The following is a 57,671-nucleotide window of genomic DNA, read 5'->3' as shown; positions in this document are numbered from 1 at the left end:
GAGGTGAAAGCGCTCTCGGCCTCGGGGTACTGGCCGAGTTCGGTGAGGTTGAGGCCGAGCAGGGTGTGCATGCGGGCGGCCTCCCGGGTGTCGGGGTCGCGGGCCTCGGTGGCCCGCACGCCGGCCCGCAGCGCGGGGAGCAGTTCGTCGTGGCAGCCCATCTTCAGCTGCACCGGCCACAGCGCCTGGTTCAGCCGGAAGACGGCGTCCGCATCGCCCAACTCCGCTGCGGCTTCGATGGATTGGAGCAGACTGCCGAGTTCGTCGCGCAGCGCCGTGAGTGCCTCACCGGCATCGGCGTACCGCACGCCGTCCGGCGGTGCGGGATCTCCCGGCCCGCCCAGGCGCCAGCCCTGGCGGAGCGCGGCCGCGCTCGCGGGCTCCGCGAAGGTGACGCACCAGCGGATCGCGCGGCGCACGGCCTCCTCGGTGGCGGCCAGGCCGTCCTCGCGCAGGGCCTCCGTCGCGGCGTACTCGCGGATCAGTGGTCTGATGCGGTATCTGCCGCCGGTCTCGCTCTCCACGAGGCGGCTGTGGGCCAGCTCCGCCAGGAGGCGTTCGGCTTCCGCATCGTCGAGGCCGAGCACGGCCGCGGCCATCGGCGCGCCGAAGGCGGGCCAGTCGCGCTGGGCGAGCAGCCGCAGGGCACGCGCCGCGTCCGGTTCGAGGGCGTAGACGGAGTCGGCGACCGCTGTGCGGGCCGCGTCGCCGACCGGGTGCGCCTCCTGCCGCCAGTGCCGGGCGGTCAGGCGGGCCGCTGCGGCGCGCAGCGCGAAGGGGGAACCGGCGCAGCGGGCGAGCACCGCGGGCAGAGCGGCCCGGTCCAGCGTCACGTTGCCCGCCTTGGCGACCTCGGCGAGCAGCCGCCGTGCGTCCTTGTCGGCGAGCGGCCCGACCGGGATCCCCACGGCGTCCAGGCCGGGCAGCGGATGGCGGGCCACCACGATGACGAACACGCCGGGTGCGGAGGTGAGTACGGGCAGGATCTGCGCGGCGGACCGGGCGTGGTCGAGGACGATGAGCAGCCGCCGGTCGGCCGTGCACGCGCGCAGCAGCGCCTGGCGGTCGTCGCGGCCGGGCGGGATCTCGGCGGCCGGAACGCCGAACTGCTGGAGCAGCAGGCGCAGTACGGTCGACGGGTCGGGGCCCGAGGGGGCGCCGGTGCCGCGCAGGTCGAGGTAGAGCTGGCCGTCGGGGAAGCGGTGCAGTTCGGTGCAGCCCCAGTGGAGGGCGAGGGCACTGGTGCCGATGCCCTGCGGGCCGTGCAGCACGGCCACCCGGGGCCGGCCGTCCGCCTTGCGGAAGGCCTCCCGGCTCAGCGCCCTGCGCTCGCCGTCGCGGTCGGTGAAGAAGCGGGTGGAGGCGTGCAGGGCGGGCACCCGGCTGGGGTGGCCGGGGCGCGGGGCGGTGCGCGCGAAGGCGGTCCAGGCGCGGGCGAGGGCGGGGTCACGTCGTACGGCGTCGTGCACCTGCTGGGCGACGCCCTCCAGTTCTTCGCGCCCCCTCGGGGCGCGGACCTCGCCGCCGACGATGCGGCGGACCAGGCCGCCGGCCGTCTCCCAGGCCCATTTGCCCGCTTCGTTGGCCAGTCCCGAGCCGACCGCTCCGAGTACGGCGGCGATGGCCGCCGTCGACGTGGGATCCAGCATGTCCCGCCCCCCGATTCACCTACGGCCCCCGCCTGCCGCGGCAACGCTAGCAACATCCTTTGCGGCAGACCGTGTTGGCCGGTGTTTGGCCGAAACGGTACGGTCCGGACGCCGCCCAAGCGCTCCGCGGGAAGTGGCGTTCGTCGGCCCCCATCGCGGCGGAGCCGCACGATGTCCCAGACCCGCGCCCCTTCAGGGACCGGCGCCGCACCGGACTTCCCGAAGACCGCCTAGCGGGTCGGTACCACGCTGAGGTGGGCACGGCCGCGCCGGGCCGGGGCGGGCTCGGTCTCGCGCAGGACCAGGGTCAGCCGGCGCAGCCCGGCCGACCGCAGCGTCCGCGGGGATTCGCAGACCAGCCGACAGCCGGTGCGGCCGCGCTCCGGGTCGGGGTGGCGCAGGTGCCGCAGCGCGCCGTCGTGGTGCACCGCGGCGTCGCCCACCATCCTGACCCAGTGCGGGAGACCGAGGCGGAACGCGGCGTCCATGATCGGGTCGTCGGCGATCTCGCGGCGGATGTCGCGCAGCCCGGGAGCGCTCTCGTCGTCGGCGTACGCCTCGGCGAACTGGGCCAGCATCGGCAGGCACCAGGCGGTCTCGTGCTCGGCGAGCACGTCGGCCGCGTCCGGGTGGAACAGGACGAAGCGCAGGAAGTTGTGGCCCGGCATGGCGGTGGGGTGCGGAGCGACCCCGCCGAAGAGCGCGTCGTACGCCGGATTGGCGTGGGCCACGCCCCAGCCCTGGTCGAGGATCACGGACGGGAAGGGCAGCGCGTCCGTCATCGCGAAGTAGTCGTGGACGTAGGCCGCGAGCTCGGGATCGTCCAGCAGCTCGGGGGTGCCGGTTCTCGCGGTCGTCGTGTCGTCGGCGGCCCGCTCCCCCGCGGCCGCCTGCTGTTCGGCGGGCTCCTGGACCAGGGCGAACGGGCGCCCCACCACCAGGGCGTGCGCTGCCGGAACCTTCGTCACCGAATCCTTCGCCACCGATTCTTCCGCCATCGAGTACGCGACTCCTCTTGCTGGCCCGCGAGTGCGGCGGCCGGCCTTCGGGCCCGCCGCGGGGCTCGGAGGGCGATCTTCACCCCGCGTTGCGATCCTGATACGCCGCTATGATGATGTCAAGCATTGTGGCATTCCAGCCCACTGAAGCTTCAATTGCGCCACAGATGTGGCAAGTTCTGGTTGTTGTTGCCGCGACCCGCTAGCCTCCGGAGCATCCACTGTTGTGCCCAGCGACCACGCATGATCTAGGAGAACTACTGGTGACGGACGGCTTCTTGGTTCCGGGACCGGCGGCCACGGGCCCCCTCGCGGCCGTCGTCGCCCGGGTGGCCGAGCTCGCCGGAAAGCTCGGAATGAGTCATGCGGAGGTCTTCGACATCCACCGGCTCTCCGAGGCCTCGGGCGTTCCGGCCGAGGTGGTGGGCGCGCTGCTCGAAGGCCGGCCGGCCGGTGAACCCGATCTGCAGGCCCGCTTCCTGCAGCGCTTCGGTCTGCTGCGCAGCACGCGGCGCAAGCCCAACGGCCGCCCGCACACCCAGAAGGAGATCGCCGACGGCGCGGGCATGTCGCGCCAGCAGGCGGGCGCGCTGATCAACGGCGACCGGCGCCCCACGATGGAGCACTGCGACGCGATCCAGCGGTTCTTCGGCGTGCACGCCGGATTCCTCACCGCCGACGACACCGACGCACTGGGCGGCGCGCTGCTGCGCACCGAGCAGGAGCTGCTCCAGCAACTCGCGGGCCGCGAGCGCGAGGTGACGCTCGCCGGCGCGCCGGGCGGTGACGCGCTGGAGCGGCTGCTCCAGGACCACGGGGTGCGGGGCATCGCCTGGCGGGCCGCCCAACTCCCCACCGACAAGCACCGCGACAAGGTCACCGAGTGGCTCGACATGCTCCTGGAGAGCGTCAAGCGGTCGGAGTCCTGAGGTGGCCCACCCCCTGGCGCGGCGGCGTCCCGCCGCGTCCACCGGGCTGCCCGGCCATGGCCGCCCGTTCGTTTTCGGCCTGGGAATGATGCCGAGTTCAACGAACTCCGGCTCAATGTTGACTGGATCTATCGAGCAGGGCTCGGCAGAGTGCTGCTCAGTGACGGGCTGCTCGACGAAGTGCTGCTCCATGAACGGCTGGCGGGGAGAACGGTGGGCATAGGCAAGGAGATGCGCCGGCTGTGCGGCGAGCTGGTCGCGGGAATCACGGTCCCCGCCCCGGCGGAGCCGACCGCTCTGTACGCCGCCCTGTGCGAGGGCATGAGCAAACGCCGGGGCCGCCCCGTCGAGTTCCGTACGGCCGCGTTCCCGCCCGGCACCGCCAGCGGGCTATGGCTCGACATGGCCGACCGCGACCTCGTCGTGCTTGAGGAACGTACCGCCCCCGATCACCAACTGGTCATCCTGGGACATGAGTTGTGGCACATGAACGCGGGCCACAGCAGCCACCACGTCGAGGGCGCCGCGGTCGCCGCCCGGCTGCTCGCGGAGGGCGCCGACCTGCACGCGGCGGTGCGCAAGGTGGCCGCGCGCACCCGCTCCCACCTCTCCGAGGAGATGGACGCGGAGAGCTTCGGCCTGCTGCTGGGCAGCAAGTGCCGTCCCTGGCTCACGGGTTCGGGCATGCGCGGTCCGGTACGCCGCGACATCCTCGCCGGTCGCATCGAGGCCTCCCTGGGGTACCGCGGGCCGCAGGGCTGAGGCGTGCAGGGGTCGAGTTACTACATCCCGGCCGCGGCGATGGGGGTCGCCCTCGCGTTCAAGACTCCCTCGCTGGTGCGGGCCTGGACCGATCCGCTGATGCGCGCGGTCTGCTCGCTGCTCGCGCTGGCCGGTCTGGTGTTCTTCTTCGCCGCGCCGCCCACCATCGGCGAGGTCAACCGGCTCACCGGCGTCGCCAACTTCTCGGCCCCGCTGGTCTATTCGCTGCTCAGCGCGTTCAGCGCGTCCTGTCTCGTCCTGATCGTCAACTGGCGGGGCGGTCCCGCGGAGGAGATCCGGCGCACCTCGCGCCGGTGGTGCGTCGGCTTCAGCGTGCTCATCGTGGCGCTCGTGACGCTGTTCGTCCTCGGGGACGCTCCCGTCGAGCGGCTGCGCGATCTGGACACGTACTACGCCACCACGCCGTACATCCGCGAGATGATCGTGCTGTACCTCATGGGCATCACCATGTCGGGCGTCATGATGAACTACCTGTGTCTGCGCTGGGCGCTTCAGGTGCACGGCTGGCTCCGGGTCGGGCTGCTGATCATCGTGGTCGGCTATTCGTTCAACACCCTGTACGCCATCGCCAAGTTCGCCGCCGTTTTCGCCCGGTGGGGCGGTGCGAACTGGGACGGGCTGAGCACCAACACCGCGCCGATCCTGGCCTCCTGCGGCGCCCAGGTCAGCGCGGTGGGGTTCTGTCTGCCCCTGGTCTGCCAACGGCTCGCGGACAGCTGGCACACCTGGGCCACCTACCGCCAACTGGGGCCGCTGTGGCGCGAGCTGAACAAGGTGAGCCCCCGCGACGCCCGCTCGGTCCGCATCCCCTGGTGGTCGTCGGCCGAGCTGTCCCTGACCCGGCGCGAGTCCGACATCCACGACGGTCTGCTCGCCCTGCACCCCTACTTCGACCCGGAAGTCCACTCGCGCGCCCACGCCGCGGCCCTCGCGGCCGGGGCCGATCCCGAGCAGGCGCAGGCCGTCGCCGACGCGGCGATGGTGACGACGGCGGTCCGGGCCCGCGCCGCCGACCCGGAGGGCGTGGTCGTGGACTCGGCCCGGGACGCCGAGCCCGCCGCCACCGAGGGCACGCGTGATCTGGTGCGGATCTCCCTCGTCCTGCGTCAGCCACCCCATACCGCAGCGGCCCCAGGGCACGCGGCCAGGCCAGAGAGCGAAGTCCATGAGCGAATGCGTTAGCCCCCGCAGAGGTCCCGCTCGTCGTGCCGTGGTGATCGGCGGTGGGCTGGCCGGGATGCTGGCCGCCGCCGCGCTGAGCGGGTACGCCGACGAGATCACTGTCGTCGAACGCGACGGGCTGCCGGACGGGCCGGTCCCCCGCAAGGGCCTTCCGCAGGCCCAGCACGCCCATTTGCTGTGGTCCGGCGGTGCCCGCGCCATGGAGAAGCTGCTGCCCGGCGTCAACAAGCGGTGGCTGGCGGCGGGGGCACGGCGCATCGCGCTGCCCACCGGCCTGGTGTCCATGCAGTCGCAGGGCTGGCTGCGCCGCTGGCCCGAGATGCAGTTCATGATCGCCTGCAGCCGCGATCTGCTCGACTGGGTGGTGCGCGAGCAGGTCGTCGCCGACGCCCGGGTGAAGGTGCTGCACCACACCGAACTGCTCTCCCTGGAGGGCGGCCCGGCACGGGTCACGGGCGTACGCGTACGGACGGCCGACGGCGAGGAGCGGGTCCACGAAGCCGATCTGGTGGTGGACGCGTCGGGGCGCGGCTCGCGGGCCCCCCTGTGGCTGCGCGGCCTCGGGGTCGCCGAGCCGCGCGAGGAGAAGGTGGACTCGGGCCTCGCCTATGCCAGCCGGATGTTCAGCGCTCCGGCGGGCGCCTCGGACTTCCCGCTCGTCAACGTGCAGTCGGACGCCCGCGAGCCGGTTCCCGGCCGCACCACCACCATCGTGCCCATCGAAGGCGGCCGCTGGCTGGTGACCCTGTCGGGCACCCGGGGCGGCCAACCGACCGGAGCCGCCGAGGAGTTCGAGGCCTTCGCCCGTTCGGTGCGGCATCCCGTGGTCGGCGAGCTGATCGCGGACGCGGAACCGCTCAGCGACGTGGTGGTCTCACGCAGCACCGTCAACCGGCGGTACTTCTTCGAGAAGGTCAAGAGCTGGCCCGACGGCTTCGTCGTGCTCGGCGACGCCGTGGCCACCTACAACCCGGTCTACGGGCACGGCATGTCGGTGGCCGCGCAGGGCGCGCTGGCGCTGCGCGGGAACCTGGCGGCCCACGGCCTCGCGTCGCCCGGCCTCGCCCGCCGGGTCCAGCGCGCAGTCGCCCGACCGGTCGCCCTCGCCTGGGACCTCGCCGTCGGGCAGGACATCCTCTACCCCGGCGCCATCGGCAAGCAGCCCGGCCCCACCGCACGGCTGCTGCGGCGGTACGTCGACCGGCTGCTGCTGACCGCGACCGGGCACCCCGCGGTCACCAGGTCGCTCTTCGAGGTGATGACGCTGTCGGCCCCCCTCGCGGTGCTCGCCAGGCCTCGTGTCGTGCTGGCGGTCCTGCGCGGCCCCGTACTGCCGAAACTGACGGTCCCTCCCCTGACGGACCGTGAACTCGCGTTGGTGCGAAGCCCGCAGAAGACGCCGTAGCGGCAGCCGCGGCCGCTCGCCGGGTCCCGGGATTTGGGGCCTCGTTCGTTCTTCCATAGGATCCGGCGATGATCATCAGAAAACGGCTGGCGGCCGGAGTGTGCGCGCTGGTCGCCACCTTCGCCACCGGCACCCTCCCGGCCGTGGACACGCCCCCGGCCGCCGCGGCCGCCCGGCCCGACGGGCAGTCGGCCGAGAAGCCGGCGCCCAAGGTCGACCTCGTCCTCGATGTCTCCGGCTCCATGCGGACCACCGACATCGACGGCAAGTCCCGGATGTCCGCCGCCAAGCAGGCGTTCAACGAGGTGCTCGACGCCGTCCCGCCGGAAGTCCAGCTCGGCATACGCACCCTGGGGGCCAACTACCTCGGCGAGGACCGCAAGGTGGGCTGCAAGGACACCCGCGCCCTCTACCCGGTCGGGCCGCTGGACCGTACCGAGGCGAAGACCGCGGTCGCCACCCTCGTACCCACCGGCTGGACCCCCATCGGCCCGGCGCTGCAGGGCGCCGCCGAGGACCTCAAGGGCGGTGACACCACCCGCCGGATCGTGCTCATCACCGACGGCGAGGACACCTGCCAGCCCCTCGACCCCTGCGAGGTGGCCCGCGACATCGCCGCCCAGGGCATCCACCTCACCATCGACACGCTCGGCCTGATCCCGGACGACAAGACCCGCCAGCAGCTCACCTGCATCGCGGAGGCCACCGGCGGCACCTACACCTCGGTGCAGCACGCCGACCAACTCACCGGCAAGGTCAAGCAGTTGGTGGACCGGGCGGCCGACCCGGTCGCCGTGCCCGTCGCCACCACCGGCACCGCGAGCTGCGAGAACGCCCCGCAGCTCAAGCCCGGCCTGTACACGGACCGCGAGAAGTTCGCCGAGCACCGCGCGTACAAGGTGGACGTGCTGCCCGGCCAGGAGCTGCGCGCCTCCGTCAGCGTCGGCGCCGACCGGCAGGTCAACCCCGACTACGGCGTGCTGCTGCGGGCGGTGACCGCGAGCGGCCGCGAGATCGTGCGCGGTTCGGAGGCGGGCGACGGCCGCACCGACCTCATCTCCACGGGGCTGCGCTACCCCAAGGCCCCAGCCAGCGACTCGGCGGGCAAGTCGACACCCGAGTCCGTGTGCCTCCAGGTCTCCAACTCCTTCTCGGCGGCGCCGTCCGTCAAGACCGACCCGGGTCTGCCGGTCGAGCTCGCCGTCGACGTGGTGGACGGACCGGCCCGCGCAGCGGACGTCGCCTCCTTCGGCCTCGGCCGGGGCTGGTGGCTGCTCGGCGCCCTCGCGCTGACCGGCCTGGTCGCCGGTCTGGTGTGGGGCTGGATCTCGCGCTGGCGCATCGCGGTCTGGCGGACCCGCTGATGCCGAAGAACACCTCTCACTCCGGGGGCCAACCGATGCGTACCGTACGGATGTTGACGACGGCGGCGCTGCTGGGCGCGGCGCTCCTCGGCGGCGCGGCGCCCGCGCTCGCCGACTCGCCGTCGCCGAGCCCCTCCGCGTCCAGGAGCGGTGCGGCGCCCACCGAGGCCGGCACGGCGTTCCGTACCGCGGTCGCCGTCCAGCAGGGCCAGCGGGCGACCGCCTCCGCGTCGACCGGCGACTACCTGTACTGGGTGTTCCCCGCCGACGCCGGGCAGCGCCCGACGGTCACGGCCAAGGTCACGCTCCCGGACGCGGCCACCCGGCACGGCGCCGCCACCTGGCGCGTCGACGTGTACGACGGGCTGCGCCGCCGCCAGCCCTGCATGTACGGGACGCAGTCCCGGTCCGCGGGCCAGGACGCGGCCACCGTCGAGCTCTCCTGCACGCTGCGGCCGACCGTGGCCTGGGCCGACACCTGGTCGAACGACCCGCTGCCGGGCAGCTACTACATCCGGCTGACGGCCGTCTCGCTGCCGGACGCCGACCGCGGCCTGCCGTTCAAGGCGGAGGTCGAGCCGGCCGTCCTGGACACCGGCGGCGCCCATGCGGTCGACGGCAAGCTGGCCACTCCGCTGGGCGCGAAGTCCGCGGCCGCGCCGGACGGCGGCTGGGCCTCGGGCTGGTGGACCGACCGCTGGGTGTGGACCGGCGTGGGCGGACTCCTCGCCGCGCTCGCGGGCGTGGGCGGCTACGCGCTGACCCGCGGCCGCGGCCGCCCCTCGCACGTGCCGCGCGGGGTGTGAGAGCGCCCTCGCACCGCTTCGCTGCCCACCGCCCCACCCCGGGGGCGGTGGGCAGCCGCATGAACCGATGGCTCGGTCGCAGCCGCCCCGTATTTTCCGGCGCGGCCCTGCACCCCCACGCCACCCCATTCGTACGAGACTCGGAGGTACCCGACCGAGCGCCACCACCCGCAAGGAGTCCATCGTGTCCTCAGCCTCCAGCGCTTCGAGCACGCCCGCTGTCGCCGTACTCGGCACCGGCCTCATGGGGTCCGGCATGGCCCGCAGTCTGCTGCGCGCCGGGCTGCCCGTGCGGGTCTGGAACCGGACCCCGGCCAAGGCCCAGGCGCTGGCCGACGACGGAGCCACCGTGCACACGGCCGCCGACGAGGCGGTGCGCGGCGCCGATGTCGTGCTCACCGCCCTGAACGACGGCCCCTCCGTCGCCGCCGCCCTCAGCGCCGCCTCCCCCGGACTGCACCCGGGTCAGCTGTGGCTCCAGACCGCCACCGTCGGACCGGACGCCACGCTCGAACTGGCGGCGCGGGCAGCCGAGTTGGGGGTGGTCTACTTCGACGCCCCGGTCCTCGGCACCCGGCAGCCGGCCGAGGAGGGCAAGCTGACGGTCTTCGTCTCCGGACCCCCCGAAGCGCGCGAGCGCCTCGCGCCGGTGCTCGACGCGATCGGGCGGCGGACCGTCTGGGTGAGCCACGACCCGGGCGGGGCGTCCCGGCTGAAGCTGGTCGCCAACACCTGGGTGATCAATCTGGTCGGCGCCGTCGCCGAATGCCTCGGGCTCGCCGAGGGTCTCCAGGTGGATCCCCGCCTGTTCCTGGACGCGATCGCGGGCGGCCCGCTGGACACCGCCTATCTGCACACCAAGGCCGCCGCCGTCCTCACCGGGGACCTGACGCCCAGCTTCGCCCTCTCCACCGCCCTGAAGGACACCCGCCTGATCCTCGAAGCAGCCCAACAGGCGGGCGTCCGGCTCGACTTGACGGCGGCGTCGGCCGAGCGGTTCACCCGGGCCGAGGCGGCCGGTCACGGCGACGAGGACATGATCGCGAGCTATTTCGCGGGCCGCGCCGAGCGGTGACCGGCCACCGCGGGCGGGGTTACGGCGTGCGGAAGGTGTAGAAGCCGCGGCCGAAGGTCGCCGCCACCAGTCGGTGGTTCGTACGGTCGTAGGCGAGGTCGGATACCGGGACCAGCGGCAGCCCGCCGCCGAGCCGGAGCCAGCGCCCCGGCCCGTACGCCGCGCCGACGAACACGCCCTGGTCGGTGGCGACGTACAGCGCTCCCCCGGCGCCGGGCACGACGTCGTTCACCGGCGCCTGCGGCAGGTTGCCCGACAGGTCGGTCCAGCTCGCGCCCGCGTTGTGGGTGCGCAGCAGATGGGGCTGGGCGGAGCCCGCGCGGTAGCCGGAGAGGGAGACGTACGCCGCCGTCGGGTCGGCCGGGTCGACCGCGACGCGGGTCACCCAGGGCTGCCCGGCGAGGACTTGGGTCCAGTGTCCGCCGAGGTCCCTCGTGATCCACACCCGGCCGTCGTCGGTGCCCGCCCACACGGTCCTTCCGTCGCGGGCGGCGGCGACGGTGGTGATGGTTCCGTACGGGTAGCCGTCGCGCCCCGGACCGCCGGTGAGGTCGGGGCTGATGGGCTGCCAGGTGGCGCCGCCGTCGGTCGAGCGGTTGAGCCGATTGCCGCCGTAGTAGAGGGTGTTGGGGTTCACCGGGTCGAACTGAACGGGTGTCAGCCAGTTGCGGCGGTCGGCGGTGGTCGCGTCGGTGTACTCGGTCAGGGTGGTGCCGCCGTCGGTCGAGCGGAAGCAACTCCCGTACTGGTAGCAGGCGTACACCTTGTTCGGGTCGGTCGGGTCGATCAGGTTCTGCAGCCCGTCGCCGCCGAGGTACTCGTTGAACCGGGGGCCGCCCCAGGAGCGGACGGAGCCGTTGTCCTGGGCGCCGCCGGACAGCCGGGTGGTGTCCTGCGGGGTGGCGGCCACGGTGTAGAGCTGGGTCCACGGCTCGTACGCGGCCTTCGTCCAGCCGCCGTCGCCGCGTGCGTCCGAGCGGTAGACGCCGCCGTCGTTGCCGAGGTAGAGGCGGCCCGGGTGGCGCGGGTCCCAGATCATGGCGTGCTGGTCGGCGTGGACGGCGTTTTCCTCGGCCGTCCAGGTCGTACCGCCGTCCTTGGTGGTCATCAGGGCGACCCCGGCCACGTGCACATGGCGGGCGTCGGCGGGGTCGACCCAGACCTTGCCGAACCACCAGGAGTAGCTGGACTGGGAGTCGGCGAGCGCCGGGTTGCCGGGCAGCTTGGACCAGGTGTCGCCGCCGTCGGCGGAGGTGAGGAAGCCGCCGAAGGTGCCGTCCGTGGCGCCGGTCATCGCATACAGGCGGCCGGGTTCGGAGCGGGCGATGCCGAGTCCGATGCGGCCGGAGTCGGCGGTGGGCAGGCCGCCGCCGAGCCGCCGCCAGTGGGCGCCGCCGTCGTCGGAGCGGAAGACGCCGGAGCCGGTGCCGCCGTAGGTCCGCCGGTCCGGTACGCGCCGGTGGTCCCACAGGACGGCGTACACGCGCTCGGGGTTCGCGGGGTCGCGCTGCACGTCGACGGCGCCGGTGTATCCGTTGGGTACGTCGAGCACCCGCCGCCAGGAGGTGCCCGCGTCGTCCGACAGGTAGACGCCCCGGTCGCCGCCCGCGGTGTAGAGCGAGCCGGTGGCCGCGGCGAGGACCCGGCGCGGCCTGCGCGGGTCCACGTCGATGGCGCCCACCGCCCCGGAGTCGCGCAGCCCGGCCGGCTGCCAGTTCCGGCCGTGGTCAGTGGACCGGTAGATCCCGGTGCCTTCGTAGGTGATGCTGCCGCCGCCGGGGTTCGGTTCACCGGTGCCCGCGTAGAGGGTGCCGTCCGGGGCGGCGGCGATCGCGCCCATGGCCTGGGTCGGCCGGTCGGGCCAGACGGGTTCGAAGTTCTTCCCGGCGTCGTCCGAGCGCCAGACGCCGCCGCTGGCGGCTGCCGCGTACACGGTGTCGGGGCGGTTCGGGTCCAGGGCGAGCGAGACGACCCGGCCGCCGATGTTGGTGGGGCCGGCCGGCCGCCAGGTGCCGGGGGTGGCGTGCAGCGCGGCCGCCTGGGCCGCCGCGGTGTCGTAGGCATGCCGGGGCAGCGGCTGCCCGGGGACCGCCTTCTGTACGTAGCTGTACTCGGCGGGCGCCGCGGGCCCGCCGTCCTGGTCGCTCTCCTGGATTCCGGCGCCGGCCGCGTGGGCCCCGGGGACCAGCAGTCCGCCCATCGCGAGGGCCAGGGCGGCGGTGACCCGCGCCCTGCCCGATCTCCACGCACGCATGGCCTGCTCCTTCCGCGTCCGGCGGGGCCGGGCACGTCAGCTGGACGAGCTGTCCGATGGCTTCCGCGCCCTGCACGCATCGGGCGCACGGGGAGAGAGTGTTCATCAACTGCCGTAGTGACACCAGTAGTTGGACTCAAGATTGTCGCGTTCACGCCATGACGGACGCCCCGGCCTCCGCTGCGGGCGGCTGGGCCGGATCCGCTGCGCGGTGCCCGCGGCTCCGCCCGGCGCCGTGCCCGCGAAACTCCGGCGAGAGGCGTGCGGCCGGTTCGATAGCATGGCTGCGTCCACCGGTCGAGGCGTCATCAGGCGTGATCCTCTTCTCCGGGGGCCTCCCGACCTGGGTTCGCCGTGGCCTCGCCGCGGTGCCGTACGCACGAACAAAGAGGAGCATCCGAGGATGTCTCGACACCTGATCACCAGCGCGCTGCCGTACATCAACGGGATCAAGCACCTGGGCAACATGGTCGGGTCGATGCTTCCGGCGGACGTGTACGCGCGCTACCTCCGCCAGCGCGGACACGAGGTCCTCTACATCTGCGCCACCGACGAGCACGGCACCCCCGCCGAACTGGCCGCGAAGGAGGCCGGGCTCTCCGTCGCCGAGTTCTGCGCGCAGGCGCACGACACCCAGAAGGCGATCTACGACGGCTTCCAGCTGGCCTTCGACTACTTCGGCCGCAGCTCCTCGCAGCAGAACGTGGAGATCACCCAGCACTTCGCCCGGCAGCTGAAGGAGAACGGCTTCATCGAGGAGCGGGCCATCCGCCAGGTCTTCTCGATCACCGACGACCGCTTCCTGCCGGACCGCTACATCGTCGGCACCTGCCCGCACTGCGGCTATGACAAGGCGCGCGGCGACCAGTGCGAGAACTGCACCCGCGTCCTGGACCCGACCGACCTGCTCGACGCCCGCTCCGCCATCAGCGGCAGCAGCGAGCTGGAGGTCCGCGAGACCCGGCATCTGTTCCTGCTCCAGTCGAAGCTCCAGAGCGAGGTCGAGGAGTGGATCGACCGGGTCGGCGGGGAGTGGCCGCAGCTCGCGTCGTCCATCGCCCGCAAGTGGCTGACCGAGGGGCTGCACGACCGTGCGATCACCCGTGACCTGGAGTGGGGCGTGCCGGTCCCGGCCGACGCCTGGCCAGAGCTGGCCGCCGAGGGCAAGGTCTTCTACGTCTGGTTCGACGCCCCGATCGAGTACATCGGCGCGACGAAGGAGTGGTCCGACCTGGACCCGGCGAACCGCGACTGGAAGTCGTGGTGGTACGAGGCCGACGAGACCGTCCGCTACACCGAGTTCATGGGCAAGGACAACGTCCCGTTCCACACCGTGATGTTCCCGGCGACCGAGCTGGGAGTGCGCGAGCCGTGGAAGAAGGTCGACTACGTCAAGGCCTTCAACTGGCTCAACTACTACGGCGGCAAGTTCTCCACCTCGCAGCGCCGCGGTGTCTTCACGCACGACGCCCTGGAGATCCTGCCCGCCGACTACTGGCGCTACTTCATGATGGCGAACGCCCCGGAGTCCGACGACACGTCGTTCACCTGGGAGCACTTCACCGCGACGGTCAACAAGGACCTCGCCGACACGCTCGGCAACTTCGTGAACCGGGTCCTGTCGTTCTCGCGCAAGCGGTTCGGCGACGACGTCCCGGCGGGCGCCGCGGCCGGGCCCGCGGAGGCGAAGCTGGGCGAGGAGATCGCCTCTCTGCTCGCCGAGTACGAGGGCCACATGGAGGCGCTCCAGTTCCGCAAGGCGGCCGCTTCGCTGCGTGCGCTGTGGTCCGCGGGCAACTCCTACCTGGAGGAGAAGGCCCCCTGGCTGGAGATCAAGACCGACCCGGAGGCCGCCGCGCTGACGCTGCGCACGGCGATGAACCTGATCCACCTCTACTCGGTGGTCTCCGAGCCGTTCATCCCGTCCTCGGCGCAGGCCATGCGCTCTGCCTTCGCGCTGACCGGCGACACCGCTACGTGGGTGACCCCGGAGCAGGCCAGGGCCCTGGACGCGGTTCCGGCCGGTACCGCCTTCACGGTGCCGCCGGTCCTCTTCGCGAAGATCACGGAGGAGGACCTGGAGTCCTACCGTGAGCGCTTCGGCGGCGCCGACGAGGCCTGAGCCGCAGACGAGCCGAGGGCCCTGCCGGACATTCCGGCAGGGCCCTCGGTCCTTCAGGCCAAGATCAGGCCGTGATCAGCGCCGGGTCGCTCACGCCCGTCGCGCCCGTCTCGACGTGTCCGGCGAACCGGCGCAGGAAGGCGGCGTCGGCGACGGAGGTCACCGACACGTCGTACCAGCTCTTGCTGGAGCGCAGGTTCACCGTGTGCTTGACGGTCGCGCCGGCCGCCACGGTGAAGGTCTGCGCCGCTCCTCCGTAGACGCTCGCGTTCGCGACCTTCAGGTGGACGGCGGCCCTGCCCGCGTTGGTCATGGTCAGGTCGAGGTTGCCGGTGTGCGCGTTGTGGCGGGCGGTCACCTCGGGGCCCGCGGTCTTGCCCTGGCCCTTGAACGTCCGCAGGAAGCCGTTGGGCCCGAACACGCTGAGGTCGGTGACCCCGCCCGAATAGGCCGTGTTCCAGGTGTCGGAGATGGTCTTGCCCGCCTCCGTCGTGTACGTCCACGGCCCGTCCGTACGGTTGGCCGAGGTGACGAGGAACTGGGCTCCGGCCGAGGCGCCACCGCCGAAGGTGAGCGTGAACTTGCCGGTGCTCGCGTTCGCCGCCCCGTCCACCACGGGCGCGTACGGCAGCGGCCGGGTGCAGCGGGCGCCCCGCTCCTGCCGGGGCAGGGTGCCGGTCGCAGGCGGGGTGGGCACGAAATCGGGGTGGCGGTTGTGGTCCGGCGGAATGTACGCGGTGGTCGAAGGCAGCGCCGGGGCCGAGGCGTTCGTACGGCTGAAGTCGAAGGCCGAGGTGAGGTCGCCGCAGATCGCACGGCGCCAGGGCGAGATGTTCGGCTCGTGCACACCGAAGCGGCGCTCCATGAACCGGATGATCGAGGTGTGGTCGAAGGTCTCGGAGCAGGTGTAGCCGCCGGTGCTCCACGGGGACACCACGAGCATCGGCACCCGCTGGCCGAGCCCGTACGGCCCGGCCGCGTGGCCGGCGTCGCCCGGGAAGTAGTCGGGTCCTGTCGCGACCGTGGAGAGGCCCTGGGAGGCGCCGGAGGGCACGAACGGCGGGACGACGTGGTCGAAGAAGCCGTCGTTCTCGTCGTAGGTGATGAACAGCGCCGTCTTGGCCCACACCGCCGGGTTGGAGGTGAGCGCGTCCAGGACCTGCGAGATGTACCAAGCGCCGTAGTTCGCGGGCCAGTTGGGGTGCTCGGTGAATGCCTCGGGGGCGGCGATCCAGGAGACCTTGGGCAGGGTGCCGGCCTTGACGTCGGCCTTGAGGTGGTCGAAGAACCCGTCGCCGTTCTTGGCGTTGGTGCCGGTACGGGCCTTGTCGTACAGCGGGTCGCCGGGCTTGGCGTTGCGGTAGTTGTTGAAGTACAGCAGCGAGTTGTCGCCGTAGTTGCCCCGGTAGGCGTCGTTGATCCAGCCCCAGCCGCCGGCCGCGTCGAGTCCGTCGCCCACGTCCTGGTAGATCTTCCAGGACACCCCGGCCTTCTCCAGGCGCTCGGGGTACGTGGTCCAGCCGTACCCCTTCTCGTCGTTGCCGAGGACCGGCCCGCCGCCCGTGGAGTCGTTGCCCGTGTAGCCGGTCCACATGTAGTAGCGGTTCGGGTCGGTGGAGCCGATGAACGAGCAGTGGTACGCGTCGCAGATGGTGAACGTGTCGGCGAGCGCGTAGTGGAACGGGATGTCCTCACGGGTCAGGTAGGCCATCGTCGTGGCCGTCTTCGCGGGGATCCACTGGTCGTACTTGCCGTTGTTGAGCGCCTTGTGGCTGCCCGTCCAGTCGTGGTTGAGATCCTGGATGAACTGGAGGCCCAGGTTGTCCGCCTTGGGGCGGAACGGCAGCACCTCCTTGCCGCCGTCGCTCTGGTGGAACACCGACTTGCCGCTGGGCAGGGTGACGGGCCGCGGGTCGCCGAAGCCGCGTACGCCCTTCAGGGAACCGAAGTAGTGGTCGAAGGACCGGTTCTCCTGCATCAGGACGACGATGTGCTCGACGTCCTGGATGGTGCCGGTGCGGCCCGCGGCCGGGATGGCGGCGGCCCGCGCGATGCTCTGCGACAGCGCGGCGAAGGCGGCGGTGCCGCCCGCGAGCTGCATGAACCGGCGCCGGTTGAGTTCAGCCATGAGTGAGGGCCTCTGCAAGTGTGAGGGGACAGGGGGCGGAAAGGGGTGTATCAAGAACACCCAGGGATGCGAAAGCCCCCATGCCGTCACTGTGACGCTTCGGTGTACGGGAAGCGAAAAGAACCCCACGCGTGGCGCGGGCGGCCTCAGCACGGCCGTCGGCCGGGGTGCCGTTCCTACGCCATCCAGAAGAAGACCGCGGTCATCCGCTTGTCCTCGATGGTGCTGCCGCAGTAGCCGGTGGCGCTGTGCATGGTGTTGGCGGTGTAGAGCAGCAGCCGGTTGTAGCGGTGCGCGACCCGTACGTCCTCGGTGAAGGAGTCCGGCGGCACGAACCGCGTGCCGAGCGCCTCGACGAGATTGTTGTGCGGTGCGGTGACCATGTTGCCGCCCAGTACACCGCCGGGCAGGCTCTGCCGGAAGAAGCTGGTCCCGCAGTCCTTGGGCGCCCGCGGATTGAGGTAGAGCACCGCCGCGTACCGGCACAGCGCCCGCGAGTCGGTGTGCGGGCGCGGTTCGCTCTCGCCGGCGCCGACGACCTGGATGCAGTTGTGGTTGAGGGTCGCGCCGCCGGGGGCGGTGGCCTGCCACAGCTCCTTGGCGCCGGTGTGCTGCTTGACCAGGCGCTCCACCCGGGCCAGTTCGGCGGGCGCGAGGCCCGGCATGGTGCGAAGCCCCGGCCAGGTCTCGGGCTTATACGGATAGCCCTCCACCCAGTCGTCCTTGGCCACACAACGCGCCCTGACCTCATCCGCGTTGGGCAGCACGTCGTCCAACACCCAGTAGTCCCGGCCGAGTTTGGGCTTGCGATAGGGGAGGACCGGCAGCACCGGACGGTTGGGGGGCATGGGGCCGACGATACTGGCGGGTCGCGTTTCCACTCTCCAATGAAAGGGTCAACCTTTCCCCAACGCAGGGGAATCGGTCCTGGCCACGGGGCGCGACTGGGTGCGACGGCGCGGTCAGTGGTGGCCTTCGCCCCGGTTGAGTTCCAGGTACTCCTCGGCCGTCGGCTTGGGGATCTGGCTGCCCGGACCGTACAGGGCCTTCGACAACCGGGCCCGCAGCCGGTCGGAGCGGCGGAACTTCCGAACGACACCGTTGGCGTCGACGGCGGGACCCAGCTCGTACGGCCGAGGCTGCTCGTGCACAGTGAGCGTGTACAACTCGCCCTGGGTGAGCGGTTGGTGGACCTCCACGTACTCGCCGTGCGGCAGGAGCTTCACGATCCCCGACTCCCGGCCGTGCAGGGCCTTGTCGCGGTCGCGGCGCTGGAGCCCCAGGCAGAACCGCCGGGTGACCGCGAACGCGACGGCGGGGCCGACGAAGACCGCGATCCGTACGAACCAGGTGATCGTGTTGATCGACACCTGGAAGTGGGTGGCCCACAGGTCGTTGCCGCCGCCGATGAGCAGCACCCCGTACAGGGTCAGCCAGGCCACGCCGATCCCGGTGCGGGCCGGTGCGTTCCGCGGCCGCTCGGCGATGTGGTGCTCGCGTCTGTCGCCGGTGACCCACGCCTCGAAGAACGGGTAGACGGCGATCGCCAGCATGATCAGCGGGAAGAGCGTGAACGGGATGAAGACGCCGAGCTGGAGGGTGTGCCCCCAGGCGTTGATCTCCCAGCCGGGCATGACCCGGATCAGCCCCTCGGAGAAGCCGAGGTACCAGTCGGGCTGGGCCCCGGTGGACACCATGTCGGGGCGGTAGGGGCCGATCGCCCACAGCGGGTTGATGGTGGCGACCGCGCCCATCACCGCGAGCACCCCGAACACCAGGAAGAAGAAGCCGCCCGCCTTGGCGATGTAGATGGGCAGGAAGGGCGCGCCCACCACGTTCTGCTCGGTCCTTCCGGGCCCGGCGAACTGGGTGTGCTTGTGGTAGAAGACCAGGATGAGATGGACCACGACCAGGCCGAGCATGATGCCGGGCAGCAGCAGGACGTGGACCGGGTAGAGCCGCGAAATGATGTCGTGGCCGGGGAACTCGCCACCGAAGAGGAAGAACGAGAGGTACGTTCCGACCACGGGTACGGACAGGATCGCGCCCTGGGCGAAGCGGATGCCGGTGCCGGAGAGCATGTCGTCGGGGAGCGAGTAGCCGGTGAGCCCGGTGACCAGAGCCAGCATCAGGATCGTCCAGCCGAACAGCCAGTTCACCTCGCGCGGCTTGCGGAACGCGCCGGTGAAGAACACCCGCATCATGTGCACGAGGAGTCCGGCGACGAAGACGATCGCCGCCCAGTGGTGGATCTGCCGGATGAGCAGCCCGCCGCGCACGTCCAGGCTGATGTCCACCGCGGACTCGTACGCCCGTGTCATCCGGATGCCGTTCAGCGGCACGTACGAGCCGTGGTAGACGACTTCGACGCCGCTCGGCTCGAAGAACAGGGTGAGATAGACGCCGGTCAGGATGAGGATGAGGAAGCTGTAGAGGCAGATCTCGCCGAACATGAACGACCAGTGGTCCGGGAAGATCTTGCGCATCTGGGCCTTGGCCAGCGTGTGCAGTCCCAGGCGGCCGTCCGCCCAGTCGGCCAGCCGCTCGCCCTTGCCGGGCTCGGCCGGCCGTCCGCTGGTCCGGGTGCGCTCGATGCGTTCGCTCATGCGTCTCCCCCTCAGGCGGATACCAGGGTAGACATGGCAGCCTCTGGTGGCCAACAGCACCTACGGCAAAGGCATATGAGGAATCGTCAGTTCGCGCCGGATCGGATGACGGGCGGCACACGGTGGTGCGTTCGGCTCCTGTGACGGTCCCGGCCCCGGCTGCCGCACTGGCCGACAATGCCGCCCTTTCGCGCACGCGTCGGCGACAATGCCGTACCGCAGTCTTGACGGGCTCGCTCTACAGACGGGACTCGGCACATGACCGAAATCGAAGCGGATCACAGGGCACCGGAGGCGTTCGCGGCGGGGTTCCGGCTGCGCGAGGTGGTGGTCCGCGAGCTCGAAGCGCGCCGGCCGACGGGATCGGCCCTGGTCGACGAGGCGTGTCGGCATGCGCTGCTGCCGCCGGGAAAGCTGTTTAGGCCCTGTCTGCTGCTCGCGAGCGCCCAGGCGGTCGGCGGCGATGCGATGAGCGTGCTTCCGGCGGCGGTCGCCGCGGAGTGCGGGCATGTCGGCAGCCTGATCCACGACGACATCATCGACGCGGACACGGTGCGCCGCGGCCGCCCCGCCGCCCATCGCAAGTACGGCGTCAACGAAGCCATCGTCGCTGGTGACCTGCTGTTCTTCCAGCTCTTCGCGTGTCTGGCGGAGTGCCGCGACCGGGGTGTGCCCGCCGACCGCGTGGTGACGGCGGTGGCCGCGATCGCGCGGGCCGGGATGGATCTGTGCCGGGGCCAGAGCCTGGAGTCGCAGCTCACCGGGGGCCGGGTGTTCGAGGTCGGCCCGTATCTGGAGATGATCCGCCTGAAGACGGCGGCGCTGTTCCGGGCGGCCTGCGAGGTGGGAGGCATTCTGGGCGGGGGCGGTCCGGGCGAGCTCGCCGCGCTGGTCGCGTACGCGGACCATCTGGGCATCGCCTTCCAGGTCCACGACGATCTGCTCGCCTACACCGGCGACGCGGACCGCACGGGCAAGGCGCCGACGAGCGACATCAGGAACGGGCGGCTCGTGCTGCCGGTCATCCTCGCGCATCGCGACGCCTGCGGGCCCACCCGCCGCGACATCGAGTCGTGCCTCGGCGGTCCTGGCGATCCGGCGCAGGCGCTGGCCGCCATGACCGCGATTCTGCGTACGTCGGGGGCGATCGACGAGGCGCTCGCGCTGGCGGACAGTCATGCGCGCTCGGCGGTCGAAGCGCTGGACGCGCTGCCGCCCGGCGAAGGACGGGAGCTGCTCGCCGAGTCCGCGACGCGGGCGCTCGCCACGCTGACCGCGACGGCGAGCCCGGCGACGAGCGGCGCCGGGACCCAGCCAGGCTGATCGGCTTCGTGGCAGTGGGTCGCACCGGTCAGGCGTACGGCGTCCCGGAGCGTCCGGAAGGGCTCAATCGGTCGGTCAGAAAGGCGAGGATCTCGTCCCTGGCCTTCAGCGTGGGATGTCCGGCCTCGTCGACGAGGTGAGCGGTGACGACGCTGTGGGGCGACTCGACCACGTCGCGGAAGAACGGTGGCGGGCTGGTGTTCGCCGAACTGTCCGGAAGGACACGGCCGTCGAAGGCAGCACCGAGGAGTGCCTGATAGGCGGCGAATCGGCGGGCCGTGCACCAGCGGTCGCCTTCGAAGCGGTAGGCGAGAACCTTCAGTCCGTCGCGCGCGACGCGGTCCCGGACCGCGCGCGCGTCCCCGTCGCTGATCTCGATTCCGGCCGGGTCGTCCAGCGGCAGCGACGGGTGGTTGAGCACGGGTGCGACGACCGCTGGTTCAAGCGCCATGGTGAGAGCGAAGTTGCCGGTGAAGCACAGTCCGATCGCGCCCACTCCAGGGCCGCCGCATTCGGCATGGGCTTGGCGCGCGAGCCCGCGCAGCCACGCCGTGACGGGGCTGGTGCCGCCGCCGGCGAACGCACGGAACTCGGCACTCACGCACGCGCGGCGGACGACCTCGGTACCGCCCTCGACCGTGGGCCAGGCACCGTCGGTCCCGAAGAGCGAGGGCACCTGGACGGTGAAGCCCGCGTCCCGGATCCACCGCGCCAGCCGGAGGACGTCGGGGCTGATGCCGGGCATCTCCGGCATCAGCACGACGGCCGGTCCGGAACCCGCCGCGTACACCGTCTTCACCACGCCGTCCACGTCCACGAGTCGGCGGGAGAAGTCCGTGATCGCGTCGTCCAGGCGTCCGTCGTCAGTACTCATGGTGACAGCGTGGACCGATGCCCCCGCACCGGGTGAGGGGCCAGGTCGCCATGTTCGCGGGTAATCTCGCCATCGGCCGGTGGTGGTGAGGAGGCGAGCATGAGCGCGCTGCGGGTGGGTGTCCTGGCGTATCCGGGCTGCTTCGCGTCCGAAGTGTTCGGCGTGCCCGATCTCTTGACGATGGCCACGCACATCGCCGGCCCGGACCACGCCGGATACGAGGTGACGATCGTGTCGCCCCGGCGTCGCGTTGCCGCCTCGGGTGGTGCGGCGTTGGCCGTCTGCCCACTGCGCGAGGTCGACGTCCTGGTCGTGCCCGGCTTCGAACTCGTGCCGGGCCTCGATGTGGCGGCGAAGCTCGCGTCCCTCGCCCCGGAAGTCACCGCGATCCGCTCGCACGCGGCGACGGGAAGTGCCGTCGTCTCGATCTGTGTCGGCGCGTTCCTGCTCGCCGAGGCCGGACTCCTGAACCGGCGCCGAGCTACGACGGCCTGGCTCCACGCGGACGAACTGGCCCGGCGCTGTCCGCAGGCCGAGGTCCGGCCCGAGCGTCTGGTCGTCACCGACACCGGGGTGACGACGACGGCGGCGTTCAGCGCCATGTACGACTTCGCGCTGGAACTGATCCGCGAACACAGCGGTGCCGGTGTGGCGCGGGCCACCGCGCGGGTGGCACTCGTCGACGACGCGCGCTCGTCCCAGACGCCGTACGTCGACGCCGGCCTGCTCCCCCGGCCCGGAAACGCCTTCTCCCACCAGGTCATGCGACGGCTCGACCAGCACCTTGCCGCGCGATACGACCTCGCCGCGCTGTCGGACACGTTCCATGTCAGCACGCGGACGCTGCTGCGGCGCTTCGCGGACGAGACCGGCCGCAGTCCGCTGGAGTACTTGCAGTCGTCGCGCGTCCGTCGCGCCCGCCATCTCCTGGAGACCACGGACCGGACCGTCGCGGACATCTCCGCCGCGGTCGGCTACCGGGACCCCAGCACGTTCGCCGCCCTCTTCGCCAAGCACACCGGCCGGCGCCCGAGGGACTACCGCGCGGCCTTTCGACGCGGTGCCGGCTGATGGCACCCCGCGCCCGCCTGGGTGAGGAGGCGCCGCAGCCAGCGGGTGCGGGCATCGCGGGCGTCCTGGGTGAGGGCCGCCCGGGGCGCGAAGGAGTCGAAGCCGTGGAAGGCGCCGGGCCACACGTGCAGTTCGGCCTGGCCACCGGCCTGCCAGATGGCGTTGGCGTAGGCCACGTCCTCGTCCCGGAAGGTCTCGGCCGACCCGACCTCGATGTAGGCCGGGGGCAGCCGGGACAGATCCGTGGCACGGGCGGGAGCCGCGTAGGGCGGGATGTCCTCGCCGCCGTACCGGTCGCCCAACAGCGCCTGCCACGCTGTGGTGTTGGAGGTGCGGTCCCACAGGTCGATGCCGGCCATCTGGTGGCTGGAGAAGGTGTCGTCGCGGTCGTCGAGCATCGGGCACAGGAGCAGTTGCCCGATCGGCGCGGGGCCGCCCCGGTCACGGGTGAGCAGGGCGAGCGCGGCGGCGAGTCCGCCACCGGCGCTCTTCCCTCCGACGACGATGCGGTCCGGGTCGATGCCGAGTTCGGCCGCGTGCCCGGCCGCCCAGACGAATCCGGCGTAGCAGGCCTCCAGCGGTGCGGGGTAGCGCGCCCGCGGTGCCAGCGGGTACTCGACGGAGACGACGGCCAGCTCCAGCGGAAGGGCCCATTCGCGGAGCACTTGCGGAAGCACGGACCAGGCATTCCCCATGATCATGCCGCCGCCGTGCAGGTAGTACAGCAGCGGCAGGGGCCCGGTGATCCCGGCGGGCCGTGCGCTCACGAGCGTGACGTCCTGTCCGCCGGACGCTCCTGGCACACGTAGCTCCGCCACCTCGAAGCGGCCGTCGGCGCGAAGGTCCCGGACCGTCGGTCTGGGCCGCGTCGCGGCGTCCCGCCGCTGCCGGGCCGCGAGGTTCTCCGGCGTGAACGGCTCCCTCGCCCCGTCCCCCAAAGCCCTGAGCGCCGCGCCCAGTTCGGGGTCGAACGGGGGCGCGTCCCAGGACGTCGTGACGGGGCCCGGCTCCGCCGGCCCTCCGCCCGCGCTCATGACAGGCCGTCCCGTCGGCCGAGCGCATGCCGGCCGGAACAGCTCGTCAACACGTCCGTGCAGACGAGCGGGTACCGGTCGGAACAGCTCGTCAACGCGTCCGTGCAGACGGGGAGCGCTCGCGCTATGTCCATGCTGGGTAGTCAATCATCCGCCGCCACTCCTACGCAGTGGCCATCGGCACGTTCAGCGAACGGTGGAAGGACTGGCAGTCCCTGAACTCGCCCTGATTCAAGGGAACTTGGGACCGAGCGAGGGAGCCGTCGGCGCACGGTGCTGCCCCGCCCCGGGCGGGCCGGGGCGGGGCAGGTGCCGGTGGGCGGCGGGCCCGGGGGCTACCGGGTCAGCAGGGTGTCGGCGACGGAGGGCGGTACCGGTGCGAGGGGCGCCGGTCGGGTGGTGAAGGTGCCCCGGCCCTGCGTCCGGCCGCGCAGCCGGGACGCGTACCCGAACAGCTCGGCCAGCGGAACCGCCGCCGTGATCACTGCGGTCCCGGCTTGCGCCGTGGACCCCGAGACCCGGCCGCGTCGCGCCGCGAGATCACCCAGAACACCACCAACTCCCTCCTCCGGTACGGTCGCCGTGACCTCGACGACCGGTTCGAGCAGTGCCATCGTGCTCGCCCGCAGCCCCTCGCGGAGCGCGAACCGGCCCGCCGCGCGGAACGCCAGCTCCGAGGAGTCCTTGGAGTGGGTCGCCCCGTCGGTCAGCGTGACGCGCAACCCGGTCACCGGGAAACCGCCGAGCGGGCCCTCGGTCAGCGCGTCGCGGCACCCTGCCTCCACGGCCCGCACGTACTCCTGGGGCACATGGCCGCCGACGACCGTCGAGCGGAACTCGAACCCCATTCCCTCCAGCGGCTCGACGTCGAGGACGACATGCGCGAACTGCCCTGCGCCACCGTCCTGTTTGACGTGCCGATGGACCAGGCCGGTCACCCCGCGTACGACGGTCTCCCGGTAGGAGACCTGCGGCCGGCCGACGACGACCTCCACCCCGTGAGCGCGGCGGATCTTCTCCGCCGCGACCTCCAGATGGAGCTCGCCCATCCCCGACAGCACGGTCTGACCGGTTTCCGTGTCGGACCGCACGACCAGCGAGGGGTCCTCCTCGACAAGCCGTGCCAGCGCCGCCGAGAGCCGGCCGGTGTCGGTACTGCGGCGGGCCTCGACCGCCACCGACACCACCGGTTCGGCCACCGACGGCGGTTCGAGGACCACGGGCGCCGCCGGCGCGCACAGCGTCGTACCGGCGCGGGCGCCCTTCAGACCGACCACGGCGACGATGTCCCCCGCCACCGCCTCCTCCCGTTCCTCGTGGCGATCGGCCTGCACCCGCAGAATCCGGCCGACCCGCTCGGTACGGCCCGTTGCCGCATCCCGTACGGATTCGCCCTTGCGGAGCGTGCCCGAGTAGACCCGCAGATAGGTGAGGCGCCCGCTCGCAGTGACCGTCACCTTGAAGGCCAGAGCGGCGAACGGCGCCGCCGGATCGGGGGCGCGCTCCTGGTCTGCGCCGTCCCCGGTCCCGCGCACCGGCGGCATGTCGGCGGGCGACGGCAGGTACGCCACCACCGCGTCCAGGAGCGGCTCGATGCCCCGGTTGCGATACGCCGAGCCGCACAGCACGACCACGGCATCCCCGCTCAGGGTCAGCTCCCGCAAGGCGCGGACCAGGGTCTGCTCGGTCAGTGCCGATGTCGCGCAGAACTCCTCCAACGCGTCCGGATGAAGCTCCGCCACCGTCTCCTCAAGCACCCGGCGACGCCGTTCCGCCTCCTCCCGCAGCGCCTCGGGCACCGGCCCCGTCTGATAGGTGTCGGAGTCGGCGTGCCAGAGCAGCGCGCGCATCCGCAGCAGGTCCACGACCCCGGTGAAGCCCTCCTCCCGTCCGACGGGCAGTTGCACCGCGAGCGGCACCGCGCCCAGCCGCTCCCGGATCGAGGCGACCGCCGTGTCGAGGTCGGCTCCCGCCCGGTCCAGTTTGTTGACGAACGCGATCCGCGGCACCCCGTGCCGGTCGGCCTGCCGCCACACCGATTCGCTCTGCGGCTCCACTCCGGCGACCGCGTCGAATACGGCGACCGCCCCGTCCAGTACCCGCAGGGAGCGCTCGACCTCGTCGGAGAAGTCGACGTGGCCCGGCGTGTCGATCAGGTTGATCCGGTGTCCGCTCCAGGAGCAGCTCACGGCCGCGGCGAAGATGGTGATGCCGCGGTCGCGTTCCTGGGCGTCGAAGTCGGTGACGGTCGTACCGTCGTGGACCTCGCCCCGCTTGTGCACGGCGCCGGTCGCGAACAGGATCCGTTCGGTGAGCGTGGTCTTGCCGGCGTCCACGTGGGCGAGGATGCCGAGGTTGCGGACGGCGGTGGGTGAAGTGACGGCGAGAGGTCGCCTGTTGGTGCGCATGGCCCGAGGCCTTTCCAGTACTGAGAAGAAGGGCAGCGCAATTCCCGGACGCGAGGGATCCGTCGCGAGGGATCCGTCTTCTCCGCACGCCGCCGGTGCCTTCCGGATGGAACGAGCGGAAGGGAACGAGAGCTGGAGGACCTACAAGTGCGTCACGGGCATACGGTGCCGGCCGCGCAGCCGGCACCGCGCGCTACGAGACACCGGAATCACGTCGTACCGGGACGGGGAAGTGGGAGCCGCGGTGCGGTGCGTGCACATGGCCCAACTCCCCTTCTCTTCTACTCTCTTCGCAGACATGGAGCGCGCGGTGCTCGTTGGTCGGCAGCGCGTCGCATGGCGAGTGTAGGGAGCGAGTCAGGCGCGGGGCACATGGTTTTCCGGCGCCGCACCGCCCAACCCGCCGGCCGCGGCCGCTACTCGGGGTTCTTGATGACCTCGAACATGCCGGCCAGGGCCTCGGCGCCGTGACCGTCGGCCACCCGCTTGTCCAGGAACTTCTGGATCGGGACCATCAGATCCGGCCGGATACCCTGTGCCCTGCTGGCCTCCACCATCTTCTTCAGACCCACCGCGTTCAGCGCGGCCGTAGAGATGGTCGTGGCGTACTCACCCGCGTCGACCGCCTGCGCGGCACCCTTGATGCTCGGCAGCACCACATGTGTGATCCAGGCCTCCGCGTACGGTGCAAGTGCCGCGGCGGGAATGTTCTCGCTGCCGACCAGAGCGTAGGCGTGCAGCGCGCTCGTGAGGCTCGCCCACAGGATGCCCAGCAGACCCAGGTCGTAGAGGGCGGCGGTACCCGCGTCCGGACCGAGGAACACGCTGTTGCCGCCAAGCACCTTCAGCGTCGACTCGTGGGCCTCGAAGGTCGCCCGGGAGCCGCCGTAGAACAGCAGCGTCTGCGGCAGGCCGACGGCCGGCGGGACCGTCATGATGTAGCCGTCCAGATACTCGGCACCGAGCTTCTCGGCCCACTTGGCCGCGCCGCGCGCGTCCTCGGGGAGGCCGGAGGTGAGGTTCACCAGCACCTTGCCCGACAACGACTCCTTGACCGGCTCCAGGATCGCGTACAGGGCGTCGTAGTCGACGACACACACGACCAGGATGTCGCTCGCGGCAACGGCTTCCGCGATGGATCCGGCCCGCGTGGCGCCCTGCTCGACGAGAGCGTCCGCCTTGTCGGCCGAACGGTTCCACACGGTCGTCCGGTGACCGGCCTTCAGATACGCACCGGCGAGCGCGGCACCCATCATGCCCAGACCTATAACTGAAACGGGCGCACGATTTTCATCGGCCATCACAATCACGCTCCTTCTAGGATTTCTCACGGGTCGCATCACATACGGGAGGCGCGACAACAGCCCCCGCTGGCCCCCTCGTTAAGTACGCGTTTGCAGGCTATACCGGCGCCTGGGGCCGCTCAAGCACTTACCGCAAAGTGCGTGCCCGGGCGCGGTCCTGGAATCGAAAGGTAATCCGGCGCTAAGCAAGGACACCAAGAGATATTGATTGCCAGTGAATTACTGACCGATGGGCGACGGCTGCTTCTCCCCTGCCCGGTCGCCCGCCGAGTCCCCTCGCAGGCGCCGTTCCGGGTGGCTGCACCGACTCCCCTGGCCGTGGAATCAGCCCCCCCTGTGCGCATCACCTGCCCCGTCAACGCCCTTGCATTTACCCTGGGGTTACCGGCGCGCACGCAGTGCGCGTGGGCTTGGGAGCGTGAACCGTCAGCCAGCGGGGTGGGATCATGAGCGTCAGAGTCAGGCCTACACATTGCGGGCTGGATGCCGCAGTGGAAGTGATCAGCGGCAAGTGGAAGGTCGTCATCCTGTGGGCGCTCGCCGAACAGGACCGTCGCTTCGGTGAGTTGCGGCGACTCATCCCGGGCGTCAGCGAGAAGGTGCTGTTCCAGCACCTTCGGGAGCTGGAAGCGGACGGCATCGTCCACCGCGAGTCGTACGGAGAGCCGCCGGTGCGTGTGGAGTACTCCCTGACACCGCGCGGCGCCGCGCTCAACGTCGCTCTCCGTCCACTTGGCGCCTGGGGTCGGGAGTATCTGCCCGAGCGGGTCGAGCCGGTACCCGAAGGCGTCTGATCCCCCGGAGCATCCCCATCCGGGGTGAGCCGAGAGTTCGTTGAAGATGAGGGTTCCGAGGTTACCGGCCGATGACCGTCGCCGGAATCCGCCCGGCGAGGATTGCAACCGCTTCCGAATGCTTATCGGTGTCCGCCGGGACATAGGCAGACCCGATATCGGCCGACGCAATCCCTCGTGCAGGCAAATTCCGGGAAAACGGCCTTGATGCCGAGAAACGGCGTTGGCTCCCCGACGAGAACCTCGACCTCCTGGAGAAGGCCGGGGCGTTCCGGATGGCCCCGACTGACGTGTTGTTCGCCACACCTGCGCGCTGTGCGGGGGTGCGCGCGGGCGTCGAGGTCCGCGCCATTTCGGACGTACCGCCGGTAGCGGTTGCGTACGAGTGGATCATGTGTGGTGGGATGAGGTGATGCGAACCCCCATACGCATGCACCCTCGTTACCGCAACCCCTATGACGAACTGGCGGCCCTGGCAGACCCCGAGCCCGACCCCCACCCGGCCGACGGCTCCTGGGCCGACCCCGGCTCCGTACCTCCGGAGATACCGGGAGCAGTACCGCCGGGGCCACCGGCCTCCCCCGGGCCCGCCGACCCCCACCTCGTCCCCATGGGCGCCGAGCTCGACGAGGACTTCTTCTCGTCCCCGCCCGACCGCCGGCGCGTGGCGAACGGCCACCGCTCCAGGCGCGGTCGCCGACGCCGCAGGAGCCCGTTCGCCGCCCTGCCCCGCGTGGCCAAGCTGCTGTCCGCCCTGGTCGTGACCGCGGGGTTCCTGGTCCTCGCGGACCGGTACGCGGCGATGTACGCGGAGAAGAAGGCGCAGCAGGCGCTCCAGGACGACCTCCACCTGGCGGCCGCACCCCAGGTGGACATCCACGGGTTCCCCTTCCTCACCCAGGTCCTGGACAAGCGCCTGCGGCGCGTGGACGTCACCGTGCCGCACGTGCCCGCAGATCGCGTGTCCCTCGCGAAGGTGCGGGCCAGCGCGCACGACATCGAGTTGACGGGCGACCTGCCGAGCGACATACGAAGCGCGGTCATCGGCAATCTGGACGGAGAGATCACGCTCTCCTTCGACGACATGAACCGTGAACTCGCCGCCTCCCAGGTCAAGTTCAGCCGCCGGAGCGACAACGCGGTCGGCGCGGACGGCAAGCTGACCATCGCCGGGCAGGAACTGCGCGTCAGCGCGGAGGCCCAGTTGCGGCTCGACGGCAGCCGCGGTCTGTCCACGGACATCGACGGGATGAGCCTCGACATGCCCGGCATCGCCACCTACCGGCCGGGCCGGGACAGGGGCCTGACGCTGCACCGCGAGACCGCCGAGCTCATCAGCCGGGACACGGCGCGCGTGAAGGCGCTGCTTTCCCTCCCCGCTGTGGTGAAGCGGCTCGGAGTGCCGGACAAGGACGTCGAGTTGGCCCTGCGGAACGACGAGAAGCTCCACCAGCTGGTGGGCACGCCCCGGTTCGTCGAGCAGCTGATGCGCGTCAACCTCGTGGACGTCGTGGCGGACCACCCCTGGCTGTTGTCGAAAATCGGCATCGACCCGAAACTGATCACCGGCCTGCTCGCCATGCGCCCCCCGGAGCTGTCCGACCGCCTGTCCTTCTCGTTCACGCTGCCCAAGGAGGCACAGGACCTGCGACTGCGCGGTGTACGCGTGGAGAAGAACGGCATCGTGGCGACGGTCTCCGGGACGGATCTCGCGGTGGGCAAGGGCCGCTAGAGGTTCTCCTGTGACCGGCACGGCGGTTGGTGCGCCGTGAGCCTCCGCGCTCGGCCGACGAATCCGGCGGACGCGCTCAGGGCATGGGCAGGCCTCACAGCCCGGCCTTGAGGGACTGCGCGCCGGTCAGCACTGCCGGTGCGTCGTTCGTCTCCCTGAGGGAGGCCGACAGGGCGCGGGCCTCGTGTTCGGTCATCCGGGAGGTGTCGTACGGCACGGCGTTGACCCAGCGCTGAGTCAGCCGGGCGATCCGCTCGCCGTACCGCTCCGCGGTGATCCGGTCGCCGCGCGATCCGGCATGCTCCGGCCCCTGGTCGGCGTGACTCTGGCTCATCAGGCCCAGCCACGAGCCCAGCCGGTTCACATCGTCGCGGGCGCCACCGCTCCAGTTGTTGCCCGGCATGTCTCCCACCCCGATCCACTGCATGCCCATCTGCGCACCGAAGACCGCCAGTTGCTCCAGGACCGCCAGCTTGTCGCCGCTCTGCGAGGCGGACATGGTGAACGCCCCGGCCAGCTTGTCCTTCCACGCCTGCGTGATGAACGGCGTGAACGCCGCCTCCATGAACGCCTTGAACACCGCCGACACGCTGCCCATCAACGTCGGGCAGCCGAAGACGATCGCATCGGAGCGCTCCAGCAGCGCCAGCACCTGCGCATCGTGCCAACGGCCCGCGATGACGTCCTCGGGCCGGATCTCGACGAGATGCACCCGGGCGCCCGGCACCAGCCGCGCCCCGTCGGCGAGGTGCTCGGCCAGGACCCGGGTGTGCCCGTGCACCGAGTGGTAGACCACCGTCACCGTGACCATCGGCGCATCGTGCTCATGGTCAACGTCATTGGCTGTCATGCTTCTTCACTACTTCCGGTCGTGGGGAAATCCCTGCTTGCCCACCCATCACAACCTGCGTACGGCACAGCATCAACGCCGAACTTCGCCGCGCAGCGATCGGTCACACCGATCGATCGCGTTAGCCTGGCCCCATGGACAGGATGGAACTGGAAGCATTCGTCGCGGTCGCCGAAGAGCTCCACTTCGGCCGCGCCGCCGCGCGCCTGCACCGGGGGCAGCCCACCGTCAGCGACGCCGTCAGGCGGCTTGAGAGCACCCTGGGCGGGCGGCTGTTCCACCGCACCAGCCGCCGGGTGTCACTGACCGGTCTCGGCGAAGCGCTGCTGCCCGACGCCCACGCCACCCTGGCCCAGCTGCGCCACTTCAAGGAGCGCGGACGCTCCCTGGTCGCCGGCGACCGGACCCGCACCACCCTCGTCGTCGCGCACGCCGAATACACCGGCCAACAGCTGCTGCTGCGCTGCCTGCCGCAACTGCGCGACCGTTTCCCCGACGTGACGATCGTGCCGGAGGCCATGCCCACCACAGCCCAGCTCACCGCCCTGCGGGCGGAGACGATCGGCCTGGGCATCGGCTGGGCGACCGGCGACGTCACCGGCGTACGCGCGAGGGTGCTGTCCACCGAGAGGTTCGTGGCGCTCGTACCGGCGACCCACCCCCTCGCCGCGCACGCCGAGCTGAGCGCGTCCGAACTGTCCACCACCGGCCTGCTCACCTGGCCCCACCAGATCAACAGCGGTCTCTGCGACCGCCTCCTGTCCGCCTTCCACATCGGCGGAGCCGACCTGCGCATCATCAGAACCGCCGACAGCGTGCACGCCATCGCCGCTCATGTCGCCGCGGGAACGGGCATCGGCATCACCGTCGAATCCGCACTCGACCACCAGCCACCCGGCCTGCGCATCATTCCCCTCACTGGCCCTTCGACCACCGCCGACCAGGTCGTCCTCACGCCCATCGAGTCGTCGGACACCGCCACGGCACTGCGCGACCTGCTGCTGCACGCCTCGGCAAAGTCGCCCAGCACTTCCCGCGGAGCGCTTGGCTGACGGCGCAGCGCTCCACTCCCCTGCTCACCTACGACGTCGGTCCAGGGGGAGGAGTGGCCTCGGACGAGGAGAGTGTGCGCGGCTGCGGTGTCGTCCAGCTGACGAGCAGTGGGAGGGAGCGAGCGGTTTCGGAGCCCGGTTCGACGTTGTAGACGCACAGGGTCTGCTCGTTGTCGCCGGGCACCTGGAAGGACTCGTAGGAGAAGTGGAGGTCGCCGACCACGGGGTGGTGGTAGCCCTTGGCGCCGTGGGTGCGGCGCAGCACGCGGTGGTCGTGCCACCAGGTGGAGAACTCCGGTGATTTCAGGGTGAGTTCGCCGACGAGTTCGGCGAGCTGCCTGTCGTCGGGGTAGCGTCCGGCTTCCAGGCGGAGGACGGCGACGGTTTCCGCGGCGATCCGGTCCCAGTCGAGGACGCGTTCGCGGGCCTGGGGGTCCAGGAGGTAGTAGCGGGCCAGGTTGCGGCGGGGTGCGGGGAGGGCGTCGAAGTCGGTGAGGACCTCGCGGGCGAGGTGGTTGGTGGCCAGGACGTCGGTGCGGCGGCCGAGGATGAAGGCGGGCACGTGGTCGAGGGTCTGCAGCATCAGATGCAGACCGGGGCGTACGCGCTGGGGGCTGGTCGGGCCGCGGCGCGTGGCCGTGGGGCGGGCCAGCAGGTCGGTCAGGTGCTCGCGCTCGGAGTCGTCCAGGTGCAGGGCGCGGGCGAGGGCTTCGAGGACCTCGGGAGAGGGGTTGCCGACGCGGCCCTGTTCGAGGCGGGTGTAGTACTCGGTGCTGACCCCGGCGAGGCGGGCCACCTCGTCGCGGCGCAGCCCGGGGACGCGGCGGGCGCGCCCGTCGTCCGGCAAACCGGCCTTGTCCGGGGTGAGTCCGGCACGCCGGGTGCGGAGGAAGTCGGCGATCTCACGGCTGCGGTCCATGTCTCCATTGTGGTCATGCGGGGCGGGCGAGCCCGCTCCTGGGTGGCCCTGCGGGTACCTGTCTCACGAATACCTGCCTGGTCAGGGCCCACTTCGGCGGCCTGCGAAGGCGTTAGGGGTGGTGTTCTGGATCAGGGGCACGGCGGCAATCCGGCCGTCACCACTTCGCCCCCTCACTCCTCACCTTGAAAGGTGTGCACCATGGCCACGCAGTCTTCTGCCCGTCCCCTCACCGGCCGCGTCGCGGTCGTCACCGGCGCCTCCAGCGGCATCGGAGAGGCCTCCGCCGAGCACCTGGCCGAACTGGGCGCCCGCGTCGTCGTCCTGGCCCGGCGCGCGGAGCGCCTCGACGAGCTGGTCACCCGGATCAAGAAGAACGGCGGCCAGGCGCTCGCTCTGGCCGTCGACGTGACCGACAAGGCGGCGCTCCAGGCGGCCGCTGACCGGGTCACGGCCGAACTGGGCGGCGCCGACCTGCTGTTCAACAACGCGGGCGTCATGCTTCCCGCTCCCGTCGAGGAACTGGCCACCGACCAGTGGCAGCGCCAGATCGACCTCAACGTCAGCGGCCTGATGAACACCATCGCCGCGTTCACCCCGCAGCTGGTGCGGGCCGCCGCCGAGCGCGGTGTGGCCGACCTGATCAACACCTCGTCGATCGCGGCGCAGAACATCTTCCCGAACTTCGCCGTCTACTCCGCGACCAAGGCGTACGTCACCCACCTGTCCCGGCACCTGCGTGCCGAACTGGGGGCGAAGAAGGTGCGCGTGGCGGCGATCGAGCCCGGCATCGTCGGTACCGAGCTGCAGAGCCATGTCACTGACGAGGGCGCGCTTCAGTGGCTCGAAGGCTCCAAGGAGACGATGGAGTGGCTCACGCCGCAGGACATCGCCCAGACCATCGGTTTCCTGGCGAGCCTGCCACCGCGGGCCAACCTGCAGCAGGTCACCATCATGCCGACCGGTCAGGCCGGCTAAGCGCTCCGTGAAAAGAGTGCGGTGCGTCAGCCAGGGCCCGTCGTGGCTGGTCGCGCAGTTCCCCGCGCCCGCTATTGAGGCGCGATGCCGCAGCTCCGGCCGACCGACCAGGACCGTTCCGAGGCGGGGTCGGCCGCTGCGGCTGGGGTGAAAGTGCGGGTGGCGGGGCGTGCGGTGCTGCAAGATCCTGGTCCACGTCGTGCTCCAGGGCCTGTTGGACGCGCTGAAGGCGGTTCCGCAGCGTGTTGCGGTGGACGTCCAACTGGCCGCGGCGTCCTGGAGAGCGCCGCCGTGCCGGAGGAACGCCCTTGGCGCTGCGGGCCGGGCTGCTTCGGCTTCCAGAGGAAGCGCGACGCGGGATGGAGGGGCAGCCGTCGGCGTCGCACAGTTCAAGCCAATTTGAGGGTTACTTGAGGTCGGGCTTAGCTGTCATATGCAATTAAAGTACTCCCAAGAGCGCGGCCGAATCACTCGGTTTTAGGCCAAACCCTGCCGGCACTTTCCAATGGTCATGAACCTGATGCAAGATTCACATGCCAGCGAAAGACTTCCCTTCGAGAAGGCAGAAACCACTGCTCACCCTTTCGACCGCCCACAAAACCCGATCCGTAGATGATGACGAACACCAACGCGATGAGCGAAACCTTGAGATTCTTGTTCTCGCCGGCCACTAGCGCATTCCAGCCTTGGAGTCGACGGAGGTCATGGCGGCGCGCGGACGAATCACGCCCGGCACCGCCTGGGTCTCGGCGAGTCTGCCGGCCAGCTCGTACTCGTTGACCAGGCCGACGATCTCGTTCTTCAGCACCGCGATCGCCTTCGGGTAGTCGGCGTCGTCCACGGCGAGCCGCGCGCTGGGCGCGGCCGATTGGGACGACTTCTGCAGCGCGCTGATTCCGTACATTCTGGATAGGATGCGCCCCAGGATCACGATCTTGTCCTGGGACGGCGCGTCGGCGAGGTAGCTGAGATTGATGTCGGTGAGGTGGAGGAACGCATCTTCCAGATATGCGAACTGGCCGATGAACTCCAGCGGAGATCGGAGTCCGGACTGCTGGAAGTGGCGCAGGAACAGATTGGCCAGATGCTGGCACAGCAGGTCATTCGTTCCGTCGAAAATGGTGTAGACGCGCGCGTCGAGCAGGGCGTGGGCGGCGATGTTGTCCGGCGCGCCCATCCGATATCCTTCGCCGCCGCACAGTTGCTGGTAGTCGATAGCCGATTCCAGCATGAGTTCGGAAGCCAGCACCTTGGTCGCCAGTGAGGCGAACATGCTGTTTTCGAGGTCCGCGTAATAGTTCTCCGCCAGCATCAGCTGCCGGTACAGCGCGTTGCACACGACGTAGTTCTGCTTGATGCGATTGACCTTGTACCGCACGTAGTCGATGTCGTGCAGTGTGATGTCACCGATCTGCCTCGTGCTGACATGGCGCAGGGCCTCAGTGTGCAACCGGCGCAGGAAACCGCTCGACATGGCGGCTTTGCTGAACCGGGACGCGCACAGGATCTCGGCGGCGTCGCCCAGGCTCTCCCTGGTCTTGGTGAGCCTGTAGTGGCGAGGGACGCGCAGGTCCAAGGTGTTCAGTCCGTATCCGAGGTTCTTCAGCCCCAGGCTGTCGTAGACCTCGGTGGTCACGAATCCGCCGTCTGATCGCTTGTGGGCGAAGTAGGCGAACTCCTTGCGTTCGGGATGCTTGGCGCAGATGATCCACCAGTCTGCCTGCTCACTGAACGCCTGCCAGTGCTTGGTTCCGGTGATCCGATACTCGCCACCGTCGTCGTGGTACGTGGTCTGCATGCGCGCGAGGTTCGAACCACTGCTCGGTTCGGTGAAGGCCAGACCGCCGATGACGGGGTTATTGACGAAGTCGTCGAAGACCTCTTTCTTCAGCCTGTCATCACCGCTGGCCATCACGTTGCGGAGGAAGAGGACCGTCACGATCATCGTGTACATGCCCATTGGCAGATTGCGCTCGGACATGATCTCAATGACTTCGCACATCTCCTGGTGGCTTTCCCGGCCGCCGTACTCGCGGGGGATGGCCGGTAGGTAGATGCCCAGGTCGACCAACTTCCGCAGGTTTTCCCGGGAGAGCGGCTCCTGCGGCAGTCCGGCACTGTCGAACTCGTCGATGCCGCGTTGGAAATTGTCAAGGAATTCTGGCGAGTCAAGGTCAACTAACAGGTTGCGTGAAACAGTCATGGCAATAGTCCAATCTCGGCCGGTAATTAGTTCTGACGCTACAGCGCGCTCAATTCGGATCGTAGGTGGTCCGGGATGCTGGTGGTCGTTTCCCTTTCGTAGTCGAAGTGGACCATGATGCACGTGCCACTGGCGACTTCAGTGCCATTCTGTGTGGCGATCTGCTCGATGGTGATCGAAGTGTTGCCGATCTTCGTCACCTTCGTCTCGATGATGACGTCGACGGATGCGAAGATCTGTCGGGTGAAGTCGATTTCGTACCGGCGCAGGATAAGCGCGAGGTCGCGCATATTTGGTTCTTTACTGAACAGTCGGAAAATTGGCAACCTGCCGTGCTCGAACCAGACCGGCACTGCAGAATTGGTGACATGGCCGAGCACGTCGACTTCGGAGAAACGCGGCGAAATCGTCACCTTCATGTTCTGCCCCCTAGGTTGTTGGTCGCCACCCTGGTGGCGAATCGTTATTCCATCCAGGCGCCGGCCCGGGCGTGCTGTTTGAAGACTTGCGTGGTCGATCCCGTCACCTCGGGAATTACCGCCTCCAAATCGACGGCATGAGAGGGGTGTACGAGCGAATCGTATGTCCCCTAAACTGCTTGCTTGACCTTGGCCCTATGCGGAGCCTTTCTACTTCCTGGCCATCCGGTTCGGCGCGACCGCAGTTGTCTTGTTCGCCCTCATCATGTGCTTCAGGGTCAGCTGGCCACGCTCGGGCTATGGCCACCTCATTCTCAGCGGCATCCTGCTGCAGGGTGTGTTCTCCGTCGGGGTGTTCTACGCGCTCTACCACGGCATGACCCCCGCTGTCTCGGCACTGATCATCGCGCTGCAGCCAATTCTGGTATGGCTGATGGTCTCCGTCGTGACCGCGAGAAAGATCCGGCTGCTGTCAGTGCTGGCCCTGATCGGCGGGCTGGCCGGCGTCGCCATCACGGTGTACCGGGGTCTGGAGTCGTCATCCGGGCTCACCCCGACCAATGTCGCCTTTGGTTTCCTCGGCCTGGTAGGCCTGTCCACCGGACAGTTCTACTACCAGATGAAGAACCCGGGCGCACACTTGTTGATCAATGGATTCGTTCAGTCTGGCTCGTCGGCCGTTGTCATGCTCGTCGGCGCACTGATCTTCGAGCGGGGCGTCATACGCTGGACACCGCAGCTGCTGCTGTCGGAGCTGTGGATGTCGGTCGGCGTATCGATCGGTGCACTCAGCTTGCTGTTCGTCTTGATGCGTTCGGAGAGCGCGGACCGGGTGGCGTCGTACTTCTACGGTGTACCGATCGCCGCGGGGCTGATCGCCTGGCCTGTCCTGGGCCAGCGCCCGACCATGTCGGAGATCATCGGGTTCACGGTCATCGTGATCTCGATCGCCGTCTTCAACCGCAGTAGCAGACCACCCCGCGCCGAACAGGCTCCCGTTCTGCCGGTCGACAACTCCGTGGCGGCGACAGACCGCACCTGAGTGCAGGCGCGCTGCCGGCCCACAGGTGCCCCCGAACCCGGGTGGTGACGGGAGCGGGGCCGGTCACGCCACCGCCCGGATTCGGGGGATGCCTTCCGCCCTGCCAGGCCCGGCGGGCCATCAGGGCAGCCTGGTCGCCCGCAGCACCGGGGCTGCACCGGACCCTCCTCTCAACATCGGGCCGGCCCTCCCCAGCCCACGGCACAGACGCGGCGGACCACGTTTCGCAGGTGCCGGGCTGGGGTTAACCCAAGGTTTACTCGTGTGCGGGTGTACGCGCGTAGAGCGTGCGTACAGCATGTGTTCCATGAGACTCAGGGGATTCCGGTTCGGCCGGATGGACATGGGCCGAGGGCCGCGAATAGCGGCGACTGCGGCTGCAGGGGCCTTGGTTGCTGCCGGGCTGATGGCTGGGAGCGGCATGGGGACGGCAGCCGCCGACTCGCACAGCTTCCATCCGCCGAAGATCAAGCATGTGTGGACCATCATGCTGGAGAACAAGTCGTACGAGGCTTCGTTCACCGGGCTCAATCAGAACAGCTATCTGTGGAAGACGCTTCCGCAGTACGGCGAGCTGCTGCGCCAGTACTACGGCACCGGGCACTACAGCCTCGACAACTACATCAGCGCGGTCAGCGGCCAGGCCCCGGCTCCGGACAACCAGGACGACTGTCCGCAGTACAAGGACGTCTCCCCGGGCACCGCGGCCGCCGACGGCCAGGTTCACGCGTCCAGCGGCTGTGTGTACCCCAAGTCCGTGTCCACCCTGTTCAACCAGCTCGACGCCAAGCACCTCGGCTGGAAGGCGTACATGCAGGACATGGGCAAGACCGCCGGCCGTGAGGACCCGTACCATTGCGGCATTCCCGGCGACCCGAGCGGCAATGGCGTCCCGGACCCGGGCGGCGCCACCGCCGCCGATCAGTACGTGCCCAAGCACAACCCCACCGCCTGGTTCCGTTCCCTCGTCGACAATCCCGCCGACTGCAAGAAGGTCGTCCCGCTGGACGGACGGGCGGCCGAGCCGGGGCACATGGCGCTCAGCGGCCTGGCCCAGGACCTCAAGAGCGAGGCGACCACGCCCGCCTTCTCCTGGATCACGCCCGACAACTGCTCGGACGCCCACGACTCCACCTGCAAGGGCGACAACGGCTCCGGCGACCCGAAGAACCACCAAGGCGGCCTGTACGCCTCGGACTTGTTCCTGCAGAAGTGGATACCGCAGATCATGGCCTCGCCCGCCTTCCAGGACGGCGGCCTGATCGACATCACCTTCGACGAGGCGTTCCCGCCGTACAAGCTGTACGGCAACTCAACCGGCGACTACACCGGCAACACCGACCCGAAGCTGAACACCCCCACCGACACCTCGCAGTCCATCGTCGCCTGCTGCAACGAACTGCCCGGCCCGAACACCAGCCAGCCCGGCTTCCAGGCGTTCGGCCAGGACACCACTCCCGGCGGCGGCATCACGGGCTCGGTGCTGATCTCCCGCTACATCAAGCCGGGCACCGTGAGCGACCAGCCGTACAACCACTACTCGTGGCTCCGCAGCATGGAGGACCTCTTCAAGATCAATCGCGGCGGTACCGACGGCCACGGCCACCTCGGCTACGCCGCCGCCCCGGGCCTTCGTCCGTTCGGCCCGGACGTCTACAACAACCCGACCGGCCGGGCCATGCAGCCGGCCGCGATGGGCAGCAACGGCGTCTACTCGGCCACCGCCAAGCAGGCGCAGGATCAGCCCGCCGCGGTGCAGCCCGACTTCACCGGCGCCAATGCCGTGCACGACAGCCTGCCGCGCGGAGCCGCCAAGTGAGTGACCGCTCCACCAGCCAGGGCCGCGCCCACCTCGGGCGCGGCCTTGGCCGCCGGCACGCCGCCGTCGCGGTTCTGGTGCTCCTGCTCATCGGCGGCACCGGATGTTCCAAGGGTTCCAGCGAGGATCTTGGACGGGTACCCATTCCGACACCGCCGCCCTCACCCGTCGTGCCCACCGCCTCCGCCGGGCACGCACAGCTCGTCGCCATGGGCGACGCCGTCCACCTCGACCTGGGTTCGCAGCAGGGCCAGGTCACCGCGACCGGACCCGCGCTCGACCTGCCCGCCCCATCACCGGGCGCGGCTGTGCCAACGGCCTCCAAGGGCAGCATCACCGTGGTGCTCCATGTCACGGCAGGTAATCAGGTGCTCAACGCTGACGCGTTGGCGGTCACCGACGAACTCGGCCACACCGTGCCGTTCATTCCTGACGCACCATCAGCTACAGCGTCCCCGGGGCATGACGCGATCCTCCACCTGGCCGCGACCTTCACCGCAGGGCACTCCACCCTGACCTGGAACAACGCCGGAAAGCCCCTGGCCACGTGGGACTTCGAGGTCGAACTCGACTGACAGCGCCCGTCATACAGGTCAGCAGCCATAACGATCCGTCCCGGCGTCGCAGGGGCCGCGGGTCTGCGGTGCCGTATTGCGCGCCGGTGCGGGAGCGGTGCGCGCGAGTTCCAGCTCCCCTTGGCCATCAGGTCAGGCGCATGTCCCGTCCAGGACCAGGTCGACCAGGCGCGGGACCAGGGTCTCCTCCAGCGGTTCGCCGGTGAGCAGCACCCGCGCGAGCAGGGGACCGGTGATGGCCTCGACCAGTAGGTGCGGGTCGGTGTCGGCGGCCAGTTCGCCCCGGTCGATGCCGCGCTGGACCAGCGTTTCCGCACGTTCCAGGCGGGCGCGCCAATAGGAGCGGCGTCCTTCTTCGAGTGCGTCTTCTTCATGGACCGTGCCGAGATGCAGCAGCGCGGTGCCTGCCGGCGTCGCGAGGAAGCGGGCCAGCGCGGCGAAGAACTCCGTGAGGTCCTGGCGCACGGCACCCGTGTCGGGTATGGGCAGAGCCTGGTCCGAGCGGGTGGCCAGCGCGTCGAAGATGAGGTTCTCGCGGGTCTTCCAGCGCCGGTAGACGGAGGTCTCGTGGACCCCGGCCGCACGGGCCACGGCTGCCACGGTGGTCGCGGCCAGACCTCGTGAGGCCAGCAGGTCGACTGTGGCAGTCAGAACGGCCTGCCGCATCCGCTCGCCGCGGCGCCGGAGGGGCGGGGCCTCTTCGTCATCCGTCACCGTACGAGCCTAACGCAGGTGCTCTTGCGATAGGGCAATGGCAAGCGTACGTTGGAAAGCAAGTTGACTTGCGATAGCCCGCGCGGGTCACCTACCGGAACGGACGAACCCGCCATGGACCGCATGCGCGCCGCACGACTGCACCCCCCCTCCCACACCCTGACCGTCGAGGACGTACCCAAGCCGACCCCCGGTCCCGGACAGGTACTGGTGAAAGTCGAGGCGGCAGGCGTATGCCTGTCCGACGTCCACCTGATCGACGGCACTCTCACGCCGTCCCACCTGCAAGGAGACACCGTCACCCTCGGCCACGAGGTCGCCGGCACGATATCCGGGCTCGGACCGGACGTAACCAGCTGGACGGCCGGGCAGCGGGTCGTGCTGCAGGCGGGCGAAGTCCACGACGACGGCCATCTCCTCACGCGAGGCGTCGACTACGACGGCGGCTGGGCCGAGTACGCGCTGGCCGGCATCGGAACACTGTTCGCCCTGCCCGACTCGATCCCCTTCGAGCAGGCCGCCATCATCCCGGACGCGGTCTCCACCCCCTGGGGAGCCATCACCACCACGGCCGGAGTCCGGCCGGCCCAGGCCGTCGGCGTGTGGGGCATCGGCGGGCTCGGTGCCCACGCCGTCCAACTGCTGCGCACGGTCGGGGCCTACCCCATCATTGCCGTCGACCCCGTCCCGGCCGCCCGCCGACGGGCCCTGGACTTCGGCGCCGACCTGGCCCTGGACCCGGCCGACCCCCAGCTGCGCGAGCAGATCCTGGCCGCCACCGGCAGCCGGGCACTGGACGCCGCCTTCGACTTCGCCGGCATCGCCGCCGTCCGCGAACAGGCCCTGACCGTCCTCGCACCCAAGGGACGGCTGATCCTGGTCGGATTGACCGACAAACCGCTGACCGTCGCCAACGGCACGCTGTTCAGTTACCTGCAGCACCAGATTCTCGGCCACTACGGCTCCGAGGACGACGCCGTCCCGCAGCTGATCGCCCTGGCCGAAGGCGGTCGGCTGGACTTCTCACGCTCCATCACCGATGTGCTGCCGCTCGCCGACGCGGCCAAGGCCGTCCAACGCCTGCAGACCAAAGAGGGCGACCCGATCCGGCTGATCCTGCGGCCCTGACCCTGTCCGCCTCGCGTCGCTGGCACACCCCTCCGAAGGAAAGGTGCCTCACATGTCCGTCGAACCTGCCATCGCTGCCCTCCTGGAACAGATCAATGCGCTCCCAGCTCTGTCGATCCGTTCGACGGACCCCGAGGTGCTGAGGGAGGCGGAGAGAGAACTGGGGGCCTCGATGGTTCCGGCGGAGCCTATTGAGGTGGGCTCCGTGCGGGACACCACGGTGCCCGGGCCCGTCGGAGACGTGCCCGTGCGGATCTACCGGCCCGCCAAGGAAGGGCCGGTCCCCACCGTGGTCTTCTACCACGGCGGCGGCTGGATCAACGGCGACCTCGACAGTCACGACCTCGTCACTCGTCGGCTGTGCCGCGATGTGGAGGCCGTCCTGGTTGCCGTGCACTACCGCAGGGCCCCGGAACACCCCTTCCCCGCCCCCTACGAGGACTGCCTCGCCGTGACCCGTCACGTGGCCGACCACATCAGGGAATTCGGCGGCCGGGCCGACCGCCTCGCCGTGGCCGGTGACAGTGCCGGCGCAAACCTCGCCGCCGTGATCGCCCAGACCTTCCACGCCGAAGGCCGCCCGCTTGCCGCCCAGTTGCTCGCCTACCCCGTGGTCCAGTTCGACGCGGACACCCCCTCCCGCACCGAGAACGCCACCGGTTACGCACTCACAGCCGAGGCCATCTCCGATATCCAGGACCTCTACGCCGGAACCGACCCAGCCGTCCGAAGGTCGCCCAAGGTGTCCCCGCTCCGCGCGGAGGACTTCCACGGACTTGCCCCGGCAGTCATCGGCACGGCTCAGTACGACCCGTTGCGCGACGAGGGCCAGGCGTACGCCAGCGCGCTGCGTGACGCCGGCGTGGACGTATTCGTCCGCAATTACGATGGGCTGATCCACGCCTTCGTCAACCTGTTCCCGGTCTCACCCGCGTCCGAGGCCGCAGTAAGTGAGCTGTTCACCCAGTTCAAGCAACGGCTCGGCTAGCCCGAAGCACGCCACCGCACCCCGGTGGGCGGACTGTCCCGCCAAGCAGGCCCCATGACCAAGGGCCATGAGCCGGCACCCGCCGGACCCCAGTCCGGGGTCCGGCGGGGGCGGCCGGGATCAGGCGGCGAGGGATGTGCGGAGCCGGTCGGACATCGCCTGGATCACCTCGGCCTGGTCGCGCACCAGGTAGAAGTGGCCCTGGGAGAAGACCCGCAGGGCGAACGGCCCTGTGGTGTGCTCCGCCCAGGCCGCCGCCTCCGGCACGGTCACCTTCGGGTCCTCGCTGCCCACCATCGCGAGCACAGGGCACTGCAACGGCTCCCCCGGCTCGGGGGCATAGCTCTCCGCGGCCCGGTAGTCGGCACGGATGGCCGGGAGGACCATCCGGAGCACCTCCTCGTCTCCGAGCAACTGTGTGTCGGTGCCGCTGAGGCTCTTGACCTCGTCGATCAGGCCGCGGTCGTCGCGCAGGTGCACGGTCTCGTGGCGGTGTGCCGAGGGGGCCCGGCGGCCGGAGGCGAACAGGGCCGCTGCGACGATGCCCTTCTCGCGCTCGAAACGGCGGGCGACCTCGAAGGCCACTGAGGCGCCCATGCTGTGGCCGAAGAACGCCAGCGGCCGGTCCGCCCAGGGCAGTAGCGCGGTGAACACGTGGTCGGCGAGTTCGGGGATGTTGTCGATGAGGGGCTCGGTACGGCGGTCCTGCCGGCCGGGGTACTGGACGCACAGCACGTCGGCGAAGTCCGGCATGGCCCGGGCCACGGGGAGGTAGAAGCTCGCGGAGCCACCCGCGTGCGGCAGGCAGACCAGCCGGACGGAGCTGTCCGGCCTCGGCTGGAACCGGCGTATCCACAGGCTGTTGTCGGCGGCGGTCGAGGTGTTCACGGAACTGATCGTTTCCCTTCGGGAGAATGGAGGCTGGCGGGGCGTGGGATGACGGGTGGTCAGGACAGTTTGAGGACCCACTCGTCGACGGCGGTCGCCGTGGACCGCGCGTACCGCTCCATCAGCGTGTAGTGGTTGCCGGGTACTTCGGTGACCGTCTGGGCGTGTTCGGGCGCCGGCGGCCGGTCGTCGGCCCCCGTCTCGTCGGCCCCCATCCAGTCGTCCGCGCGGACGACCAGCGTGGGCGCCTTGGCCACCGGGGCGTCCCAGCCCTCGAAGGCGGCGAGATAGCCGCCCATCGCGGTGAGCTGGGTGCCGGGTGCGGAGATGAAGTCGAAGCGCTCCGACTGCTCCCGCACCACCGCCGACTGGAACCGGTCGGCCATGCCCTGCGCGCGGGTGAAGCTGTCGAGCATCACGATGCCTTCGACGGGCCGGCCCAGCTCCTCCAGCCGGCAGGCCACGGCGTGCGCGACCCAGCCGCCCGAGGAGTAGCCGACGAGCACCACGGGCTCCTCGCCCGCGCACTCGGCGACGGCCCGGACGTGCACCTCCACGAGGGCGGCGACGTCCTCCGGCAGCGCCTCCCCCGGGCCGAAGCCCGGCTCGGGCAGTCCCCAGACGGTGCGCCGGCCGCCGAACGCGGCCGCGAAGCGCGCGTACTGGTGCACCCCGGAGGGCGCCATGTACGGGCCGAAGCAGATCAGTTGGGGCCCTTCGTCGCCGTGCGCCAGCCGGACCGGGACCGACCGGTGGTCGGCGGCCGACGCGGCGTCGAAGACCGGCCGCAGCCGTGCCGCGGCGGTGACCATCTCGATGCCCTCGGCGAGCCTGCCGAGTTCGCCGGCCCGGCGGTAGAGGCCGACGAGCAGATCGTCCTGCTCGGCGGGTGCGGCCGGTCCGGCCCGGTGGGGGCCGCCGGGTGCTTCCACCAGGAGGGCGAGGAGCCGGGTGGTCACCGCTGCGGGGGTGGGGTGGTCGAAGACCAGGGTGCTCGGCAGCTTGAGGCCGGTGGCCCGGCCGAGCCGCTTGGCGAGCTGGACCGCGGTCAGCGAGTCGAAGCCGAGTTCCAGGAAGACGTGCCGGTCCCGCACCGCGTCGGCGGAGGGGTGGCCAAGCACGGCCGCGGCCTCGGAGCGTACGAACTCCAGGACCGCCGCGTCGCGTTCGGCCCCGGACAGCCCCGCCAGCCGGCGCACCAGGAGGGGTTCACCGCCGGACGGGTCGCCCGCGCCGGTCTCCTCGGCTGCCAGCAGGCGGGCCACCTCGGGCAGGCCGCCGAGCAGCGGGCTCGGCCGGGCCGCGGTGAAGCCGGGCAGGAACCGCGTCCAGTCCACGTCGGCGACGACCACCGTGGTGTCGCCGCGTTCGACCGCGCGGCGCAGGGCCAGCACGCCGAGTCCGGGGTCCATCGGATCGAGGCCGCGCAGCCGCAGCCGCTCCTCGGCGGCCCGGTCGACCATGCCGCCGCCGCCCCAGGCGCCCCAGGCGATGGAGGTGGCGGTCAGGCCGCGCGCCCGCCGGTCCTCGGCGAGGGCGTCCACGAAGGCGTTCGCCGCCGCGTAGGCGGACTGCGCGCCGCTGCCCCAGGCGGCGGCGCCGGAGGAGAACAGCACGAAGGCGTCCAGTTCGCGTTCGCCGAGCAGTTCGTCCAGGTGGGCCGCGCCCGCCGCCTTCGCGCCCAGTACGGCGGCGAGCTCGGCCACGGTGGTGTCGGCGAGCATGGCGGGCGTGCCGACACCCGCGGCGTGCACCACGGCGCTCAGCGGCGGCAGGCCGGCGAGCGAGTCCAGGAGTGCGGCCACCGCCGCCCGGTCGGCCATGTCGCAGGCGGCGATCGTCACGCGGGCACCCAGCGCCTCCAGTTCGGCGCGCAGCTCATCGGCACCGTCGGCGGCCGGACCCCGGCGGCTGGTCAGCACCAGGTGTTCGGCGCCGGCGGCCGCCAGCCAGCGGGCGACCCGGCCCCCGATGAAGCCAGTGCCGCCGGTGACCAGGACCGTGCCGCGCGGCTGCCAGCCGGGCCCGGCGGGGGTACCGCCGCCGGGGGCGCGGACCATCCGCCGGGCGTAGCCGCCCTCGGCGCGGACCGCGATCTGATCCTCGCCGGTGGCTCCGGACAGCGCCACGGCCAGTCGGCGCCCGGTCCGTGCGTCGGTGGCCGCCACGTCGGCGGGCAGGTCGACGAGGCCGCCCCACCGGGCCGGGTGCTCCAGGGCCACGACCCGGCCCAGCGCCCCCACCGGCGCCTGGCGTACGGCGTGGAGGGGGTCGGCGGGCCCGGTGGACACCGCGCCCCGGGTCACGCACCACAGGGGGGCGTCGACGTCCGCGTCGCCGAGCGCCTGCACGAGGAGCAGGGTGGTGGCGAGGCCGAGCGGAACGGCGGGGTGCCGCGGGTGTGCGTGTTCGTCGAGGGCGAGCAGGGACAGTACGCCGCGTACGCCGTGGCCCGCCTCCCGCAGCGTGTCGGCGAGGGCGTGCCGGTCCTCGTCCCCCGTCACGGCCAGCCGGACGAGCTCGGCGCCGTGCGTGGCGAGCGAGTCGAGCGCCAGCTCCACCGCCGGGTCTTCGAGCCGGTCCCGGGGGACGACCGCGAGCCAGACCCCGGAAAGGGCGGGCGGTGCCGTGTCGGGTACCGGCTTCCAGCTGATCCGGTAGCGCCAGGCCTCCGTGGCCGCCTCGTCGCGGCGGCCGCGGTGCCAGGCGTGCAGCGCGGGGAGCGCGGAGCGCAGGGTGGCGTCCTCGTCGAAGGACAGTCCCTCGGCGAGGGAGGCCAGGTCCTCGCGTTCCACGGCCGCCCAGAACTCGGCGTCCGCGGCGGACTCCGGCGCCGGGACCGCGCTCGCCGCCGTGTCGGGCGTGTCGAGCCAGTACCGCTGCCGTTGGAAGGGATACGTCGGCAGCTCGGCCGACGTACTGGCGGCGCCCCCGAACACCGCGGTCCAGTCGACCGGGACGCCGTGCGCGTGCGCCTCGCCGAGCGAGCCGAGGAAGCGCCGGGCGCCGCCAGCGGAGCGGGTCAGGGTCGGCACCACGGCCTGGGCGGGACCGTCCGTAGGCGCGTCGTCCAGGGTGTCCTGAAGTCCGTACACCAGCACCGGGTGCGGGCTGATCTCGATGAAGACCCGGTGCCCGTCCGCCAGCAGGCGTCGGGTGGCCTGCTCGAAGCGCACGGTCTGGCGCAGATTGCGGTACCAGTACGCGGCGTCCGGCGCGGTGTCGAGCGGTTCGCCCGTCACCGTGGAGCAGAACGGGATCTTCGGCGCGCTCGGGGCGAGCGTGGCGAGTTCCGCCGCGAGTTCGTCCCGCACCGCCTCGACCTGGGCGCAGTGCGAGGCCAGGTCCACCCTGACGCGCTTGGCCTGTACTCCGTCGGCCGCGCAGGCGTCGAGGAGTTCGGCCAGCGCGTCCAGGTCGCCGGAGACGACCACGGTGCGCGGCCCGTTGACCGCGGCCACACTGAGGCGGCCCTGCCAGCGGGCGAGCCGCTCGGTGACCTCGGCCTCGGACTGCGGAACCGACACCATGCCGCCCTGCCCCGACAGCCGGACGAGCAGGGCGCTGCGGCGCGCCACGAGCCGGGCGCCGTCCGCCAGGGTCAGCGCCCCGGCGACGACGGCGGCCGCTATCTCGCCCTGCGAGTGGCCGACGACGGCGGCCGGGCGTACCCCGCACGAGCGCCACAGCTCGGCGAGCGCCACCATCACCGCCCACAGCACCGGCTGGATCACGTCCGGGCGCTCCAGCGCGGGGGCGCCGTCCGCGGCTCGCAGTACGTCATCGAGCGACCAGTCCACGTGCGGGGCCAGCGCCTCGCCGCAGGCGGTGATCCAGTCGCGGAAGACGGCCGAGGTGTCGAGGAGTTCGACGGCCATGCCCGCCCACTGGGAGCCCTGGCCGGGGAAGACGAACACCGGCTGGGCTGGGGATCCGGCCGAGCCGCGGAGCGCGAGCTCGTGGGAGCCGCCGGACGCGAGCGCGTCCAGGGCCGCGAGCAGTTCGTCGCGGTCCTCGCCGACCACCACGGCGCGCTCGTCGAACAGGGTGCGGGTGGTGGCGAGCGCGTACCCGACATCGCGCGGCCGGGTCCGGCCCTCGCGCAGGAGCGCGGCGAGGTGTCCCGCCTGCTCCTCCAGTGCCGGGCGGGTGCGGGCCGACAGCAGCAGGGGCACCGCCGCCGATCCGATCGGGGGCTGCGGAGCGGGCTCTTCGGGGTCGGTGTCGGGGCGGGGGCCGACGGGCGGCGCTTCCTCGATGATGACGTGGGCATTGGTCCCGCTCATCCCGAAGGACGAGACCCCGGCCCGCCGGGGGCGGTCGGCCGCGTCCCAGGCGACCGGCTCGGTCAGCAGTCGGACGGCGCCGGTGCTCCAGTCGACGTGCGGGGACGGCTCCTCGGCGTGCAGGGTCCTGGGGAGTACGCCGTGCCGCAGCGCCTGCACCATTTTGATGATGCCGCCCGCTCCGGCTGCGGCCTGAGTGTGCCCGATGTTGGACTTCAACGAGCCCAGCCACAACGGATGTTCCTCGGGGCGGTCCTGGCCGTACGTCGCCAGCAGCGCCGAGGCTTCGATGGGGTCGCCGAGCCGGGTGCCCGTGCCGTGCCCCTCGACCACGTCGACATCGGAGACGGACAGCCCGGCATTGGCGAGGGCCTGCCGGATGACGAGCTGCTGGGCGCGGCCGCTGGGAGCGGTGAGGCCGTTGGACGCGCCGTCCTGGTTGACGGCGCTGCCACGGACGACCGCGAGCACCCGGTGACCGTTGCGGCGTGCGTCGGACAGCCGCTCCACCAGCAGCATGCCGACGCCCTCGCCCCAGCCGGTGCCGTCGGCATCGGCGGAGTACGCCTTGCAGCGGCCGTCGGCGGCGAGCGCGCGCTGCCGGCTGAACTCGACGAAGGCGCCGGAGCTGGACATGACCGTCACCCCGCCGGCCAGCGCGAGTTCGCACTCGCCCTGGCGCAGCGCCTGGGCCGCCATGTGCAGGGCCACGAGGGAGGACGAGCACGCCGTGTCCACCGTGACGGCCGGCCCTTCGAGACCGAGGGTGTAGGCGATGCGCCCGGACGCCACACTGGCGGCGTTCCCGGTGCCCAGGTAGCCCTCGACGCCTTCGGGGACGGCGAGGCCCCGTCGGATGTAGTCCTGGTATCCGGAGCCGACGAACACTCCGGTGCGGCTGCCGCGCACGCTCGCCGGATCGATGCCGGCCCGCTCGAACGCCTCCCAGGACGTCTCCAGGAGCAGCCGCTGCTGGGGGTCCATGGCGGTCGCCTCGCGCGGCGAGATGCCGAAGAACGCGGCGTCGAAGTCGGCCAGGTCGTAGAGGAAGCCGCCGGCGCGGGCGTAGGTCGTACCCGGGTGGTCGGGGTCCGGGTGGTAGAGCGTGTCCAGGTCCCAGCCCCGGTTGTCGGGGAACACCGACATCGCGTCCGTGCCCTCGTCCACGAGCCGCCACAGCTCCTCCGGCGAGCGGACCCCGCCCGGATAGCGGCAGCTCATGGCGACGATCGCGATCGGCTCGTCGTCGGCCCGTACGGGGGCGGCCGCGGCCTCGGGGGCGTCGCCGGTGCCGAGCAGTTCTACGAGGAGCGCGCCCGCCAGGTCCAGCGCCGACGGGTAGTCGAACACCAGGGTGGTGGGCAGCCGCAGTCCGGTGGCCCGGATCAGCCGGTTGCGCAGCTCGACGGCGGTCAGCGAGTCGAAGCCCAGGTCGCGGAAGGCCCGGCCGGGCTCGACGGCCTCGGGACCCGGGTGTCCGAGCACGGCCGCGGCCTCGGACCGTACGAGTTCCACGAGGGTACGGTCCCGCTCGGCCGGGTCCGCCTGGGCGAGTACCAGGCGCAGGGCGCCTGCGGTGTCGGCCGCCTCGTCGGAGTGCCCCGGCCGTGCGGTGGTGGCGTCCCGGACCTCGGGCAGATCGCCGAGCAGCGGGCTGGGCCGGCCCACGGTGAAGGTGGGGGCGAAGCACGCCCAGTCCACGTCGGCGACGGTCACAGCGGTCGCGTTCCGGCCGACCGCGCGGTCCAGCACCGTGACGGCGGACTCGGCCGCCAGCGGCTCAAGGCCGCGCCGCCGCAGGCTCTCGGCGACCTCGGGGGTGCCGGCCATGCCGGAGTCGGCCCAGGGCCCCCAGGCCAGCGCGGTGGCCGGCAGGCCGCGGCCCCGGCGGGCGGCGGCGAGCGCGTCGAGGTGGGCGTTGGCGGCGCTGTACGCGGCCTGGCCGCCCGCGCCCCATACCCCGGCGATGGACGAGAACAGCACGAACGCGTCCAGCTCGGGTCCTGCGGGGAGTTCGTCGAGGAGCGCGTCGAGGTGGACCGCGCCCGCCGCCTTCGCGGCCAGGACGGCGGCGAAGGCGGCCGGATCGGTGTCGGCCAGCAGCGCGGGGGTGTCCACGCCCGCCGTGTGCACCACGGCGGTGAGGGGGCAGGCTGTGCCCGCCGTTTCCGTCAGGTCCGCGAGCAGCCGGGCCAGCGCGTCCCGGTCCGCCACGTCGCAGGCGGCGACCGTCACGCGGGCGCCCAGCGCCTCCAGTTCGGCGCGCAGCTCGTCGGCGCCGTCGGCGGCGGGACCCCGGCGGCTGCTCAGCACCAGGTGTTCGGCGCCACGGGCGGCGAGCAGCCGGGCGACGTGCCCGCCGAGCGCGCCGGTCCCGCCGGTGATCAGTACGGTCCCCCGCGGGCGCCACTCCTCGACCGACCGGGCGTCGGCCTCGGCGGCACGGGCGAGCCGCCGGGCGAACACGCCGCCCGCGCGGACGGCGAGCTGGTCCTCCGGGCCGTCGGCGGCGAGTGCGCCGACGACCCGGGCCAGTACCGGTTCATCGCATTCCTGGGGCAGGTCGACGAGCCCGCCCCACCTGCCCGGGTGCTCCAGCGCGGCCACTCGGCCGAGTCCCCAGATCTGGGCCTGGCCGGGGGCCGTCACCGCGTGGTCGTCCGGCGACGTGGACACCGCGCCGCGCGTGGCGCACCACAGCGGTGCCTCGACGCCCGCGTCGCCCAGCGCCTGGACCAGGGTCAGGGTGCCGGCCACGCCGCCGGCCAGTGCGGCCAGGCCCGCCACCGGGCGCTCGTCCAGTCCGAGCAGCGAGACGACGGTGCGCGGGGCCGTGCCGTCCGTGGCCTCGCGCAGCCGGGCAGTGAGCGTCTCCCTGTCCTCCGCTCCGTCGACGGTCAGGCAGGTGGTGCGCGCGCCGTGCGCTGCGAGCGCGTCCTGGAGTCCGGCGGCGAGGGATACGGCGCCGCTGTCGTGGTCGGGGCCGACGGTGGGGACGACCAGCAGCCAGTGCCCGTCGGCGGTCGCATCCGCCGGATCAGTCGCCGGATCGCTCAACTGCTTCCAGGTGACGTCGTACTGCCAGTCCTCGACCGTGGACCTGCGACCGCCCGTGGCCGCGGCCGCTTCGAGCCAGTAGTGCTCGCGCTGGAAGGCGTAGGTGGGGAGGTCGACACGCCGGGCACCGCGCCCGGCGAACACGGCCGTCCAGTCGACGGCCGTTCCGTGGACGTGGAGCTGGGCAAGGGCGGTGGTGACGGCCACGTCCTCGGCGCGATCCACACGCAGCAGAGGAACCGTGACCGCGTGCTCGTCCACGGAGTCCTGCGCCATGGCAGTGAGTGCTCCGCCGGGGCCGATCTCCAGGAAGGTGCTCACGCCTTCCTCAGCGAGGGAGGTCACGGCGTCCGCGAAACGGACCGCCTCGCGGACATGCCGCACCCAGTAGTCGACGGAACAGAACTCCTCCGCAGACACCACACACCCGGTGAGGGTGGAGACAAGAGGCACGCGCGGGGCGTCGAAGGCGACCGTCTCCACGACCTTGCGGAAGTCGCTGAGCACCGGATCCATCAACGGCGAGTGGAACGCGTGCGAGACGGACAGCGCCTTCGTCTTACGGCCCTGGGCCTCCAGGCGTCCGACCACCGCCGCCACGGCGTCCTCCGCGCCCGAAACCACCACGGACGAGGGCCCGTTGACCGCCGCGATACCCGCACGGCCCCCGTACCCCGCCAGCAGTTCCAGCACCTCGTCCTCCGAGGCCTGCACCGCCACCATCACACCCCCACCCGGGAGCGCCTGCATCAGACGGCCACGCGCAGCCACCAACCGCGCCGCATCCTCCAGCGAGAACACACCCGCCACATGAGCAGCCGCGAACTCACCCACCGAATGCCCCGCCACCAGATCCGGCCGAACCCCCCACGACTCCACCAACCGGAACAACGCCACCTCAACCGCGAACAACGCCGGCTGCGTATAGGTGGTCTGGTTCAGCAGCTCCGCGTCATCGCCGAACACCACACCTTTCAGGGGCTGTTCGAGATGCACGTCCAACGCCGCACACACGCCGTCGAAGGCCTCGGCGAACACGGGAAAGGACGCGTACAACTCACGCCCCATCCCCAACCGCTGACTCCCCTGCCCCGAGAACAAGAACGCGGTTCCGCCGTCACGGCGGCCTGCCCCTTCGACCACCTGCGCGGCAGGGGTCCCCTCGGCTACCGCTTTCACACCGGCTACGAGTTCGGGCAGGTCCGTACCGACCACGGCGGCGCGGTGTTCCAGCGCGGCGCGCGAGGTGGCCAGGGAATGAGCCACGTCCACCGCGCTGACATCGCCGAGACCGAGGACGTGCGCCAGCAGCCGCTCCGCCTGTTCGCGCAAGGCCGCGCTGTTCCGCCCCGAGAGGGTCCATGCGACGGGCCGGGTCCCGGCGGCCGGATCGGTCGGGTCCTGACTCGCCGGGTCTTCCTCGGCGTCGGGGGCCGGCGGCGCCTGCTCGATGATGGTGTGGGCGTTGGTCCCGCTCACCCCGAAGGAGGACACGGCGGCCCGGCGCAGGTGGCCGTTCTCCGCCCAGGCGACGGGCTCGGTCAGCAGGCGTACGGCTCCGGACGACCAGTCGACATGCGGCGACGGCTCGTCGGCGTGCAGCGTCTTCGGCAGCACACCGTGCCGCATCGCCTCCACCATCTTGATGACCCCGCCCACCCCGGCAGCGGCCTGCGTGTGCCCGATGTTCGACTTCAACGAACCCAGCCACAACGGACGTTCCTCGGAACGACCTTGCCCGTATGTCGCCAGCAGCGCCTGCGCCTCGATCGGGTCACCGAGCTTGGTGCCCGTACCGTGCGCCTCCACCACATCCACATCCGCCGCCGACAACCCCGCACTGGCCAGAGCCTGTTCGATGACGCGCTGCTGCGCCGGACCGTTCGGAGCCGTCAGACCATTCGACGCACCGTCCTGATTCACCGCCGAACCCCGCACCACCGCCAAAACCGGGTGACCGTGACGGCGCGCGTCCGACAACCGCTCCACCAACAGCAGGCCGACACCCTCGCCCCACCCGGTCCCGTCGGCCTCTGCGGCGAAGGACTTGCAGCGCCCGTCGACAGCGAGGCCCTGCTGACGGCTGAACTCGGTGAACATGCCGGTGGCGGCCATGATGGCGGCCCCGCCGGCGAGTGCCATCGAGCACTCGCCCTGCCGCAGGGCCTGGACCGCCAGGTGCAGGGCGACCAGGGAGGAGGAGCACGCGGTGTCGACGGTCAGCGAGGGGCCTTCGAGGCCGAAGGTGTACGACACCCGCCCCGAGGCGACGCTGGGGGCGGTGCCGGTGAGCAGGAAGCCCTCCAGCTCTTCCCGGGTGTCGCCGCTGCCCGCGTACCCCTGGTAGGCGAGGCCGACGAACACGCCGGTACGGGATCCCTTGACGGAGGTGGGGGCGATCCCGGCCCGCTCGAACGCCTCCCAGGCGACTTCGAGCAGCAGCCGCTGCTGCGGGTCGGTGGCCAGGGCCTCGCGGGGGGACATGCCGAAGAACCCGGGGTCGAAGCGGCCCGCTTCGTGCAGGAACCCGCCCTCGCGGGTGTAGCACTTGCCGGGCACGCCCGGGTCGGGATCGTACAGCCCGTCGAGGTCCCAGCCCCGGTTGGTGGGGAAGCCGGTGACGGCGTCCGAGCCGCTCTCGACCAACTGCCAGAGCGCTTCGGGGCTGTCGACCTGTCCCGGGTAGCGGCAGCTCATCGCGACGATGGCGATCGGCTCCTGGTCCTTCGTCTCCACCTCGTGGAGCCGGCGCCGGGTCTGCTTGAGATCCGCCGTCACACGCTTGAGGTAGTCCAGCAGTTTCTGTTCGTTCTCGTTCTGTCCGCTGAGCTCGTTGTGCTGGTTCTGCATGTCTCGTTCACCCGCCAGGAAGTGTCAGGAAAGTGGTGCGGTGGTGCGGGCCGCGAAGGTGTGCACCGTGCTTGTCGGTGCTCAGGCGCCGTCGAGCTCTTGGTCGATGAGCGCGAAGATGTCGTCGACGGTCGCGCTGCGGAGCCGCTCGTCGGATGCCTCGTCAGGCGACGGGCGGCCCGCTCCGCGGTCGGCCGCCGCGCCCTCGCTGAAGGCCGCGAGCACACCGTGCAGGCGGGTCCTGATCCGGGACCGGACCAGCTCGTCGTCGGCGCCGACGGCGGCGAGGGCCGTCTCCAGCCGGTCGAGTTCGCCGAAGACCGCCAGGGCGGACGAGGCCTGCGCCTGGTCCGGCACGAGGTCGAGACGGATGCGCTCGGCGAGCGCGACGGGCGTGGGGCAGTCGAACACGAGGGTGGCCGGCAGCCGGAGTCCGGTTGCGGCGTTGAGCCGGTTGCGCAACTCCACCGAGGTGAGCGAGTCGAAGCCGAGCAGCTTGAACTCCCGGTTCCGGTCGACGTCCCGCGGGCCGCCGATGCCGAGCACCGCCGCCACCTGAGTACGCACCAGATTCAGCAGGACGCTGTCCCGTTCGGGCTCGGACAGGCCGCTGAGCCGGTCGCGCAGTGCGTCGGCGCCGCCGGCCGCCACGGCTTCCCGGGCAGTGCGCCGGGCGGCCGGGCGGACCAGGCCGCGCAGGATCGCCGGGACCGCGCCGGCGGAGTCCGGGCCGGCCCCGGGCGCGGTGGTGTCGAAGCGCACCGGTACCGCGACGGCGTGTTCGCCGCTCCGGGCCGCGTCGAAGAGCGCCAGGCCCTCCTCGGCGTGGAAGGACACCAGTCCGGAGCGGGCCATCCGCTCCCGACCCGACTCGTCCATCCCCGAGGCCATGCCGCTGTCGGCCCAGGGGCCCCAGGCGATGGCGGTCGCGGGCAGGCCGGCCGCCACGCGGCGCTGGGCGAGCGCGTCGAGGAACGCGTTGGCCGCCGCGTAGTTGCCCTGCCCGGCGCTGCCCAGCGTCGCCGCGACGGACGAGAACAGCACGAACGCCGACAGGTCCAGGCCCCGGGTCAGCTCGTGGAGGTTGAGCGCGGCGTCCACCTTGGGACGCAGCACCGCGTCCAGCCTCTCCGGGGTGAGCGAGGCGACCAGCCCGTCGTCGAGCACACCGGCCGCGTGGATCACGGCGGTCAGCGGCCGGTCCGCGGGGACGGTGGCCAGCAGTGCGGCGAGTGCCTTCCGGTCGGCGGCGTCGCAGGCCGCCACCGTGACGGTCGCGGCGCCCCGCGCGAGCAGGTCCTCCCGCAGCCCGGCCGCTCCCTCGGCCGCCGTCCCTCGCCTGCTGGTGAGCAGCAGGTGCCGTACGCCGTGTTCGGCCACCAGGTGGCGGGCCACCAGCCCGCCCAGCGCCCCGGTGGCGCCGGTGACGAGCACGGTGCCGGAGGGGTCGAGCGCGGCGGGGACGGTGAGGACGAGCTTGCCGATGTGCCGGGCCTGGCTGAGGTGGCGCAGCGCGTCGGGTGCCTGGCGCACGTCCCAGCAGGTGACGGGGAGCGGGCGCAGCGCCCCGGTCTCGAACAGCGCCACAAGTTCACGGAGCATGGCGCCGATGCGGCCGGGCCCGGCCTCGATGGTGTCGAAGGCGGTGTATGCGGCGCCCCGGTGTTCCTCGGCGATCCGTTCGGGGTCGCGGACGTCCGTCTTGCCCATCTCCAGGAAGCGGCCGCCGTCGGTCAGCGTACGCAGCGAGGCGTCCACGTAGTCACCGGCGAGGGAGTTGAGTACGACGTCCACGCCGCGGCCGCCGGTGGCGGTCAGGAACCGCTGCTCGAAGCCGAGTTCACGGGACGAGGCGAGGTGGTCCTCGTCCAGGCCGGCCGCCCGCAGGGCCGCCCACTTGCCGGGTCCCGCGGTGCCGTAGACCTCGGCGCCGAGGTGTCGGGCCAGCTGGGTCGCGGCCATGCCGACGCCGCCCGCCGCCGAGTGCACCAGCAGTGTCTGCCCGGCCCGCAGGCCCGCCAGGTCGACCAGGGCGTAGTAGGCGGTCAGGAAGACGATCGGCACCGAGGCGGCCTCGGTGAACGTCCAGCCCTCCGGCATCCTCGCCACCATCCGGTGGTCGGCGACGGCGAGCGGGCCGAACGCCTCGGGGATCATGCCGAAGACTCGGTCCCCCACCGCCGGTGCGGTGACCCCGGGGCCCGTCTCGACCACGACGCCGGCGGCCTCGCTGCCCAGTGTGGCGGCCCCCGGATACATGCCGAGGGCGATGAGGGCGTCACGGAAGTTGACGCCGGCGGCGCGCACGGCGATCCGCACCTGGCCTTCGGCGAGCGGGGCGGTGGCCGCGGGGTTCTCGGTCAGCGCGAGGTCGTCGAGGGCGCCGGTGGCTCCTGTGGTCAGCCGCCAACCGGTGACACCGGGGACGGGCCGCAGGGCGTCGCCGGCCGACCGGCGGGCGAGCCTGGGCATGTACGCGACGCCGTTTCGCAGCGCGAACTGCGGTTCACCCGTCGCCAGCGCGGCGGGCAGCGCCCGTCCGGACTGCCCGTGACCGTCGAGGTCGTCGGTGTCCACGAGGACCAGGCGTTCGGGGTTCTCCGACTGAGCGGACCGTACGAGGCCCCAGAGGGCGCTCTGCGCCGGGTCGGCGACCGTGGCACCGGGCGCGGGGGCGACCGCCCCCTGGGTGAGCAGCACCAGCCGGGCGTGCGCGGTCCGGTCGTCGCCGAGCCAGGTCCGCAGGAGTTCGAGGCCCTGCCGGGTCACCGAGCGAACGTCATCCGCCGTACCGTCGCCGGTGGCGCGCGGGGCCGGCATCAGGACAGCGTCCGGGAGCACGTCCGCGTCGCCGAGGGCGGCCAGGAGCGCGAGGAGACCCGCATGGTCCTCGGCCCGGGTGACGCCACCGGTGGCGCCCGCTTCCTCCAAGGGGAGCACGGGCCAGTCCATCCGGTACAGCGTGTCCTGGTGCTCGACCTGCCGGGCGGAGGACAGCTGATCGGCCGTCACCGCCCGGAGCACGAGGGACTCGACGGAGGCGACCGGCCGGCCCGTGCCGTCGGCGACGAGCAGCGACACCGTGTCCGGCGCGGGCGAGGTCAGCCGGACGCGCAGGCTCGTGGCCCCGGTCGCGTCCAGCCGTACTCCGCTCCAGGCGAACGGGATCCGTCCCTGACCGGTGTCCGGCAGCAGACCGCCCAGGCCGACCGCGTGCAGGGCGGAGTCGAGCAGCGCCGGGTGGACGCCGAAGCCGTCGGCGGTGGTGTCCGGCGGCAGGGCGACCTCCGCGAACACCTCCCCGCCGCGCTGCCACAGCGCCCGCAGCCCCTGGAACACCGGCCCGTAGCCGAAGCCGAGTTCCGTCAGCCGCTCGTAGTACCCCTCGATCGGGACGGGCCGGGCGGCGGCGGGCGGCCACTGCGCCAGGTCCTCCCCGAGGTGGGGCCGTGCGAGCGTGTCCGCGCGCGCCGAAGCCGCCGTGGCGAGTACGCCGATGGCGTGGGTCGACCAGGGTTCGTCGGGGCTCGCGCCGTCCGGCCGGGAATGGACCTGCACGGTCCGGCGCCCGGTGTCGTCGGGTCCTGCCACGGCGACTTGGAGCTGGACGGCGCCCTGAGCGGGCAGGACGAGCGGAGCCTGGAGGGTGAGCTCGTCGACCCGGTCACAGCCGCTCTCGTCGGCGGCCCGGATCGCGAGGTCCACCAGCGCCGTACCGGGCAGCAGCACCGCACCCATGACCTGGTGCTCTGCCAGCCAGGGCTGTGCCGTCAGCGACAGCCGCCCGGTGAGGACGACGCCCTCACCGTCGGCGAGTGCCACGGCGGCGCCCAGCAGCGCGTGGTCCGCCGACCGCAGCCCGGCGCTCGCGAGGTCCCCGACCGCGGGGCGGGTGTCGAGCCAGTAGCGGGTGCGCTGGAAGGCGTACGTGGGAAGGTCCACGCGTCGGGCGCCCTGTCCGGCGAGGACGGCCGTCCAGTCGACGGGCGTGCCGTGGACGTGGAGTTGAGCGAGGGCGGTGGTGACCGCCACGTCCTCGGCGCGGTCCGCACGCAGCGCGGG

At 71.4% G+C, this 57,671-nt stretch carries 38 protein-coding genes and 1 pseudogene (1 of these 39 running past the window's edge); 20 read left to right on the top strand and 19 right to left on the bottom strand.

Annotated elements, in window-relative coordinates:
- Both ACIBK6_RS36025 and ACIBK6_RS36020 read right to left on the bottom strand, forming a co-directional pair.
- A protein-coding gene (locus tag ACIBK6_RS36025) for a tetratricopeptide repeat protein (protein WP_399056658.1) crosses the window boundary here: on the bottom strand, positions 1 to 1,649 show its 5' portion. 475 nt of this gene lie to the left of the window's left edge; 1,649 of the gene's 2,124 nt are visible here — the first part of the coding sequence; its start codon is at positions 1,647 to 1,649; the stop codon falls past the left edge of the window.
- Between the two features lie 230 nt (positions 1,650 to 1,879).
- The gene (locus ACIBK6_RS36020; protein ID WP_399056656.1) at positions 1,880 to 2,647 is read right to left on the bottom strand and encodes a hypothetical protein; all 768 of its coding nucleotides are present in this window, start codon (positions 2,645 to 2,647) and stop codon (positions 1,880 to 1,882) included.
- Positions 2,648 to 2,910: 263 nt separating this feature from the next.
- Here ACIBK6_RS36020 and ACIBK6_RS36015 point away from each other — a divergent pair, with 263 nt between their 5' ends.
- The 7 genes from ACIBK6_RS36015 (at position 2,911) to ACIBK6_RS35985 (ending at position 10,191) form a co-directional block, all read left to right on the top strand.
- Entirely contained in the window at positions 2,911 to 3,576 is a 666-nt protein-coding gene (locus ACIBK6_RS36015) for a helix-turn-helix domain-containing protein (protein WP_399056654.1), read from the top strand.
- 231 nt (positions 3,577 to 3,807) lie between these two features.
- A complete protein-coding gene (locus ACIBK6_RS36010; protein WP_399056732.1) occupies positions 3,808 to 4,338 on the top strand; it encodes a toxin-antitoxin system, toxin component in 531 nt (176 codons plus the stop codon).
- A 3-nt stretch (positions 4,339 to 4,341) separates the two neighbouring features.
- Complete coding sequence (locus tag ACIBK6_RS36005) at positions 4,342 to 5,541, top strand: MAB_1171c family putative transporter (protein WP_399056652.1); 1,200 nt, start codon at positions 4,342 to 4,344, stop codon at positions 5,539 to 5,541.
- Positions 5,525 to 6,946 (top strand): FAD-dependent oxidoreductase, encoded by a 1,422-nt coding sequence (locus ACIBK6_RS36000; RefSeq protein WP_399056650.1) that lies wholly within the window; start codon positions 5,525 to 5,527, stop codon positions 6,944 to 6,946. Before ACIBK6_RS36005 ends, ACIBK6_RS36000 begins: the two co-directional genes overlap by 17 nt.
- 68 nt (positions 6,947 to 7,014) lie before the next feature.
- Complete coding sequence (locus ACIBK6_RS35995) at positions 7,015 to 8,310, top strand: VWA domain-containing protein (protein WP_399056648.1); 1,296 nt, start codon at positions 7,015 to 7,017, stop codon at positions 8,308 to 8,310.
- Positions 8,311 to 8,345: 35 nt separating this feature from the next.
- Positions 8,346 to 9,116, top strand: coding sequence for a hypothetical protein (locus tag ACIBK6_RS35990; RefSeq protein ID WP_399056646.1), 771 nt, complete (start codon positions 8,346 to 8,348; stop codon positions 9,114 to 9,116).
- A 184-nt stretch (positions 9,117 to 9,300) separates the two neighbouring features.
- A complete protein-coding gene (locus tag ACIBK6_RS35985) occupies positions 9,301 to 10,191 on the top strand; it encodes an NAD(P)-dependent oxidoreductase (RefSeq protein ID WP_399056644.1) in 891 nt (296 codons plus the stop codon).
- Between the two features lie 19 nt (positions 10,192 to 10,210).
- Here the strand turns inward: ACIBK6_RS35985 and ACIBK6_RS35980 are convergent, their stop codons facing one another.
- Positions 10,211 to 12,445, bottom strand: coding sequence for a glycosyl hydrolase (locus ACIBK6_RS35980; RefSeq protein WP_399056641.1), 2,235 nt, complete (start codon positions 12,443 to 12,445; stop codon positions 10,211 to 10,213).
- A 280-nt stretch (positions 12,446 to 12,725) separates the two neighbouring features.
- Here ACIBK6_RS35980 and metG point away from each other — a divergent pair, with 280 nt between their 5' ends.
- Positions 12,726 to 14,567, top strand: coding sequence for a methionine--tRNA ligase (gene metG / locus ACIBK6_RS35975; protein ID WP_399056639.1), 1,842 nt, complete (start codon positions 12,726 to 12,728; stop codon positions 14,565 to 14,567).
- 64 nt (positions 14,568 to 14,631) lie between these two features.
- On the opposite strand, the gene ACIBK6_RS35970 is transcribed toward metG, so the two are convergent.
- From ACIBK6_RS35970 to ACIBK6_RS35960, 3 genes are all read right to left on the bottom strand, one after another.
- On the bottom strand, positions 14,632 to 16,695 hold the full coding sequence (locus ACIBK6_RS35970; RefSeq protein WP_399056637.1) for a phosphocholine-specific phospholipase C: 2,064 nt from the start codon (positions 16,693 to 16,695) through the stop codon (positions 14,632 to 14,634).
- 176 nt (positions 16,696 to 16,871) lie between these two features.
- Complete coding sequence (locus tag ACIBK6_RS35965) at positions 16,872 to 17,543, bottom strand: DUF6445 family protein (RefSeq protein WP_399056635.1); 672 nt, start codon at positions 17,541 to 17,543, stop codon at positions 16,872 to 16,874.
- Between the two features lie 114 nt (positions 17,544 to 17,657).
- Complete coding sequence (locus ACIBK6_RS35960; RefSeq protein WP_399056634.1) at positions 17,658 to 19,301, bottom strand: cytochrome bc complex cytochrome b subunit; 1,644 nt, start codon at positions 19,299 to 19,301, stop codon at positions 17,658 to 17,660.
- A gap of 258 nt (positions 19,302 to 19,559) precedes the next feature.
- Between ACIBK6_RS35960 and ACIBK6_RS35955 the strand changes: the two genes are divergently transcribed.
- Positions 19,560 to 20,624: a polyprenyl synthetase family protein gene (locus ACIBK6_RS35955; RefSeq protein ID WP_399056631.1), complete on the top strand. Its 1,065-nt coding sequence runs from the start codon at positions 19,560 to 19,562 to the stop codon at positions 20,622 to 20,624.
- Between the two features lie 28 nt (positions 20,625 to 20,652).
- On the opposite strand, the gene ACIBK6_RS35950 is transcribed toward ACIBK6_RS35955, so the two are convergent.
- Entirely contained in the window at positions 20,653 to 21,498 is an 846-nt protein-coding gene (locus tag ACIBK6_RS35950) for a dienelactone hydrolase family protein (protein ID WP_399056629.1), read from the bottom strand.
- A gap of 99 nt (positions 21,499 to 21,597) precedes the next feature.
- Here ACIBK6_RS35950 and ACIBK6_RS35945 point away from each other — a divergent pair, with 99 nt between their 5' ends.
- Positions 21,598 to 22,569, top strand: a complete 972-nt coding sequence (locus tag ACIBK6_RS35945) for a GlxA family transcriptional regulator (RefSeq protein ID WP_399056627.1) — start codon at positions 21,598 to 21,600, stop codon at positions 22,567 to 22,569.
- Here ACIBK6_RS35945 and ACIBK6_RS35940 read toward each other — a convergent pair.
- From ACIBK6_RS35940 to ACIBK6_RS35930, 3 genes are all read right to left on the bottom strand, one after another.
- Positions 22,536 to 23,603: an alpha/beta hydrolase gene (locus ACIBK6_RS35940; RefSeq protein ID WP_399056625.1), complete on the bottom strand. Its 1,068-nt coding sequence runs from the start codon at positions 23,601 to 23,603 to the stop codon at positions 22,536 to 22,538. The two genes, ACIBK6_RS35945 and ACIBK6_RS35940, sit on opposite strands and share 34 nt — an antisense overlap.
- A gap of 335 nt (positions 23,604 to 23,938) precedes the next feature.
- The gene (gene fusA / locus ACIBK6_RS35935; protein WP_399056623.1) at positions 23,939 to 26,011 is read right to left on the bottom strand and encodes an elongation factor G; all 2,073 of its coding nucleotides are present in this window, start codon (positions 26,009 to 26,011) and stop codon (positions 23,939 to 23,941) included.
- 416 nt (positions 26,012 to 26,427) lie between these two features.
- On the bottom strand, positions 26,428 to 27,312 hold the full coding sequence (locus tag ACIBK6_RS35930) for an NAD(P)-dependent oxidoreductase (protein ID WP_399056621.1): 885 nt from the start codon (positions 27,310 to 27,312) through the stop codon (positions 26,428 to 26,430).
- Positions 27,313 to 27,761: 449 nt separating this feature from the next.
- On the opposite strand from ACIBK6_RS35930, the gene ACIBK6_RS35925 reads away from it, so the two are divergent.
- Both ACIBK6_RS35925 and ACIBK6_RS35920 read left to right on the top strand, forming a co-directional pair.
- A complete protein-coding gene (locus ACIBK6_RS35925) occupies positions 27,762 to 28,109 on the top strand; it encodes a winged helix-turn-helix transcriptional regulator (RefSeq protein WP_399056620.1) in 348 nt (115 codons plus the stop codon).
- Between the two features lie 430 nt (positions 28,110 to 28,539).
- Positions 28,540 to 29,841 carry a DUF2993 domain-containing protein gene (locus ACIBK6_RS35920; protein WP_399056618.1) on the top strand — a complete coding sequence of 434 codons (1,302 nt, stop codon included), beginning with the start codon at positions 28,540 to 28,542 and terminating at the stop codon, positions 29,839 to 29,841.
- 94 nt (positions 29,842 to 29,935) lie between these two features.
- On the opposite strand, the gene ACIBK6_RS35915 is transcribed toward ACIBK6_RS35920, so the two are convergent.
- Positions 29,936 to 30,691, bottom strand: a complete 756-nt coding sequence (locus ACIBK6_RS35915; protein ID WP_399056616.1) for a flavodoxin family protein — start codon at positions 30,689 to 30,691, stop codon at positions 29,936 to 29,938.
- 134 nt (positions 30,692 to 30,825) lie between these two features.
- On the opposite strand from ACIBK6_RS35915, the gene ACIBK6_RS35910 reads away from it, so the two are divergent.
- The gene (locus tag ACIBK6_RS35910; RefSeq protein ID WP_399056614.1) at positions 30,826 to 31,743 is read left to right on the top strand and encodes a LysR substrate-binding domain-containing protein; all 918 of its coding nucleotides are present in this window, start codon (positions 30,826 to 30,828) and stop codon (positions 31,741 to 31,743) included.
- Positions 31,744 to 31,771: 28 nt separating this feature from the next.
- Here ACIBK6_RS35910 and ACIBK6_RS35905 read toward each other — a convergent pair whose 3' ends face one another.
- Complete coding sequence (locus ACIBK6_RS35905; RefSeq protein WP_399056612.1) at positions 31,772 to 32,662, bottom strand: helix-turn-helix transcriptional regulator; 891 nt, start codon at positions 32,660 to 32,662, stop codon at positions 31,772 to 31,774.
- 201 nt (positions 32,663 to 32,863) lie between these two features.
- On the opposite strand from ACIBK6_RS35905, the gene ACIBK6_RS35900 reads away from it, so the two are divergent.
- Positions 32,864 to 33,640 (top strand): SDR family oxidoreductase, encoded by a 777-nt coding sequence (locus ACIBK6_RS35900; RefSeq protein ID WP_399056610.1) that lies wholly within the window; start codon positions 32,864 to 32,866, stop codon positions 33,638 to 33,640.
- Here the strand turns inward: ACIBK6_RS35900 and ACIBK6_RS35895 are convergent.
- The 3 genes from ACIBK6_RS35895 to ACIBK6_RS35885 form a co-directional block, all read right to left on the bottom strand.
- Positions 33,615 to 33,902 (bottom strand): helix-turn-helix domain-containing protein, encoded by a 288-nt coding sequence (locus ACIBK6_RS35895; protein WP_399056609.1) that lies wholly within the window; start codon positions 33,900 to 33,902, stop codon positions 33,615 to 33,617. The two genes, ACIBK6_RS35900 and ACIBK6_RS35895, sit on opposite strands and share 26 nt — an antisense overlap.
- Positions 33,903 to 34,310: 408 nt before the next feature.
- Positions 34,311 to 35,843: an acyl-CoA dehydrogenase family protein gene (locus tag ACIBK6_RS35890; RefSeq protein WP_399056607.1), complete on the bottom strand. Its 1,533-nt coding sequence runs from the start codon at positions 35,841 to 35,843 to the stop codon at positions 34,311 to 34,313.
- A gap of 38 nt (positions 35,844 to 35,881) precedes the next feature.
- On the bottom strand, positions 35,882 to 36,262 hold the full coding sequence (locus tag ACIBK6_RS35885; protein ID WP_399056605.1) for an acyl-CoA thioesterase: 381 nt from the start codon (positions 36,260 to 36,262) through the stop codon (positions 35,882 to 35,884).
- A gap of 211 nt (positions 36,263 to 36,473) precedes the next feature.
- Between ACIBK6_RS35885 and ACIBK6_RS35880 the strand changes: the two are divergent.
- The 4 genes and pseudogenes from ACIBK6_RS35880 to ACIBK6_RS35865 form a co-directional block, all read left to right on the top strand.
- A pseudogene (locus ACIBK6_RS35880) lies at positions 36,474 to 36,770 on the top strand (hypothetical protein); the annotation flags it as partial.
- A gap of 111 nt (positions 36,771 to 36,881) precedes the next feature.
- Positions 36,882 to 37,304 carry an EamA family transporter gene (locus tag ACIBK6_RS35875; RefSeq protein ID WP_399056730.1) on the top strand — a complete coding sequence of 141 codons (423 nt, stop codon included), beginning with the start codon at positions 36,882 to 36,884 and terminating at the stop codon, positions 37,302 to 37,304.
- 421 nt (positions 37,305 to 37,725) lie between these two features.
- A complete protein-coding gene (locus ACIBK6_RS35870) occupies positions 37,726 to 39,123 on the top strand; it encodes an alkaline phosphatase family protein (RefSeq protein WP_399056603.1) in 1,398 nt (465 codons plus the stop codon).
- Positions 39,120 to 39,698 carry a hypothetical protein gene (locus tag ACIBK6_RS35865; RefSeq protein WP_399056601.1) on the top strand — a complete coding sequence of 193 codons (579 nt, stop codon included), beginning with the start codon at positions 39,120 to 39,122 and terminating at the stop codon, positions 39,696 to 39,698. The genes ACIBK6_RS35870 and ACIBK6_RS35865 overlap by 4 nt, the downstream gene beginning before the upstream one ends.
- A gap of 132 nt (positions 39,699 to 39,830) precedes the next feature.
- On the opposite strand, the gene ACIBK6_RS35860 is transcribed toward ACIBK6_RS35865, so the two are convergent.
- The gene (locus ACIBK6_RS35860; RefSeq protein WP_399056728.1) at positions 39,831 to 40,364 is read right to left on the bottom strand and encodes a TetR-like C-terminal domain-containing protein; all 534 of its coding nucleotides are present in this window, start codon (positions 40,362 to 40,364) and stop codon (positions 39,831 to 39,833) included.
- Between the two features lie 162 nt (positions 40,365 to 40,526).
- On the opposite strand from ACIBK6_RS35860, the gene ACIBK6_RS35855 reads away from it, so the two are divergent.
- Both ACIBK6_RS35855 and ACIBK6_RS35850 read left to right on the top strand, forming a co-directional pair.
- Positions 40,527 to 41,540, top strand: a complete 1,014-nt coding sequence (locus ACIBK6_RS35855; RefSeq protein WP_399056600.1) for a zinc-binding dehydrogenase — start codon at positions 40,527 to 40,529, stop codon at positions 41,538 to 41,540.
- A 52-nt stretch (positions 41,541 to 41,592) separates the two neighbouring features.
- Positions 41,593 to 42,528: an alpha/beta hydrolase gene (locus tag ACIBK6_RS35850; RefSeq protein ID WP_399056598.1), complete on the top strand. Its 936-nt coding sequence runs from the start codon at positions 41,593 to 41,595 to the stop codon at positions 42,526 to 42,528.
- A gap of 120 nt (positions 42,529 to 42,648) precedes the next feature.
- On the opposite strand, the gene ACIBK6_RS35845 is transcribed toward ACIBK6_RS35850, so the two are convergent.
- From ACIBK6_RS35845 to ACIBK6_RS35835, 3 genes are all read right to left on the bottom strand, one after another.
- The gene (locus tag ACIBK6_RS35845; protein ID WP_399056596.1) at positions 42,649 to 43,416 is read right to left on the bottom strand and encodes a thioesterase II family protein; all 768 of its coding nucleotides are present in this window, start codon (positions 43,414 to 43,416) and stop codon (positions 42,649 to 42,651) included.
- Positions 43,417 to 43,475: 59 nt separating this feature from the next.
- Positions 43,476 to 53,609 (bottom strand): type I polyketide synthase, encoded by a 10,134-nt coding sequence (locus tag ACIBK6_RS35840; protein WP_399056594.1) that lies wholly within the window; start codon positions 53,607 to 53,609, stop codon positions 43,476 to 43,478.
- A gap of 81 nt (positions 53,610 to 53,690) precedes the next feature.
- Positions 53,691 to 57,671, bottom strand: a 3,981-nt coding sequence (locus ACIBK6_RS35835) for an SDR family NAD(P)-dependent oxidoreductase (protein WP_399056592.1), incomplete at its 5' end; no start/stop codon positions are given.

The sequence above is a fragment of the Streptomyces sp. NPDC050485 genome, from assembly GCF_044458185.1.
Lineage (GTDB): Bacteria > Actinomycetota > Actinomycetes > Streptomycetales > Streptomycetaceae > Streptomyces.
Note: the sequence above shows the minus strand (reverse complement) of the source record. Positions and strands in the feature narration are given on the sequence as shown.

Coding starts and splice junctions, on each gene's coding strand:
- ACIBK6_RS36000 (WP_399056650.1), top strand. CDS start 5,525: ATGAGCGAATGCGTTAGCCCCCGCAGAGGTCCCGCTCGTCGTGCCGTG.
- ACIBK6_RS35950 (WP_399056629.1), bottom strand. CDS start 21,498: ATGAGTACTGACGACGGACGCCTGGACGACGCGATCACGGACTTCTCC.
- ACIBK6_RS35890 (WP_399056607.1), bottom strand. CDS start 35,843: ATGACTGTTTCACGCAACCTGTTAGTTGACCTTGACTCGCCAGAATTC.
- metG (WP_399056639.1), top strand. CDS start 12,726: ATGGCTGCGTCCACCGGTCGAGGCGTCATCAGGCGTGATCCTCTTCTC.
- ACIBK6_RS35870 (WP_399056603.1), top strand. CDS start 37,726: ATGGGGACGGCAGCCGCCGACTCGCACAGCTTCCATCCGCCGAAGATC.
- ACIBK6_RS35980 (WP_399056641.1), bottom strand. CDS start 12,445: ATGCGTGCGTGGAGATCGGGCAGGGCGCGGGTCACCGCCGCCCTGGCC.
- ACIBK6_RS35875 (WP_399056730.1), top strand. CDS start 36,882: ATGAAGAACCCGGGCGCACACTTGTTGATCAATGGATTCGTTCAGTCT.
- ACIBK6_RS35910 (WP_399056614.1), top strand. CDS start 30,826: ATGGACAGGATGGAACTGGAAGCATTCGTCGCGGTCGCCGAAGAGCTC.
- ACIBK6_RS35990 (WP_399056646.1), top strand. CDS start 8,346: ATGCGTACCGTACGGATGTTGACGACGGCGGCGCTGCTGGGCGCGGCG.
- ACIBK6_RS35940 (WP_399056625.1), bottom strand. CDS start 23,603: ATGAGCGCGGGCGGAGGGCCGGCGGAGCCGGGCCCCGTCACGACGTCC.
- ACIBK6_RS35850 (WP_399056598.1), top strand. CDS start 41,593: ATGTCCGTCGAACCTGCCATCGCTGCCCTCCTGGAACAGATCAATGCG.
- ACIBK6_RS35970 (WP_399056637.1), bottom strand. CDS start 16,695: ATGGCTGAACTCAACCGGCGCCGGTTCATGCAGCTCGCGGGCGGCACC.
- ACIBK6_RS35920 (WP_399056618.1), top strand. CDS start 28,540: ATGCACCCTCGTTACCGCAACCCCTATGACGAACTGGCGGCCCTGGCA.
- fusA (WP_399056623.1), bottom strand. CDS start 26,011: ATGCGCACCAACAGGCGACCTCTCGCCGTCACTTCACCCACCGCCGTC.
- ACIBK6_RS35855 (WP_399056600.1), top strand. CDS start 40,527: ATGGACCGCATGCGCGCCGCACGACTGCACCCCCCCTCCCACACCCTG.
- ACIBK6_RS35885 (WP_399056605.1), bottom strand. CDS start 36,262: ATGAAGGTGACGATTTCGCCGCGTTTCTCCGAAGTCGACGTGCTCGGC.
- ACIBK6_RS35925 (WP_399056620.1), top strand. CDS start 27,762: ATGAGCGTCAGAGTCAGGCCTACACATTGCGGGCTGGATGCCGCAGTG.
- ACIBK6_RS36020 (WP_399056656.1), bottom strand. CDS start 2,647: ATGGCGGAAGAATCGGTGGCGAAGGATTCGGTGACGAAGGTTCCGGCA.
- ACIBK6_RS35960 (WP_399056634.1), bottom strand. CDS start 19,301: ATGAGCGAACGCATCGAGCGCACCCGGACCAGCGGACGGCCGGCCGAG.
- ACIBK6_RS36010 (WP_399056732.1), top strand. CDS start 3,808: ATGCGCCGGCTGTGCGGCGAGCTGGTCGCGGGAATCACGGTCCCCGCC.
- ACIBK6_RS35930 (WP_399056621.1), bottom strand. CDS start 27,312: ATGGCCGATGAAAATCGTGCGCCCGTTTCAGTTATAGGTCTGGGCATG.
- ACIBK6_RS35965 (WP_399056635.1), bottom strand. CDS start 17,543: ATGCCCCCCAACCGTCCGGTGCTGCCGGTCCTCCCCTATCGCAAGCCC.
- ACIBK6_RS35900 (WP_399056610.1), top strand. CDS start 32,864: ATGGCCACGCAGTCTTCTGCCCGTCCCCTCACCGGCCGCGTCGCGGTC.
- ACIBK6_RS35945 (WP_399056627.1), top strand. CDS start 21,598: ATGAGCGCGCTGCGGGTGGGTGTCCTGGCGTATCCGGGCTGCTTCGCG.
- ACIBK6_RS35905 (WP_399056612.1), bottom strand. CDS start 32,662: ATGGACCGCAGCCGTGAGATCGCCGACTTCCTCCGCACCCGGCGTGCC.
- ACIBK6_RS35860 (WP_399056728.1), bottom strand. CDS start 40,364: ATGCGGCAGGCCGTTCTGACTGCCACAGTCGACCTGCTGGCCTCACGA.
- ACIBK6_RS35995 (WP_399056648.1), top strand. CDS start 7,015: ATGATCATCAGAAAACGGCTGGCGGCCGGAGTGTGCGCGCTGGTCGCC.
- ACIBK6_RS35955 (WP_399056631.1), top strand. CDS start 19,560: ATGACCGAAATCGAAGCGGATCACAGGGCACCGGAGGCGTTCGCGGCG.
- ACIBK6_RS35840 (WP_399056594.1), bottom strand. CDS start 53,609: ATGCAGAACCAGCACAACGAGCTCAGCGGACAGAACGAGAACGAACAG.
- ACIBK6_RS35915 (WP_399056616.1), bottom strand. CDS start 30,691: ATGACAGCCAATGACGTTGACCATGAGCACGATGCGCCGATGGTCACG.